At 71.4% G+C, this 43,969-nt stretch carries 37 protein-coding genes and 1 pseudogene; 21 read left to right on the top strand and 17 right to left on the bottom strand.

The features are described from left to right. Positions 1-234: 234 nt before the first annotated feature. Both JAO81_RS27765 and JAO81_RS27760 read right to left on the bottom strand, forming a co-directional pair. Positions 235-1,200, bottom strand: a complete 966-nt coding sequence (locus JAO81_RS27765) for an LLM class F420-dependent oxidoreductase (protein ID WP_199550689.1) — start codon at positions 1,198-1,200, stop codon at positions 235-237. Positions 1,201-1,328: 128 nt separating this feature from the next. Further along, positions 1,329-2,339 (bottom strand): Ppx/GppA family phosphatase, encoded by a 1,011-nt coding sequence (locus JAO81_RS27760; RefSeq protein ID WP_199550688.1) that lies wholly within the window; start codon positions 2,337-2,339, stop codon positions 1,329-1,331. Positions 2,340-2,537: 198 nt separating this feature from the next. Here JAO81_RS27760 and JAO81_RS27755 point away from each other — a divergent pair, with 198 nt between their 5' ends. Beyond that, positions 2,538-4,346, top strand: coding sequence for a thiamine pyrophosphate-requiring protein (locus JAO81_RS27755; protein WP_199550687.1), 1,809 nt, complete (start codon positions 2,538-2,540; stop codon positions 4,344-4,346). An 86-nt stretch (positions 4,347-4,432) separates the two neighbouring features. Here JAO81_RS27755 and JAO81_RS27750 read toward each other — a convergent pair whose 3' ends face one another. Further along, positions 4,433-5,416: a helix-turn-helix domain-containing protein gene (locus JAO81_RS27750; RefSeq protein WP_199550686.1), complete on the bottom strand. Its 984-nt coding sequence runs from the start codon at positions 5,414-5,416 to the stop codon at positions 4,433-4,435. 159 nt (positions 5,417-5,575) lie between these two features. Here JAO81_RS27750 and JAO81_RS27745 point away from each other — a divergent pair, with 159 nt between their 5' ends. Beyond that, positions 5,576-6,988 carry an aminopeptidase P family protein gene (locus JAO81_RS27745; RefSeq protein ID WP_199550685.1) on the top strand — a complete coding sequence of 471 codons (1,413 nt, stop codon included), beginning with the start codon at positions 5,576-5,578 and terminating at the stop codon, positions 6,986-6,988. 105 nt (positions 6,989-7,093) lie between these two features. On the opposite strand, the gene JAO81_RS27740 is transcribed toward JAO81_RS27745, so the two are convergent. From JAO81_RS27740 to JAO81_RS27720, 5 genes are all read right to left on the bottom strand, one after another. Then, positions 7,094-8,509 carry an FAD-binding oxidoreductase gene (locus JAO81_RS27740; protein ID WP_199550684.1) on the bottom strand — a complete coding sequence of 472 codons (1,416 nt, stop codon included), beginning with the start codon at positions 8,507-8,509 and terminating at the stop codon, positions 7,094-7,096. A gap of 110 nt (positions 8,510-8,619) precedes the next feature. Next, positions 8,620-11,214, bottom strand: coding sequence for an AAA family ATPase (locus tag JAO81_RS27735; protein WP_199550683.1), 2,595 nt, complete (start codon positions 11,212-11,214; stop codon positions 8,620-8,622). Between the two features lie 59 nt (positions 11,215-11,273). After that, the gene (locus tag JAO81_RS27730) at positions 11,274-12,221 is read right to left on the bottom strand and encodes an AAA family ATPase (protein ID WP_307813769.1); all 948 of its coding nucleotides are present in this window, start codon (positions 12,219-12,221) and stop codon (positions 11,274-11,276) included. Positions 12,222-12,224: 3 nt separating this feature from the next. Next, complete coding sequence (locus JAO81_RS27725; RefSeq protein WP_199550682.1) at positions 12,225-13,433, bottom strand: RNA ligase; 1,209 nt, start codon at positions 13,431-13,433, stop codon at positions 12,225-12,227. 107 nt (positions 13,434-13,540) lie between these two features. Then, positions 13,541-14,245: an NAD(P)-dependent oxidoreductase gene (locus JAO81_RS27720; RefSeq protein ID WP_199550681.1), complete on the bottom strand. Its 705-nt coding sequence runs from the start codon at positions 14,243-14,245 to the stop codon at positions 13,541-13,543. A 204-nt stretch (positions 14,246-14,449) separates the two neighbouring features. Here JAO81_RS27720 and JAO81_RS27715 point away from each other — a divergent pair, with 204 nt between their 5' ends. Continuing rightward, positions 14,450-15,451, top strand: coding sequence for a sigma-70 family RNA polymerase sigma factor (locus JAO81_RS27715; protein ID WP_199550680.1), 1,002 nt, complete (start codon positions 14,450-14,452; stop codon positions 15,449-15,451). A 16-nt stretch (positions 15,452-15,467) separates the two neighbouring features. On the opposite strand, the gene JAO81_RS27710 is transcribed toward JAO81_RS27715, so the two are convergent. Further along, the gene (locus tag JAO81_RS27710; protein ID WP_199550679.1) at positions 15,468-16,745 is read right to left on the bottom strand and encodes a cytochrome P450; all 1,278 of its coding nucleotides are present in this window, start codon (positions 16,743-16,745) and stop codon (positions 15,468-15,470) included. 159 nt (positions 16,746-16,904) lie between these two features. Here JAO81_RS27710 and JAO81_RS27705 point away from each other — a divergent pair, with 159 nt between their 5' ends. Continuing rightward, positions 16,905-18,359, top strand: coding sequence for a glyceraldehyde-3-phosphate dehydrogenase (locus JAO81_RS27705; protein WP_199550678.1), 1,455 nt, complete (start codon positions 16,905-16,907; stop codon positions 18,357-18,359). A 97-nt stretch (positions 18,360-18,456) separates the two neighbouring features. Here JAO81_RS27705 and JAO81_RS27700 read toward each other — a convergent pair whose 3' ends face one another. After that, the gene (locus JAO81_RS27700; RefSeq protein WP_199550677.1) at positions 18,457-19,986 is read right to left on the bottom strand and encodes a peptide MFS transporter; all 1,530 of its coding nucleotides are present in this window, start codon (positions 19,984-19,986) and stop codon (positions 18,457-18,459) included. Positions 19,987-20,296: 310 nt separating this feature from the next. Here JAO81_RS27700 and JAO81_RS27695 point away from each other — a divergent pair, with 310 nt between their 5' ends. Next, the gene (locus JAO81_RS27695; protein ID WP_307813767.1) at positions 20,297-21,064 is read left to right on the top strand and encodes a DUF2071 domain-containing protein; all 768 of its coding nucleotides are present in this window, start codon (positions 20,297-20,299) and stop codon (positions 21,062-21,064) included. 130 nt (positions 21,065-21,194) lie between these two features. Continuing rightward, positions 21,195-22,514: pseudogene (locus JAO81_RS27690) on the top strand (glycoside hydrolase family 18 protein); the annotation flags it as partial. 35 nt (positions 22,515-22,549) lie between these two features. On the opposite strand, the gene JAO81_RS27685 reads toward JAO81_RS27690, so the two are convergent. After that, positions 22,550-23,116, bottom strand: coding sequence for a DUF421 domain-containing protein (locus JAO81_RS27685; protein WP_199550676.1), 567 nt, complete (start codon positions 23,114-23,116; stop codon positions 22,550-22,552). 91 nt (positions 23,117-23,207) lie between these two features. On the opposite strand from JAO81_RS27685, the gene JAO81_RS27680 reads away from it, so the two are divergent. From JAO81_RS27680 to JAO81_RS27665, 4 genes are read left to right on the top strand one after another with little or no spacing between them, the layout of a single operon-like run. After that, the gene (locus JAO81_RS27680) at positions 23,208-24,182 is read left to right on the top strand and encodes a tellurite resistance/C4-dicarboxylate transporter family protein (protein ID WP_199550675.1); all 975 of its coding nucleotides are present in this window, start codon (positions 23,208-23,210) and stop codon (positions 24,180-24,182) included. Beyond that, positions 24,179-24,868, top strand: a complete 690-nt coding sequence (locus JAO81_RS27675) for an ABC transporter permease (protein WP_199550674.1) — start codon at positions 24,179-24,181, stop codon at positions 24,866-24,868. Before JAO81_RS27680 ends, JAO81_RS27675 begins: the two co-directional genes overlap by 4 nt. Continuing rightward, complete coding sequence (locus tag JAO81_RS27670; RefSeq protein ID WP_199550673.1) at positions 24,865-25,539, top strand: ABC transporter permease; 675 nt, start codon at positions 24,865-24,867, stop codon at positions 25,537-25,539. Before JAO81_RS27675 ends, JAO81_RS27670 begins: the two co-directional genes overlap by 4 nt. Next, a complete protein-coding gene (locus JAO81_RS27665; RefSeq protein WP_199550672.1) occupies positions 25,536-26,474 on the top strand; it encodes an ABC transporter substrate-binding protein in 939 nt (312 codons plus the stop codon). Before JAO81_RS27670 ends, JAO81_RS27665 begins: the two co-directional genes overlap by 4 nt. 74 nt (positions 26,475-26,548) lie before the next feature. Here JAO81_RS27665 and JAO81_RS27660 read toward each other — a convergent pair whose 3' ends face one another. From JAO81_RS27660 to JAO81_RS27645, 4 genes are all read right to left on the bottom strand, one after another. Then, a complete protein-coding gene (locus JAO81_RS27660) occupies positions 26,549-27,709 on the bottom strand; it encodes an ABC transporter ATP-binding protein (protein ID WP_199550671.1) in 1,161 nt (386 codons plus the stop codon). Positions 27,710-27,820: 111 nt separating this feature from the next. After that, the gene (locus JAO81_RS27655; protein ID WP_199550670.1) at positions 27,821-28,465 is read right to left on the bottom strand and encodes an LUD domain-containing protein; all 645 of its coding nucleotides are present in this window, start codon (positions 28,463-28,465) and stop codon (positions 27,821-27,823) included. After that, positions 28,462-29,985 (bottom strand): LutB/LldF family L-lactate oxidation iron-sulfur protein, encoded by a 1,524-nt coding sequence (locus JAO81_RS27650; protein ID WP_199550669.1) that lies wholly within the window; start codon positions 29,983-29,985, stop codon positions 28,462-28,464. Before JAO81_RS27650 ends, JAO81_RS27655 begins: the two co-directional genes overlap by 4 nt. Continuing rightward, positions 29,982-30,746, bottom strand: a complete 765-nt coding sequence (locus JAO81_RS27645) for a (Fe-S)-binding protein (RefSeq protein WP_199550668.1) — start codon at positions 30,744-30,746, stop codon at positions 29,982-29,984. Before JAO81_RS27645 ends, JAO81_RS27650 begins: the two co-directional genes overlap by 4 nt. A 121-nt stretch (positions 30,747-30,867) precedes the next feature. Between JAO81_RS27645 and JAO81_RS27640 the strand changes: the two genes are divergently transcribed. The 5 genes from JAO81_RS27640 (at position 30,868) to JAO81_RS27620 (ending at position 35,178) form a co-directional block, all read left to right on the top strand. Further along, entirely contained in the window at positions 30,868-31,248 is a 381-nt protein-coding gene (locus JAO81_RS27640) for a helix-turn-helix transcriptional regulator (RefSeq protein WP_199550667.1), read from the top strand. Beyond that, the gene (locus tag JAO81_RS27635) at positions 31,241-31,885 is read left to right on the top strand and encodes an SRPBCC family protein (RefSeq protein WP_199550666.1); all 645 of its coding nucleotides are present in this window, start codon (positions 31,241-31,243) and stop codon (positions 31,883-31,885) included. The genes JAO81_RS27640 and JAO81_RS27635 overlap by 8 nt, the downstream gene beginning before the upstream one ends. Positions 31,886-31,964: 79 nt before the next feature. Then, entirely contained in the window at positions 31,965-32,696 is a 732-nt protein-coding gene (locus JAO81_RS27630; protein ID WP_199550665.1) for a PIG-L deacetylase family protein, read from the top strand. Between the two features lie 101 nt (positions 32,697-32,797). Continuing rightward, positions 32,798-33,631: an enoyl-CoA hydratase/isomerase family protein gene (locus JAO81_RS27625; protein ID WP_199550664.1), complete on the top strand. Its 834-nt coding sequence runs from the start codon at positions 32,798-32,800 to the stop codon at positions 33,629-33,631. A gap of 65 nt (positions 33,632-33,696) precedes the next feature. Beyond that, entirely contained in the window at positions 33,697-35,178 is a 1,482-nt protein-coding gene (locus JAO81_RS27620) for a GMC oxidoreductase (protein ID WP_199550663.1), read from the top strand. Between the two features lie 167 nt (positions 35,179-35,345). Here JAO81_RS27620 and JAO81_RS27615 read toward each other — a convergent pair whose 3' ends face one another. Beyond that, positions 35,346-36,260 carry an SDR family oxidoreductase gene (locus JAO81_RS27615; protein WP_199550662.1) on the bottom strand — a complete coding sequence of 305 codons (915 nt, stop codon included), beginning with the start codon at positions 36,258-36,260 and terminating at the stop codon, positions 35,346-35,348. A 122-nt stretch (positions 36,261-36,382) separates the two neighbouring features. Then, a complete protein-coding gene (locus JAO81_RS27610; RefSeq protein ID WP_199550661.1) occupies positions 36,383-37,441 on the bottom strand; it encodes an NAD(P)/FAD-dependent oxidoreductase in 1,059 nt (352 codons plus the stop codon). Positions 37,442-37,506: 65 nt separating this feature from the next. Here JAO81_RS27610 and JAO81_RS27605 point away from each other — a divergent pair, with 65 nt between their 5' ends. The 6 genes from JAO81_RS27605 to JAO81_RS27580 form a co-directional block, all read left to right on the top strand. Next, the gene (locus tag JAO81_RS27605; RefSeq protein WP_199550660.1) at positions 37,507-38,115 is read left to right on the top strand and encodes a helix-turn-helix domain-containing protein; all 609 of its coding nucleotides are present in this window, start codon (positions 37,507-37,509) and stop codon (positions 38,113-38,115) included. 162 nt (positions 38,116-38,277) lie between these two features. Next, entirely contained in the window at positions 38,278-39,246 is a 969-nt protein-coding gene (locus JAO81_RS27600) for an NADPH:quinone oxidoreductase family protein (RefSeq protein ID WP_199550659.1), read from the top strand. Next, positions 39,243-40,424, top strand: a complete 1,182-nt coding sequence (locus tag JAO81_RS27595; protein ID WP_199550658.1) for an acyl-CoA dehydrogenase family protein — start codon at positions 39,243-39,245, stop codon at positions 40,422-40,424. The genes JAO81_RS27600 and JAO81_RS27595 overlap by 4 nt, the downstream gene beginning before the upstream one ends. Further along, a complete protein-coding gene (locus JAO81_RS27590) occupies positions 40,421-41,521 on the top strand; it encodes an acyl-CoA dehydrogenase family protein (RefSeq protein WP_199550657.1) in 1,101 nt (366 codons plus the stop codon). The genes JAO81_RS27595 and JAO81_RS27590 overlap by 4 nt, the downstream gene beginning before the upstream one ends. A gap of 185 nt (positions 41,522-41,706) precedes the next feature. Next, the gene (locus tag JAO81_RS27585; protein ID WP_199550656.1) at positions 41,707-42,510 is read left to right on the top strand and encodes a hypothetical protein; all 804 of its coding nucleotides are present in this window, start codon (positions 41,707-41,709) and stop codon (positions 42,508-42,510) included. Positions 42,511-42,832: 322 nt separating this feature from the next. Continuing rightward, positions 42,833-43,969, top strand: a 1,137-nt coding sequence (locus JAO81_RS27580) for an AAA family ATPase (RefSeq protein ID WP_199550655.1), incomplete at its 3' end; no start/stop codon positions are given.

Here is a 43,969-nt window from a genome sequence, read left to right as displayed (position 1 = left end):
GGGGGGGGTGGGGGCGGCGCCGGGGGTGCCCGGGGGGCGGGGGCCTCTCGGCGCCGCGGACCCGGTCCCTTCAGCACGTGGCGGCCGCTCTGAGCGATCGCGAGCCCGCGGCGCCCGGGTCGCGCTGATCGCACGCGGACGCGCGGGGCTCGCGGCGGTGGCGGAGGAGATACGCGAGGCCGGCGGGATGGCGCTGCCCGTACCCGTGGACGTCTCCGACGCCAAAGCGCTTGCTCAGCGCGCCCCCTGCTGCAGCTGCGGCAGCACCTTCGTCCGGTAGAAGTCGAAGAACCCCCGCTGATCCGGCCCGATCTGGTTCACGTACACCCGGTCGAAGCCCGCCTCCGCGAAGGCCGACAAGGCGGCGACATGCGCGTCCACGTCGTCGCCGCAGACCATCGCGTCCGCCACCTGCTCCTCGGTGATCAGCGGTTCGAGCTGCTCGAAGTGGCGTGGTGAGGGCAGGATCTGGCCCATCTCGCCGGGCAGCAGCTGGCTCGCCCACAGGCGGCGCACGGTGCGTACGGCCTCGTCGCGGTCCGGTCCGTAACAGACCTTCAGGCCTCCGCTGACGGGCTTCGAGCCGCCTCCGCCCTTGCGGAACCGGGTCACGAGCGCCGCGTCGGGTGTCATCGTGATGTAGCCGTCGCCCACGCGTGAGGCCAGCGACGTGGCCTTGGAGCCGAAGCCCGAGATATCGATCGGCACGGGTGCGTCGGGCACGGTGTACAGGCGGGCGTTCTCCACGGTGTAGTGCTTGCCGTAGTGGTTGATCTCCTCGCCGGTGAACAGCTGCCGCATCACCTGGACCGCCTCTTCCAGCATGTCGAGACGGACATGTGCGGGCGGCCAACGGGTGCCGAGGATGTGCTCGTTGAGTGCCTCGCCGGAGCCGACACCGAGGCGGAACCGGCCGCCCGTCATCACCGCGCTCGTCGCCGCGGCCTGCGCGACCACCGCCGGATGCATCCGCAGCGTCGGACAGGTCACCGCGGTGCCCATCGGCAGCGAGACGGCCTCCGCGAGCGCACCGATCACCGACCAGACGAACGGGCTCTGGCCCTGCGCCGCGTTCCACGGATGGAAGTGGTCGGAGATCCACAGGGACTCGAACCCCGCCTGCTCGGCCATCCGCGCCTGCTCGACGAGCTCCGCGGGTCCGAACTCCTCGGTCGCCAGGAAGTAGCCGTACTCGGCCATGTCACACCTCCGGGTGGATGACAGCCGGGTACCTTCCCGCCGGTCCGGGAAACCTGCGCCCGGGCCCACCGCAGCAACGCGCCGAACCCGCCCGGCGGACGCGACCCTCAACTCGGCTGGCGCGACCCTCAACTCGTCAGCGCGACCCTCAGCTCGGCCGGCCGCGGCACGGTCCCCGCGAGCGCCAGGTCCGACGTACCGGCCGGCCACCACCCGGCCCCGTCCTCCATCTGCCGCAGCAGAATGCCTTCCCGTACGGTCCAGGGGGAGATCGTCACCGTCGAGATCCCGGTCAGTTCCATCACCGTGTGGGCGACCACCGCACCCGCGAGCGACTGTCTGGCGCGCGCGGCCGAGATGCCGCGCAGCTTCGCGCGGCCCGAGGCCGGCAGGGACGCCAGCCGCTTGACCGCGAAGGCCAGATCGTCCCGGCTCAACTCCCGTGGTGTGAACGGGCCATGACGTCCGGCCGGCGCCCCGCACAGCCGGGCCAGCTGCTGGAACGTGCGGGAGGCGGCCACGCTCGTGCGCGGCGACTCCCAGCGCACCCGGGCCGCCACATCACGCAGCTGATGGCGCACCGCCCGGCGCATCGCCCGCAGCGCCTTGTTCGGGGGCGGATCGTCCGAGTTGTTGCAGTACTCGCGCGTCAGCCGTCCCGCGCCCAGCGGCAGCGACACCGCGAACTCGGGCAACCGGCCGCGCCCCACGGCCACTTCGAGGGAGCCGCCCCCGATGTCGAGCATCGCGAGCGGTCCGGCCCGCCAGCCCATCCACCGGCGCGCGCCCAGGAAGGTCAGCTCGGCCTCGACCTCGCCCGGCAGCACGTGCAGTCGTACTCCGGTGTCCTTCCGTACGGCGTCCAGCACCTCGTCCCGGTTGGGCGCATCGCGCACCACCGCCGTCGCGAAGGCGAACGGCTCGGGCGCGCCCCAGCGCTCGCTCTGCGCGCGCACCGATGCCACGGCCTCGGTCAGTGCCGCCAGCGCGCTGGGCGGCAACACCCTGCTCCGCTCCAGCTGTTCGGCCAGGCGCAGCCGCACCTTGGCCGTGTGCACCGGCAGCGGTGCACCGCCCTCCACGTCCGCGACCATCAGCCGCACCGTGTTGGACCCCACGTCGATCACCCCGGTTCGCATGCGGGGTGAGTACCCCGAAACGCGGTGAACAGGCCGGTGTGTGAGGTGCGCGCCGCAGGGTAACCGGCGACGACGTCCCCCGCGGAAGGCAGTGGAGGCCGCCGCCTCAGCCCCTCGCCGGACACTGCCTCGCTCGCGGGCGCACCCCGGGCCGTCACCGACCTCGCACCCCGCCCTCTGCTCACGAAAGGTTCCGCCGTGTCCACCAAGGTCTCCGACCACATCCTCCAGCGACTGCGCGCCTGGGACGTCGAGCATGTCTTCGCCTACCCGGGAGACGGCATCAACGGACTGCTCGCCGCCTGGGGACGTGCCGACAACCAGCCCGTGTTCATCCAGTCCCGGCACGAGGAGATGTCCGCGCTCGAAGCGGTCGGATACGCCAAGTTCACCGGCCGGGTCGGGGTGTGCGTGGCGACCTCGGGGCCCGGGGCCATCCATCTGCTCAACGGCCTCTACGACGCGAAGCTCGACCATGTGCCGGTCGTCGCGATCGTGGGGCAGACCAACCGGAGCGCGATGGGCGGCTCGTACCAGCAGGAAGTCGATCTCCTGAGCCTCTTCAAGGACGTCGCCGGCGACTACTGCGAGATGATCACTGTCCCGCAGCAGCTGCCCAACGCCCTCGACCGCGCGATCCGCACCGCTCAGGCCAAACGCACCGTGACCGCGCTGATCGTCCCGGCCGATGTGCAGGAACTGGAATACGAGGCGCCCGGGCACGCCTTCAAGATGGTTCCGTCCAGCCTGGGGATGCCCCGGTACGCGCCCGTACCCGCCGACAGCCAACTGGCCGAGGCGGCCGGGATCCTCAACGCGGGCGAGAAGGTCGCCGTGCTCATCGGGCAGGGCGCGCGCGGCGCGCAGGACCAGGTGAAGGAACTGGCGGACGTCCTTCAGGCGGGCGTGGCCAAGGCGCTGCTCGGCAAGGACGCGCTGCCCGACGATCTGCCGTACGTCACCGGCGCCATCGGACTGCTCGGCACCCGGCCCAGCTATGAGCTGATGCAGGACTGCGACACCCTGCTCGTGATCGGATCGAGCTTCCCGTACAGCCAGTTCCTGCCGGAGTTCGGGCAGGCGCGGGCCGTCCAGATCGACATCGACCCGTTCATGGTGGGACTGCGGTATCCGTTCGAGCTCAACCTGGTCGGGGACGCCCGCGCGACCCTCGACCGGCTGCTGCCGCTGCTCGAGCGCAAGAAGCCGGGGAAGTGGCGCAGGAAGATCGAGAAGGACACGGACCGCTGGTGGCAGGTGATGGAGCGGCGCGCCGCCGTGGAGGCCGACCCGGTCAACCCCGAGTACGTCGTGCACGCCCTCGACCGACTGCTGCCCGACGACGTGATCCTCGCCGCGGACTCGGGTTCGGCCGCGAACTGGTACGCCCGCCATCTTCGGCTGCGCGGCACCATGCGCGGCTCGCTCTCCGGCACCCTCGCGACCATGGGCTGCGGCGTCCCGTACGTGATCGGCGCCAAGTTCGCGCACCCGGACCGCCCGGCCATCGCTTTGGTCGGCGACGGTGCGATGCAGATGAACGGGCTCGCCGAACTCATCACCGTCGCCAAGTACTGGGAGCAGTGGAGCGACCCCCGGCTGATCGTCGCGATCCTCAACAACCAGGATCTGAACCAGGTCACTTGGGAGATGCGCGCCATGACCGGCGCCCCGCAGTTCCTGCCCTCGCAGTCGCTCCCGGACGTCGCCTACGCGGACTTCGCGCGCTCGCTCGGCCTGTCCGGCGCCCGGATCGAGAAGGCCGCCGACGTGGAGGGCGCCTGGCAGCACGCGCTGGCCGCCGACCGCCCGTACGTCCTCGACTTCCGCACCGATCCGGCCGTCCCGCCGATCCCGCCGCACGCGACGCTCGACCAGATCGAGGCGGCCGCCGTCTCCATCCTCAAGGGCGACAGCGACCGCACCGGGATGATCCGGCAGGGCTTCAAGGCCAAGGTCCAGGAGATGCTGCCGGGGACGCGGCACCGCGACGGCGGGGAGAAGTAGCGCGCCGCCGTGACAGCAGGGAGAAGTAGCGCCGCCGTGACGGCGGGGAGAAGCAGCCGCACCGTGACGGCGGGGAGAAGCAGCGGTCACAGCCACCCGTGGCGCTGCGCCTGCAACGCCATCTGGAAGCGGTTCGCCGCGCCCAGCTGCGCCATCAGGACCTGCAGGCGGCGGAAGAGGGTGCGGCGGCTGATGCCGAGTTCGCGCGCGATGACCTCGTCGGTCGCGCCGCTCGCGAGAAGCCAGAGCAGCCGGCGGTCGGCGGGCGGCAGACCGCCGGGGCGGGTGGTGCGGCCGTGGAACGGCAGGGCGTTGTGCCAGGACTGCTCGAACAGCGCCATCAGCGCCGAGAGCAGTCCGCACGGCTGCACCACCAGCATCGTGTTGTGCACATCGGCCTCTTTGATGGACAGCGAGACCAGCGCGTACGCCTCGTCGATGATCACGAGCTTGACCGGCACCGAGGGCAGTACCCGGGCCTGTTCGCCGGCCTTGACGCACGGCTCGATGACGTCGGTGAGATGACCCGGGTGCTCGAGCGACGCCCGCGAGTAGACGACCCGCTGGGTCACTCCGCGCGCGAGCGTGGCCAGCGCGTCGTCGGTGGCGCCCTGCAGAGGGAAGTACGGCGGTGACTCGAACTGCCGGATCTGCGTCCGGGCGCTCGCCCAGGCCTGCCGGATCCGGGGCCCGATCGCGTCGCCGGTGACGACCTCCACGAGATCGTCGTTGTACGCCGCGAGCCGCTGCCGCCGGAAGGACTCGAAGGCGCCGCCGACGGCGATCCGCGACTCCTCGACCTCGGCCGCCCGGTGCCGGGCGAGGATCTCCAGACCCGCGCCCGGCGGCACCGGCGCCACCACGTCCGCACCCTGCGCGGCCGCGCTCGCCAGACCCGCGTCGACCAGACCGTCGTACGCGCGGGTCAGCTCGCCGCCGTCCAGCTCCGCTGCCCGGCCCACCTCGCCCAGCGGGGCCGGGGCGACATCGAGCAGCGCCAGATAGAGCCGGGCCGCCGTGTCGTCGAGCCCCAGGGACCGCAGAGCCCGGCCGAGTTTCGCGGGCGTCATACGCGGCTCTCGTTCATCGTCATACCCGGCATTATCGGCGGTCCGGACACCGCCTTGGCCGATCCGTGCCACTGGCACCACCGGGCACCACGCCCCCGCGGCGCCGGTTACGTTCGCCGACGCAAGAGGATTGGTGCGGACGCAGAAAAGGTGGACGACGTGGCGAAGCGCCGGAAGAACGGTCTCTACACAGAAATCTCCGCGGAACTCTCCGCTCTGATGCGCACGGGGTGGGCGGACACCGAACGGCACGACCTGGAGCCCGACGCGCAGGCTCCGTACGCCGCCCGACGTCGCGCCGCGCTCTCCGCGCGCTTCCCCGGCGAGCGCCTGGTGATCCCGTCGGGGAACCTCAAGACCCGCTCGAACGACGACACTTACCCGTTCCGGCCCTACACGGGCTATGTGCACATGACCGGCGACCAGGCCCGCGACGGCGCCCTCGTCCTCGAACCCCGCGCGGACGGCGGCCACGACGCCTACTGCTACCAGCTGCCGCGCGACGCACGGGACAACGACGAGTTCTGGATCGGGTACACCGCCGAACTGTGGATGGGCCGCCGCCGTTCACTGGCCGAGTCCGAGCGCGTGCTCGGCCTCGCGTGCCGTGACGTCCGTACGGCGGCCGAGGACCTGGCCGCTTCCTCCGGCGTGCCGACCCGGATCGTCCGCGGCCTCGACCCGGCCCTGGAGGCCGCTGTCACCTCCGACGAGGAGCGCGACACGGATCTGGAGGAGGCGCTCAGCGAGCTCCGGCTCGTCAAGGACGCCTGGGAGATCGACGAGATGCGCGCCGCCGTGGACTCCACGGTCCGCGGCTTCACCGATGTGGTCGGCGAGCTGTCGACGGCGGTCGCCACCTCCGAGCGCTGGATCGAGGGCACTTTCTACCGCCGCGCCCGGCTCGAAGGCAACCACGTCGGGTACGGCTCGATCTGCGCCGCCGGCGAGCACGCCACGATCATGCACTGGACGGACAACGACGGCCCCGTGCGCCCGGGGGAGCTGCTCCTGCTCGACGCCGGTGTCGAGTCGCGCACCCTCTACACCGCCGACGTGACCCGCACCCTGCCGATCAGCGGTACGTTCACGCCGGTGCAGCGCAAGATCTACGACGCGGTGTACGAGGCGCAGCAGGCCGGCTTCGCGGCGGTCAAGCCGGGCGCCGCCTACCGCGACTTCCACGAGGCGGCGCAGCGCCATCTCGCGGCCCGGCTCGTCGAGTGGGGCTTCATCGAGGGCCCGGCGGAGCGCGCGTACGACCTCCATCTGCAGCGTCGCTTCACGATGGCCGGCACCGGCCACATGCTCGGCCTCGACGTGCACGACTGCGCGCACGCCCGCAGCGAGGAGTACGTCGACGGGGTCCTGGAGCCCGGCATGGTGCTCACGGTCGAGCCCGGCCTGTACTTCCAGCCGGACGACCTCACCGTCCCCGAGGAGTGGCGCGGTATCGGCGTACGGATCGAGGACGATCTTCTTGTCACCGCCGACGGGCACGAGAACCTGTCGGCCGGTCTGCCGCGTTCGGCGGACGAAGTCGAGGCGTGGAGGGCCGAGTTCGCGGGCTGAGCGGGACCGAGCGGGCCGAGCGGGACTGAGCAGGACGGGGCAGGACTGAGCGGGCCGAGCCGAGGGGCCCGGGGTGCGGAGCGCACCCCGGGCCCTTCCGCATGATCAGGGCCGCGCCTCGAACGGCGGCCGCGGCGCCGGCTGGATGTTCTGGTTGAGCCGGAACAGGTTCTCCGGGTCGTACGCGGCCTTGATCCGCGCGAGCCGCGCGTAGTTGTCGCGGTAGCTGGCCCGCACCCGCTCCTGGCCCTCGTCCATCATCATGTTCACGTACGCACCGCCGGCCGAGTACGGGTGCAGCGCCTCGAAGTAGTCGACGGTCCAGCGCTTGATGAGATCGGCGTTGGCGGGATCACGGTCGACGCCGGCGTACACCGAAGCCCAGGTCGACTCGCGATAGCTCCACGGAGTGTCCGCCGGAGCGTGGTCGTGGACGGCGCCGTCGATCGGGTACAGGTGCATCGTGGACTGCACGGTCGGCAGATCGGCGCCGAACTTGGCGTGCAGCGCGACCGCCTCGTCCGGGATCCGGTCGACGAAGTCCGCGCGCCAGTACCACTGGTCGCCGGGCGGGTACAGCCCGTCGAACGCCGACTGCAGCGCGGGGTGCGGCATCGGCGCGGGTCCGTGCAGCAGCGGCTCCGGCAGCACGTCAAGGAGCGGAGCCATCGCCCGGGCGGCCGCCTCGGCGTCGTCACCGGCCCAGCACCACACGACGGCGGCCGTCTTGCGGCCCTGGATCGCCTCCGGGAACGGCGGGGCCGGCGGCACGGACCCGTACATGAAGAAGCCGTTGAGTTCACGGGGCGCGGACGGCAGGAAGTCCCGGTAGGCGGCGAGGACTTCGGTGCCCAGCTCGACGGGCCAGAAGGTCGGGCCCGCGACGACGGTGCTCAGTTCGTGCAGCCGGAACAGGAACGACGTCACGACCCCGAAGTTGCCGCCACCGCCGCGGATCGCCCAGTACAGATCGCTGTTCTCGGCCGCGCTCGCCCGCACGGCCTCACCGCTCGCGAGCACCACATCCGCCTCGAGCAGATTGTCGATGGTCAGGCCGTACTTGCGGCTCAGGTGCCCGAGGCCGCCGCCGAGCGTGATGCCGCCGACGCCGGTCGTGGAGATGATGCCGCTCGGTGTGGCGAGGCCGTGCGCGTTGGTGGCGCGGTCCACCTCGCCCCATACGCAGCCGCCCCCGACGCGTACGGTGCGGGCCTCGGGGTCGACGCTGATGTCCTTGAGCGGGGAGAGGTCGAGGACCACTCCGCCGTCGCAGGTGCCGAGCCCGGCGCCGTGGTGTCCGCCGCCGCGCACGGCGAGCAGCAGCTGGTGGTCGCGGGCGAAGCCGATGACGCGGCGTACGTCGTCGGTGTCGGTGCAGCTCGCGATGAGGGCGGGACGCATGTCGATCATCGCGTTGTAGACGGCGCGCGCGTCCTCGTAGCCGGGGTCGTCAGGTCCGGTCAACGTCCCGTTCAGCGCGGCCAGTTCCTGTCGAGCGGCTTGTGCCGGTGTCTTCGGCATGTGATCCCCCGTGGTGCGGAACCCTGGCTGGGTCCGGTGCGCTCTTGTCTAGTACGGGGGTGGGGGCGCCGATATCCGTGAGGGTCACCCAGGTCGCGCCACCCGGATGCCTATGTCAGCCCCAACTCGCGTGCCCGCACGGTCGCTTCGCCCCGCGAAGAGGTGCCCAGCTTCTCCAGGACCGCCGAGACATGGTGGTCCACTGTCCGCACCGACACCACCAGACGTTCGGCGATCTGCGGGTTCGTGAGGCCCTCGACCATCAGCCGCAGCACCTGTAGCTGCCGCTCCGTGAGCCCCGCGGGATTGTCCCGGGTCGCCGCGAGCGGCCCGCGCGGGATGCGCCGCACACCGAGCGTCCGCAGCTCCGCCCTGACCTGGCGGGCCAGCGGCTCCGCGCCCAGCGCGTCCAGGCGCGCGAGCGCCCCCAGCTTGTCGTCGGCGCCGGGGCTCTGCGCGAGCGCCGCTGCCTCCTCGTACGGACAGCCGGCCCTGCGCCAGGCCTCCGCGGCCGCGCGCCAACGCCCCGCGCTCTGCAGCGCGTACGGATGCCCGGAGTCGTCCGGCGGGACCGGATGACCCGCACGGGTCAGCCAGTAGCCCAACTCGCCGCGATGGGAGGGGGAGCCGAGCACGCAGGCCTGCTCGTACACCTCGAGCGCGGCCTCGATCACGCCCTCGACGTCGCCACCCAGCCAGGCCGCCTCCGCCCGCGCCGCCGCCACTGCCCCCGTCCGTTGCAGCTCGCGGGTGCGGACCGCCATCTCCCAGGCCTGCGTGAGCAGTTCGGGGCCCCCTTGTGCGCCGCGCCGGATCCGCACCCGGCCGAGCACCGTCAGTGCGGGGCAGCGGCCCGGCACATGATCGTGCACGGCGAGTTCCGCGTACCGCTCCGCCTCCTCCCAGTCGGCGGCGGCGAACCGGCGCATGGCCAGCTCCACCTGCAGATAACTGAGAAAGCCCAAGTGCTCGGCCCGGTCCGCGAGTTCGAGCGCAGGGGCGAAGTACCGGTCGGCCTCCGCGTACTCCAGACGTTCGAGCAGATTCCAGATGAGATTCGCGTACGCCCGGCAGGCATGCTCGACCTCGCCGGCCGCGAGCGCCACCCGGAGCGCCTCCTCCAGCTGGGTGCGCCCCCGCGGGTCGTCGGTGCGCCAGCGCGCGCACCCGACGTTGTTCAGCGCGTGCGACAGGATCGCCGCGTCGTCCGTCGCCCGGGCCAGAGCGATGGCCCGCAGACCGAACTCGACGGCCTCGGCGTGCCGTTCGGAGAGCATGTGCAACTGTGCGGTGTTGCTCAGCGCCAGGGCGAGCAGCCGTTCGTCCTGCGCGCCTTCGAGTACGGCGATGGCTTCCTGGGCCGCCTGCTGCGCCTCGTCCGCGTCGCCGGCCCACCAGTGGATCCGGGAGAGCCAGCGCAGATCGGCGCCGAGCGCGCGGGTGTCCCCGAGGGACCTGCGCAGGGCGACGGCCTCGCGCTGGGCGGCGACGGCGGCCGCGGAGTCCGCGATCGTGTAGCTCTCGACGGCGAACTGCTCGAGCAGCGCGGCCAGTTCGGCCGGACCGTAACGCTGCCGGTCACGCAGTACGAGCCGCAGCTGGGCGGCCGCCTCACGGTGGGCGCCGGTGCGCGAGGCGTCGGCGGCCGCGACCGGCCCGAACCGTGCGATGGCCTCCTCGTCGCCCGCCTGCGCGGCATGGTGCACGATCCGGGACGGGTCGGCGCCGGGACTCTCGATCAGCGCGCGGAGCACCTCGCGGTTGAGGGTGATCCGGCGCGCGGCGGGGAGCGAGTCGGCGATCGCCCGGCGTATCAACTCATGCCGGAACACGACGCGTTCGGGTGTCACCGTCAGCAGTCCGTGCTGCTCGCCGGTGCCGAGCACGGTCAGCGCGTCCGGCAGCAGCGCGTCCGCGAGCCGGTGCTCCACCGCCGACGGGAGCACGGCCAGCTGCTCCAGGGCGTCCCGTGCCTCGGCGTCGAGCCCGCGGAGCCGGGCGAGCACGGCGTCCACCACGGTGGGCGGCACCCCGCCGGCGTTGCCGGCCGCGAGCACCTCGGCGACGAAGAACGGGTTGCCCGAGGTCACCGCGTACACCTGCGCCGGATCGAGCCCTTCGGCCCTGCTCATCCGGCCGACCGCGCCCCGGGAGAGCCGGGGCAGCGCGAGCCGGTGCACCCGGTCGGTGCGCGACACCTGCCCGAGCAGCTGGCGCAACGGGTGCTCACGGCCCAACTCGTCGTCCCGGTAGGTGAGTACGAGGAGCGCGGGCAGCCGCTCCATCCGCCGCACGAGGAACCGCAGGGCGTCGAGGGAGGCCTCATCGGCCCAGTGCACGTCCTCGACGACCAGTACCACCGGAAGCGGAGCCGTGGTCAGCTCCGAGCGCAGGGCGTCGTACACCCGATGGCGGTCTCCCGCTCCCCGCAGCGCCTTCGCCAGCTCCTCACCGACGCCGTCCGTCCCGCCGACCAGATCACGGAAGGGGCCGAGCGGCCGTCCCGTGGCCAGATCGTCGCAGGCGCCGACGAGGATGCGCGCGTGCCGGGGCAGCACCGCGGACATGGCCTTGACCAGGCTGGACTTGCCGATTCCCGCTTCACCGTGGACAAGCGCCACCGAACCGGCCCCGTCGGCCGCCTCCCGCGCGGCGGTGGCCAGCCGGCCCAGCTCGTGGTCGCGTTCGAGCATCCCCCGGTCCACCGCACAATTCTGGCACGCGGGGACGGGTCAGACAGGGCTTGCCCGACCCGTGAACCGCCCTAGAAATCGCCGTAGTTGACCTGCCAGGTAGGCAGCCCCATCCGGCGCCAAACTGCCACGACCCTGTCCCGGTCGTCGAGCGAGACGCGGACCGCGAACCGGTGCCGCACGTGCGCGTCGAACAGCTCCGCCTTCACGAGGTCGTCGCGGCGGTGGTCGCCGTGGGCGCGCATCCACAGTTCGTCGTACGGCACTTCGTGGTGGGCGAGCCAGGCCTCGGTGATGGCCCGGTGCTCCTCGCCGCGGCCGGACAGCAGCACGATGACGTCACCGTCACCGTCACCGTCGACCTCACCGGCTCGGAAGGCGCGCAGCGCGTGGCGCACCGACTCGTTGAGGGTGTCCTCGTCGCAGCGCGTGAAGTCGTACGGTCCGCGCTCGCCGCGCAGCGCGAGGGTGCCGTCGATGTCGCACATCACCGCGGCCGGCAGCGCCGGGTCGGGGACGTACGGCGTGACCTCGGGCTCGTCGTTCAGCCACTCGGCCGTGAGCCGCCAGCCGCCCTTGGTCGCCTTGAGGTGCTTGTCGGCGAGGATACGGATGATCTCCTCACCGACCTCGCGCGGGCGCCCCGCGTCCCGGCGAATGCACTCCTCGACGGGTACGTCCGTGAAGTCGTGCACGACGAAGGTGCCCTGACCCGCGACCGCCGCCTTGAGCCGCTTGGGGATGTGCGGCGTCAGATGCGTGTTGTCGACGACCACGTCGAACCCGCCCTCGACCGCCGCGCGCACGGCCGCGTCCTGGATCTCCAGGACGGTCTGCTCATGGGCGTACGAACGCCGCTGCTCGGGCGAAGGCACGTCCAGCATCACGCGCAGATCGTCCAGATTGACGCGGCGCATCCGGCCGCCCGCCTCTTCCTGGAGCTTGCGGGCGGCGGTGGTTTTGCCCGACGCGGGCAGCCCGGTCATCACGTGCACAACGGGCTTGGTTGCCTCGGACACGGGTCAGTTCTCCTCATCGGTCTTGAAAGGGTCGGCCGCCTCCGGCCGTACGGAACGGTAAGTGACGAGTTCGGTGGTGCGCCCGTCGAGGCGCAGGAACATCGCGGAGCGCAGGTTCACCTCCGGCAGTGCCTGCACGGCGCGCGCGAACGCGCCCCGGTCGGCGGCGAGGTGAGCGAGGCTCTCGTACGCCTCGCCGATCGCCCGCTCACGGTCGGCGACCTCCTGCTCGAACCCGGCGATCAACTCCCGTACCCAGGCGTCGAATTCATCCGGCACCTGCTCGAGGAGCGCGTCCAGCGGGCGGGGGTCCGCCTCGATGTCCGCGGCCGTGCAGCCGAGTGCCTGCGCCACCTGCTTGGCGGGCAGGTGGGCGAAGCGCTGGATGCCGTGGCCGCGCCAGATGTCGCGCTCGGTGACCCCGGTGATGACCTTGTGCAGGCGTACGTACTCGGCGAGCTTGGCCTTGGCCCGTACGCCGGACGCGAAGCGAAGCACGAAGCCCTCGGCGTCGGTGCCCGTCGCCGTCTTGCCGCCGGGCAGCGTGTTCGAGTCCGTCAGCGCGATCAGCTCGGCGAGCGGCATGGCGGGCCAGACGCGGACCACCGAACCGATGCCATTCCAGTGCGTCGCCGCCTCGGCGAGCGGGACCTCGGTGCCGTCGACTACGGCGACCGCCGCGAGCAGCACCAGGTCCCGGCGGGCGCCGTAGTCGACGACGATGCGGTTCTGCGGGTACAGGATCTCCGCCAGGTAAGTGACCCCGGGGACAAGGGCGTTGAGGTCCTTGCCGTCCAGGCGCCGCTGCGCCCAGGTCGCCTGGTCGCTGATGAACGAGCCCTTGGACGCCACGTGCCAGCGGTCCGCGTAGTGGAAGACCACCGCGAGGCTGCCGTCGACCTTGTCGTACACCTCGAACGGCTCGTCCGGCAGGGCGGGCGCGTAGGGCTGACCGGTCTCGTGCTCCCCGACATTGAAGAATTTGGCCAGCGGCAGAGCGACGATCTCGCCCGTGGCGTCGTCGGCGACGAGGCCGCGGCAGCGCGTCGTCACCCGGGTCCACGCCCGTTCGTACTGCGCCGTACGCGAGTACGTGTAGATGGAGAGCGGCAGCGAGGGGTGCGACTTGCGGGTGACGTGGCCGGCCTCGAGGGCAGCCGCGAGCTCGTCCTTCGGCAGCAGCTCGTTCAGGGTCAGGGGCGCCCCGCTCATCATGTTCCTCCTGGTTCGTGGAGTTCGATGCTCTCCTGGCACAGGCGCCCGGCGAAAGCGATTTAGCTGGTGGGGGCGGGCGCCGCTGACTCCGGCCCCCGACCCGGTCAGCCGGACTTCTTGCCGCCGAACGCCTCCTCGCGGACGAGGTCGAGGAAACTCGGGGCACCCTCCGTGGTGCGTACGTCGATGAACGCGTGCATGTCGAGGTCGTCGGCCGCCCTGCGTACCAGAGCGTGCGCGAGGTCGGAGCGGGAGGTGCACCGGCCGGGGAGACGGGTGGTGGCCACCTGGTAGTCGGTGACGGCGTCCGCGTCGAAGAGGCCGGCGGGGCGGACCACCGTCCAGTCGAGGTCGCTGTCGCTGACGATCGCCTCCATGCGCCGCATGTCCTCGTAGACGGTGCGTCCCATCGTCCGGGCGATGAGCGGCTCGACGACCTTGCGGAAGAGGAAGCCCTCGCCGGGTGCCTCCGTGTCGAACAGCACGGTGGACGTCACGCAGACAAGGCGGCGGACGCCGTGCTTGGTCATCGCCTGGGTGATGTGGGTGCCGCCTTCGGAGTAGAGGGAGACGGGGGTGCGCCCGTAGGGCACCCCGAGCGAGGAGATCACCGCGTGCTGTCCGGCCACGACGGCTTCGACCGCGACCGGGTCCCGCACGTCCGCGCCGACGATCCGCAGCCGGGGGTCGGCGAGCGGGAAGTCCTCGGGCCGGCGGGTGACGGCGGTGACCTCGTGGCCGTCGGCGAGGGCCTGGGCGGTGGTCCGGCGTCCGGTGGGGCCGTTGGCTCCGAACACGACGAGTTTCATGAGGAGTTCCCTTCGGTACGGGCGAACGGGGCGTGGGCCGGGGCGCCAACTCCTCGTCGTCCAGACGGTTTTGATACCTGAGAGGGGAGCGGAGGCGGCGAGTGTGACCTCTTGCGGGCCGCGTGAGAGGTGACCCACACTTCCGGAGTTCATGTCACGTTCCGGGGGCGCGGGGCCTCGTCGGGGGCATGAGGGAGGCGCGGCATGACCGACAGCTCGGGGAAGCAGAGGGAGGCGGCGGGGACCGACGCGGCGACGCAGGTCTTCGTCGACCACCGCGAGCTGCTGTTCTCCGTCGTCTACAACATCCTCGGCAGCGTCACCGACACCGAGGACGTACTCCAGGAGACCTGGCTCTCGTGGGCGGGCCGGGGCCGCGGCACGCCGCAGGCACCGGTGGAGAAGCCGCGTGCCTACCTGGTGCGGATCGCGGTCAACCACGCGCTCGCCCGGCGGGCCGTCGAGGACCGCCGCCGTGAGCGGTACGCCGGCCCCTGGCTGCCGGAACCTTTGGTCGGCACGGACTCCCCGGTGGAGAACGCCGATGCGGGGGAACAGGCGCTGCGCGGCGAGGCGGTGTCGATGGCGCTCCTCGTGGTGCTCGAGACGCTCAGCCCGCTGGAGCGCGCGGTGTTCGTCCTGAACGAGGTGTTCGGTTACGCGCACACGGAGATCGCGGAGATCCTCGACCGCAGCGCCTCGGCGGTACGCCAACTCGCCCACCGTGCCCGCTCCCACGTCCGCTCCCGGCGCCCCCGCTTCGAGGCCCACCCGCGCGTGCGCCGTCAGGTGACCGAGCGGTTCGTCGCCGCGGCGCTCGGCGGTGACCTCGCGACGCTGCTCGAGATCCTGGCGCCGGACGTGACGCTGTGGACCGACGGGGGCGGCGGCAAGGCCCGTTCGGTACCGCGTCCGGTCCGGGGCCGCGACAAGGTCGCCCGTACCCTGGCCGGCTTCGCCTCGCGCCCGCCGGCCGACCTCGACGTCCGCTACCTGAGCGTCAACGGTGAGTCGGCCGCGGTGGTGTACGCGGACGAGGCCCCCTACGCGGTGATGGTGATGGATCTGGCGGCCGAGGGCGACGGGGTGTCCGACGTGTACATCGTCACCGATCCCGAGAAGCTCGCCGGAGTGGGGCGAGGTGAGGACGCGGCCCGCACGGTCACGGAACAGGGCGCCACCGGCAAAGGCTCGGGACCTGCGTGAAGGGGCGCCCGCTCCCTCAACTCTCCTGGGAACGCGCCGCGGTCGGGGCGGGCGAGACCGCCGATGAGAGGGTGAGGACGAACCCGCTCCGGGGCCGGGTGGGCATGCGTCCCAGGTCGATCCGCAGATCCTGCGTGGGGACCGCGTACGCGAGCCGCGCCAGTCGCAGCGTCAGCACCTCGAGGAGCCGGACCGTGATGTCCTCGCCCGGACACCGATGGCCGCTCGCCGTCTCCCCGCCGCCCTGCGGCACCAGGACATCGCGCTGTGGGGGACGGTTGACGAAACGTCCGGGGTCGAAGTCGTACGGGAGCGGCCACAGCTCTTCGTCGTGGTTCTGGCCGTACAGGTCGAGCAGCACGAGCGAGCCCTCCTCGATCGGCTCGCCCTGATGGAACAGCTCCTCGGCGGCCACCCCGGCCACGAACGGAGCGAACGGGTAGAAGCGCCGTACCTCGTGCGTGAACGCCCGCGCGTAGCCGTCCTCGTCGAGCATGTTCCGCCGCTGCTCCGGGTCCTGGTGCAGCGCGTGCGCGGCGAAGACGACGAACCAGCACACCGCGACGGTCGGCCGGATCACGTTGAGCAGCTCCACCGCGGCGGTCTTCGCGTCGATCAGCCGGTCGTCGGCGTTCCGGTGGTGGACCACGAGATCGACCACCGAGCCGTCCGGCACCTTGCGCTCACCGGTGCGGATCTGCGCGATCAGCCGCATCAGTCCCTTCTCGGCGCGCCCGCGGCCCCGCCGTGCGCGCACGCGCCGCGCCCCCCCGCCCGCGAAGCCGTCGACCATGGCCACCAGACCACGCGCCACGGGCCCGACGCGGGCGGCGTCCAGCGGAAGTCCCGCCCATCCGCACACGGCGCGCGTCAGGATCCGGCTCACTTCGTCGAACAGCACCACCCGCCGGCCGTCCGCCCACCCGCCGGCCGTCTCGTCCCAGATCGCGCCCACCGCGTCCGCCAGGGCGTCGATGCGGCCCGGGTCCTCGAGCAGGTCCATGAACAGCGTCTTGCGCACTTGATGGGCGCGGCCGTCCAGTGTGTGCACGGCGCCGTGCCCGAACAGGGTGGACAGCACCGGCTCGGGCAGCGCGTCACCGCGGGCGATGCGCGGCTCCTCGTAGAAGAAGCGCACCGCGTCAGGGCCGCGCAGCGCGACGGCGGGACGGCCGAGCAGCCGGGTGCGCACCACCGGCCCTGTCGTGCTCTCCCACTGGGCGGGCAGCCAGCGGTAGCCGTCGGCGAGCAGAGGCAGGGTGGCGTCGGACTTCAGACGTCGTAGCGCGTTCATGCCTCTCGGAGTACCCCGGGCCGTGTGCCGAAACGTAACGGAAGCCGCAGATAGTGCCGCACCGGTGCTGTCCGAGGAGTGAGATGGCACACCCCCTCAAGCTCCTGAACAGCAGGGAGTTAGCATGTGAGCGCCGCCTAGCTCGAAAGATAAATTCCTGTGACTGTCAACGACGACTCGTTCACCAACTGGAAGCACCGCGAGGAGATCGCGGAGTCGATGATCCCGCTCATCGGGAAGCTGCACCGCGAGCGGGACGTGACCGTTCTGCTGCACAGCCGCTCCCTGGTGAACAAGTCGGTGGTCTCGCTCCTGAAGACCCACCGCTTCGTACGCCAGATAGCCGGCGAGGAGCTCTCGGTCACCGAGACGCTGCCGTTCCTGCAGGCCCTGACCACGCTGGACCTCGGCCCCTCGCAGATCGACATCGGCCGGCTCGCCGAGGAGCACCGGGCCGACGACCGGGGACTGAGCATCGAGCAGTTCACCGCTCAGGCGGTGGCCGGTGCGACCGGTGCCAACAAGATCGAGTGCCGGCAGGGCCGCGACGTCGTGCTCTACGGCTTCGGCCGCATCGGCCGCCTCGTCGCCCGCCTCCTGATCGAGAAGGCCGGCTCCGGCAACGGTCTGCGCCTGCGCGCGATCGTCGTACGCGGTGGGGGCGACCAGTCCGGCGGGGATCTCGTCAAGCGCGCCTCGCTCCTTCGCCGCGACTCGATCCACGGCCAGTTCCAGGGCACGATCACCGTCGACGAGGCGAACAGCACGATCGTCGCCAACGGCAACGAGTTCAAGGTGATCTACGCCAACGACCCCTCCGAGGTCGACTACACGGCGTACGGCATCAAGGACGCCATCCTCATCGACAACACCGGCAAGTGGCGCGACCGCGAGGGCCTCTCGCAGCACCTGCGCCCCGGCGTCGACAAGGTCGTCCTCACCGCCCCGGGCAAGGGCGACGTCCCGAACATCGTGCACGGCGTCAACCACGACAGCCTCAAGCCGGACGAGCAGATCATCTCCTGCGCGTCCTGCACCACGAACGCCATCGTCCCGCCGCTCAAGGCGATGGACGACGAGTACGGGGTCCTGCGCGGCCATGTCGAGACGGTGCACTCGTTCACGAACGACCAGAACCTCCTGGACAACTACCACAAGGCCGACCGCCGCGGCCGTTCCGCGCCGCTCAACATGGTGATCACCGAGACCGGTGCCGCCTCGGCCGTCTCCAAGGCGCTCCCGGACCTCAAGGCGCACATCACGGGCAGCTCGATCCGTGTGCCCGTGCCGGATGTGTCGATCGCGATCCTGAACCTGCAGCTGGCCCGTGAGACCACCCGCGAGGAGGTCCTCGACCACCTGCGCGAGGTCTCGCTGACCTCGCCGCTGCGCCGCCAGATCGACTTCATCTCCACGCCCGACGCGGTCTCCAGCGACTTCATCGGCTCGCGGCACGCGTCGATCGTGGACGCCGGCGCGACCAAGGTCGAGGGCGACAACGCGATCCTCTACCTCTGGTACGACAACGAGTTCGGCTACTCGTGCCAGGTGATCCGGGTCGTGCAGCACGTCTCGGGCGTCGAATACCCGACGTACCCGGCGCCGGCGGTCTGATCCGTCCGCACACCGCGCGAAAGGGGCACCGCCCCCCCCCGCGGGGGGGCGGGCCCCCCCCGCGGTGGGTTCGTCACCCCCTTTCCCCGTACGGCCGTCAGTTGATGCTGCCCATCAGACGCTGCACCCGCCCGCGGTAGACCCAGATCCCGATGCCGGCGATCACCGCGACGGCCGCCTCGATGCCGACGACGCCCCGGCTGTCCAGGTTCATGCCGCCCGTGCTGAGCAGGGACATCAGCGAGTCGCCCGCGGTCACCGCGAGGAAGAAGACACCCATCATCTGGGAGGCGTACTTCGCCGGCGACATCTTGGTGGTGAGCGAGAGGCCGACGGGGGACAGGCACAGCTCGCCGACCGTCTGCACGAAGTAGATCGCCACGAGCCACAGCGCCGCGGCCTTCGCGCCGTGCGCGGCGCTCGTCATCGGGATCAGGAACACGAAGAACGAGACACCCGCGAGCACCAGACCCGAGGAGAACTTCACGATGGTGCTCGGCTCCTTGCCGCGCCGGTTCAGCCACAGCCAGCCGCTCGCGATCACCGGTGCGAGCGCCATGATCAGGACCGGGTTCACCGACTGGTACCAGGAGACCGGGAAGTCCCAGCCGAAGAAGGAGTTCTGCGCGGACTCGCCGGCGAAGGTGGCCATCGTGTACGAGCCCTGGTCGTAGATCGCCCAGAAGATCGCCGCGGCCACGAAGAACCAGATGAAGCCGGACATCTTCGACTGCTCGAGCTGCGTCAGGCTCTTGTCGCGCTTGATGCGCACCAGGACCAGGACCGGGATCACGATGCCGAGGACGGACAGCGGGACCAGGATCCAGTTGTCGGTGATGGTCGTGAAGGAAGCCACGCAGATGTAGAAGACCACGGCCGCCGCGGCGGCGAGCAGCGACTTCACGATCACGCTCTTGCGCTCGGCCGCGGTCAGCGGCTTGGGCACCACGTTCGACACCTCGCTCAGGTGGCGGGTGCCGAGCAGGAACTGGACCAGGCCCAGACCCATGCCGACCGCGGCCAGGGCGAAGCCCAGGTGCCAGCTGACGGTCTCGCCGACGGTGCCGATGATCAGCGGCGAGAACATGCCGCCGAGGTTGATGCCCATGTAGAAGACGGTGAAGCCGCCGTCGCGGCGCGGGTCGTCCGGGCCGTCGTAGAGGTGGCCGACCATCGTGGAGATATTGGCCTTGAGCATGCCGGAGCCGAGCGCGACGAACGCGAGGCCGAGGAAGAAGGTGGGCGTGCCCGGCACGGCGAGCAGCAGATGTCCCGCCATGATCGCGAGCGCCGAGATGGTGACCGTCTTGCGCGGACCCCACACCCGGTCGCCGAACCAGCCGCCCGGCAGGGTCAGCAGGTAGACCATCGCCGAGTAGATCGCGAAGATCGAGGCCTCGGTCGCCACGGACATGCCCAGGCCGCCGCCCTGCATGCCCTTGGCCGCGTCGGCGCCGCCGGAGATCAGGTACAGCGGAAGCAGCGCCCGCATGCCGTAGAAGCTGAAGCGCTCCCACATCTCGGTCATGAAGAGCGTGGCGAGTCCGCGGGGGTGCCCGAAGAAGGTCTTCTCGGAGGGCTGCTGCCCGGGACGGGGGGCGGGGGCCATGGTCTGGCTGGTCGCCATGGGTCGTTCCTCGATCGCTCGGGACGCGCGGTGAGCGGGTTCGCGCCCGGGTGGGTGGCCGGCACCGCCGCACGGCCTCACCCTGCGCTCATGGGTGCGAGAGGCCGTGTCCGGCGGGATCCACGCCTCGTATGCGTCGTTGCACCGAAGGCCCGGCCCACAGGTCAGTCACTGATATCCACTGTGACGACCGCGTCGGGGCGACTTAAGTGCCTTTTGTCCGTACGCGGAACATAAACCCCTCGACCGAAAGGACGAGGAGCCCCGGGGTGCCCGGCCCGTCGGCGGGGCGGTCTGGGAAGCTGCCGGGGTGACGTTCACGCCGGTGCGCCCCGAGCCCATCACCGCGGACCCGCCGGGGTATCCGGCACGGGCGCTGCTCACGCAGTCCTGGCTCGACCTGGCGTTCGTGCACTGGGCCGTGGACCCCGCGGACGTGGCCCCGCTGCTGCCCGCGGGCACGGTGCCCGACACTCTCGACGGCGCCACGTACGTCGGTCTCGTCGCCTTCCGTATGCACCGCGTCGGCTGGTTCCGGCTGCCGGGCGTCCCGTATCTCGGGAGCTTCCCGGAGACCAATGTGCGCCTGTACTCGGTCGACGAGCAGGGCCGCAGGGGTGTCGTCTTCCGCAGCCTCGACGCCTCGCGGCTGATCCCGGTCACGGTCGGCCGCGCGGCCTTCGGGCTGCCGTACCTCTGGTCGAGGATGTCCGTACGCAGGGAAGGCGACGTCCTCGTCTACGACAGCCGCCGCCGGTGGCCGGGACCGCGTGGCGCGCGCAGCCGGATCGCGCTGCGTGTCGGCGAGCCGGTCGAGGAGCCGAGCGAACTCGAACACTTCCTCACCGCGCGCTGGGGCCTGCACAGTGCCTTCTTCGGCCGCTCCCTCTATCTGCCCAACAGTCACCCGCGCTGGCCGCTCCACCACGCCGAACTCCTCGACCACGAGGACGACTTGATCGAGGCCGCGGGTCTTCCGCGGCCCTGCGGCGCACCCGTCAGCGTCCTCTACTCGCCTGGCGTGCCGGTCGAGTTCGGGCGCCCGGGGCGAGGGCCCGCCGGCATCCCCACGCCGTAAGCGCTGTTCCGCGTGGTCGGGAATCCGTCCGCCCTCTTGACCCCATCTGGTCCAGACCAATAACTTACGCTGGCCGACTCCCTTCCGTACCAGGCCAGTTGGCCCTCTTCCGTCGACCAGGAATGAGCCCATGCGCCGAAGAATTCTGCCCCAGGCGGCCGCGGCCGTCTGCCTCGTCGCCCTGATCGCTCCGCTCGCGCAGGCCCAGGAGGGCGGTGACGAGCGCGGGGGCGACCGTGGCCGCTCCGCGCTCAAGCGCGTCGGCTACTTCACCCAGTGGGGTGTCTACGGCCGCGACTTCCAGGTCCAGGACCTGGACAAGAGCGGCGCCGCGGCCCGCCTCAGTCACATCAACTACGCCTTCGGCAACGTCAGTCCGCAAGGCAAGTGCTTCCTGAACCCCGTGCCGGGCGAGTCCGACCCGTGGGCCGACTATCAGCGCCCGCTCGACGCGGAGAACTCCGTCGACGGGGTGGCCGACACCGACACCCAGGCCCTCGCCGGCAACTTCAACCAGCTCAAGGAGCTGAAGGCCAAGCACCCCGGCCTGAAGGTGATGATCTCGCTCGGCGGCTGGTCCTGGTCCACGCACTTCTCCGACGCGGTGCGAACTCCCGAGTCCCGCAAGGCATTTGTACAGTCCTGCGTCGACCTCTACCTGAAGGGCAACCTGCCCCAGGACGGCGTACGCGGCGGAGACGGCGCGGCCGCCGGGGTGTTCGACGGCGTGGACCTCGACTGGGAGTGGCCGGGCTCGGAGGGCGACGCGGACACCGTGTTCCGGCCCGAGGACAAGAAGAACTTCACGGCGCTCGTCGCGGAGTTCCGCACCCAGCTCGACGCGCTCGGCCGCACCAACCGCAAGCACTACGAGCTGTCGGCGTTCGTGCCCACCGCCGAGAAGAAGATCGACGCGGGCTTCGAGGTCAAGAAGATCATGCGCGATCTGGACTTCGTGACCCTGCAGGGCTACGACTTCCACGTCAGCGGCGAGAAGACCACGGCCCAGCAGTCCGCGCTGTTCTCGCGGAACGACTTCAGTGTCAACGGCACGGTGAACGCCTGGCTGGAACGCGGCGCCCCGGCCCGCAAACTGGTCGTCGGCATGCCCTTCTACGGACAGGGCTGGACCGGTGTCAGCGGCGGCGGTGACGGCATGGGCCGGCCCGCCACCGGTCCCGCTCCGGCCAAGTGGGCCAACGGGTACGCCGATTACAAGGAGCTCAAGGCGCTCGCCGACTCGGGCACGTACAAGATCCACCGCAATGTGCGCGAGGGCCACACCTGGCTGTTCGACGGCACGACGCTGTGGACGTACGACGACCCCGCCACGCTCGCCGTGAAGTCGGGCTACGTGAAGGCCCGCGGCCTCGGCGGCGCGATGTTCTGGTCGCTCGGGGGGGCCAGGGAGGACGCTCAGCGGGCCGGGATCGTGGCCCCCGCCCTGGGGCGCTGCCCGCAGACATCGGGCGCCCCCGGAGACGCTCATACGTCCCGGGTGCGCCCGAGCTGTTCCCGCAGCTGCGCGATCTCCGCCCGCAGCGCCTCGATGTCGTTTTTGTCCGCCGCCTGGTCGCCGTCCTTCAGGGTCACCAGGAGCGTGCCGCCGGGCTCCAGGCTCACCGCGCGGGCCTCGGCCACGTCGTCGCCGCCCTGCCGGCGCACCGCGACATCAAGGTCGGCGATCCTGAGGCCATAGCGCCGCACAACCCGTGGCAGCCAGCGCCCGTCCCGTGCCAGGTCGACGGGAGATCCCTCGAGAATCTGCCCCAGCCGTCCCGAGGCCTGAGCAGCCCGTACGACCACGCCGTTCACCGTGAGCAGTACCGCGGCGCCCAGCGCGGCCCCGGTCACCGAGTTGTCCGGTCCGATCACGGCGTTCTGCACGACGTTCGACAGCAGCAGCATCACGACCAGGTCGAAGGTGTTCAGCTGGGCGAGGTCCCGTTTCCCGGCGAATCTGAGCAGCACGAGCACGATCAGATACACCGCGACCGTCCGTACCGCCTTCTCGCCGTACGGGATCCCCACATCCACCAGGTCGTGCCACACACTCGCTCCCGAAGTCGTCGGACACCGGCCGCGTCAGCCGATCGGTCCAGCATTCCCGGCGCGGGACCCCGCGGGTGGGGATGGTGGGGTCATGAGCACCGGTGTGTCGCCTCAGCATCGCCAGGGCTTCGTGCGCTGGTGGACCGGGCGCTCACCCGCCGCGGGTTCCGCCGTGATGGCCACCGGCATCCTGTCGGTGGGGCTGCACCTGATCGGCCGGGCGAACCTGTCCCTGGCCGCGCTCGCCCTCGCCGCCGTGATGTGGAGCGGCCTCGCGGCCGATTTCACGGGGCGGCTCCTGAACGACCGGGCCCGCTGGATCCACGAGGCGGACACCCCGCCCGCCCTCACCGGCGTGGCCGCGACCTGCGTCCTCGGCACCCGGCTCGCCCTGCTCGGCTGGACACCGCTCGCCACCGTCCTGCTGGCGCTCTCCGTGGTGGTCTGGCTGGTGCTGCTGCCCGCGGTCCTGCGCGGCTCCGTGCTGCGGGTGCGGCATCACGCGATGCCCGGCGCGGTGTTCCTGGTCTGCGTCGCCACGCAAGGGCTCGCCGTACTGGGCGCCACGCTCGCGCCACCGCTGCACCAGACCTGGCTCGCCCGCGCGGCCCTGGCCGCGTTCTGCCTGGGCCTGGTCCTGTACGGATTCGCGCTGGCCCGGTTCGACCTGCGCAACGTCCGCCGTGGCGCGGGCGACCAGTGGGTGGCGTGCGGCGCGCTCTCCATCTCGGCCCTGGCCAGCGCGAAACTGCTCGCTTCGGCCGCGTTCACCGGGACGTTCCACGACGTCCTGCGGATCGCGGCGCTGACCCTGCTCGGTCTCGCCTTCGCCTGGTACGCGGTGCTGGCCGTGGCGGAAGTCGCCTGGCCCCGGCTCCGTTTCGACGTACGCCGCTGGGCCACCGTCTTCCCCATGGGCATGACCGGCGTCGCGACGCTGTCCCTCGCGACCGCGGCCGGTGCCGCAGGGCTGCGGACGCCCGGCAGGGTACTCGTGTGGTGCGCCGTCACCGTCTGGTGCGCGGTCTTCGCGGGGGCGGTCCGCTCGGCGGTGAGGCCGGTATGAAGGCAGTTCCCGAGGCGCCCGACGACTGCCTCGCGCGCAACGAGTGGATCTGCGGCAAGTACCTGAGCACCCGCAGCGAGATCCTCATGGACGCGGTGATCGAGCACCTCGAACTCACCGTGATCTCGGTCCTGATCGGTCTGGTCCTCGCCGTCCCCCTAGCCGTTGCCGCACGCCGCTGGCACTGGGCCTCGGGCCCCGTGCTCGGCCTGACGACCGTGCTCTACACGATCCCCTCACTCGCGATGTTCTCGCTGCTGCTTCCGGTGTACGGGCTGTCGGCCGCCCTGGTCGTCGCGGGTCTGGTCCTGTACTCGCTCACGCTGCTCGTGCGCAACATCCTCGCGGGACTGCGCGCCGTGCCCGAGGAGACCCGGCAGGCCGCGCGCGGCATGGGCTACGGACCGATCCGGCTGCTGCTCACCGTCGAACTCCCGCTCGCCGTACCGGCCGCGATGGCGGGTCTGCGGATCGCCACGGTCTCGGCGGTCTCGCTGGTCACGGTGGGCGCGATCGTCGGCTACGGAGGGCTCGGCAATCTCATCTACGCCGGGATGAACACGTACTTCAAAGCGCAGGTCCTCACCGCGTCCGTGCTGTGCGTCGTCATCGCGATCGCCGCCGACCTGCTGCTCCTCGGGGTGCAACGGCTGCTCACACCCTGGCAGAAGGGGGCGCGCGGATGAACACGCTGAGCGACGCCTGGGACTGGCTCACCGACCCCGCCAACTGGTCCGGCGGCGACGGCGTCTGGCACCGGCTGACCGAACACCTGGTGCTCACCGTGGTCTGCCTGCTGATCAGCTGTCTGATCGCGCTGCCCATCGCCCTGGTGCTCGGCCACCTCGGCAAGGGCGGCGCGCTCGCCGTGAACATCTCCAACGTCGGCCGTGCCGTACCCACCTTCGCCGTCCTGGTCCTCCTGCTCCTCACCCCGATCGGCAAGTGGGGACAGGGCCCGACGGTCGTCGCCCTGGTGCTCTTCGCCGTACCGCCGCTCCTCACCAACGCCTACGTCGGGATGCGCGAGGTCGACCGCAGCATCGTCCAGGCAGCCCGCGGGATGGGCATGACGGGACGCCAGATGCTGTGGCGGGTCGAACTGCCGCTCGCACTGCCGATGATCCTCAACGGTGTACGGATCGCCGCCGTCCAGCTGGTCGCCACCGCCACCATCGCGGCGCTCGCGGGCGGCGGCGGACTCGGCCGGATCATCACCGCGGGGTTCAATCTGGCCTCCACCGCCCAAGTCGTCGCGGGCGCCGTCCTGGTGGCCGCGTTCGCCCTGATCGTCGAGGGGCTCTTCGAGCTCGCCGAACGCCTCGCCCCCGGCTGGGCACGGGGGAGGACCGCATGAGACGGCCGCTCGCCACGACCTGCCTGCTGACCGCGCTTCTCGCGGGCTGCGCCACGGGCCCGTCCCTGGAGAACCAGGGCGCGGTCACCGCACCGCCCGGCGACAGCAAGTCCCTGACCATCGGATCGGCCGGCTTCACGGAGAGCGATCTGCTCGCCCAGATGTACGCGAAACTGCTCTCGAACGCCGGATACCGCACCACGCTCCTCACGGTCGCCAACCGCGAACTGTACGAACCGGCCCTGGAATCCGGCCAGATCGACGTCGTCCCCGAGTACGCGGCGACCTTCGCGGACTGGCTCAACGCCAAAGCCAACGGAGCCGACGCACCGCCCGCGGGCTCACCCGACCTCGACACCACGATGACGGCCCTGCGCGAACTCGCCACGCCGCGCGGCCTCACCGTGCTCGATCCCGGCAAGGCCGTCGACCAGAACGCCTTCGCGGTCACGTCCGCGTACGCGAAGCAGCACCAGCTCAAGACGCTGTCCGACCTCGGCCGCTCCGGCCTCGAGGTGCGGCTCGCGGCGGGTGACGAGTGTGTGAAACGGCCTTACTGCCGGCCCGGGTTGGAGAAGACGTACGGGATCAACATCACGGCCGTCGACCCCAAGGGTGTCGGCACCACCCAGGCCAAGAAGGCCGTGGAGGCGGGACAGGACCAGATGGTGCTGACCACCAGCACCGACGCCACGCTCGGCGAGTTCGGTCTGGTGCTGCTCGCCGACGACAAGAAGCTGCAGAACGCCGACTACATCGTGCCCGTGGTGAACCGCTCCCGGGCCGGCAGCGAGAAGGTCGCGGCGGCGCTCGGCAAGCTCAACACCGTGCTCACCACGGCGGATCTGGCCTCGATGAACCAGCAGGTGGACAGCTGGCGGCGGCTTCCGGAGGACGTCGCGGAGGCGTATCTGAAGGAGAAGGGGCTGCTCTAGCGCGCGTCTTTCACCAGACGCCGCAGGCTGATCCGACCCGATCCGAAAGACACGCCTAGGCGGGCGTGGTCCGGTTACGCGTCCGCCACCGAGTCGAACTCCACCTCGTCGCGCCCGACGCCCAGCGCGTCCGCGTCCACCGACCGGCGCAGCGCCTCGTGCAGCTTCGCCGGGGTCAGGACGCCGAGGAAACGGGCGCCGTCCAGGACCGCGACCCAGCCCGCGTCGTGCTGGAGCATCACGCCGAAGGCGGTCTTGAGCGGGGCGCCCACGGGGACCCAGGAGTCCATCCGGTGCGCGAGGCCCCCGCCCTGCGCGCCGCCCGGGAGCGGGAGTCCGCCGCCGCCCGCCCAGCCGTGCAGTTCGCCCGCCTCGTCGAGGCAGACGGCCCAGCGGGCGCCCTCGGCGCGCAGCCTGGACGCGGCGGCCGAGGCCGATTCCTCAAGCCGGGCGAGCGGCGGTTCCTCCAGGTCGTCGGGCTCGATCTCGGTGACCGACAGGCGCTTGAGCCCCCGGTCGGCGCCCACGAACTCGGCCACATACGGCGTCGCGGGGTTGCCGAGCACGGCGCCGGGAGTGTCGAACTGCTCGATCCGGCCCTGTCCGTAGACCGCGATCCGGTCGCCGAGGCGCACGGCCTCCTCGATGTCATGCGTGACCATCACCACGGTCTTGCGCACATTGCGCTGCATCTGCAGGAACTGGTCCTGCAACTGCTCGCGCACCACCGGGTCCACCGCGCCGAACGGTTCGTCCATCAGAAGCACCGGCGGATCCGCTGCCAGGGCCCGGGCCACACCGACCCGCTGGCGCTGGCCGCCGGAGAGCTGATCGGGATACCGGGAGCCGTACTTCTTCGGGTCGAGGCCCACCATGTCGAGCAGTTCCGCCGCACGCGCCTTCGCCTTCGAGCGCTTCCAGCCGACCAGGGCCGGGACGGTCGCGGTGTTGTCGAGGATCGTGCGGTGCGGGAACAGGCCGACCTGCTGGATGACGTATCCGATCCGGCGCCGCAGCTTGACCGGGTCGACCGTGGAGATGTCCTCGCCGTCGACGAAGATCTTCCCCGCGGTGGGCTCGATCAGGCGGTTGACCATCATCATCGTGGTGGTCTTGCCGCAGCCGGAGGGGCCGACGAGCGTCACCAGTTCGCCCTCGGCCACCTCGAAGGAGAGATCGTCCACGGCCGTGGTGCCGTCGGCGTACCGCTTGGTCACCCGCTCGAACCGGATCATGCCCTCACGCTACGAGCGGGGGTCGCGGGCCGCACACCGGGACGGGCCGCACGGTGGGCTCATGCCACGAGGCCGCACGGTGGGCTCATGCCACGAGGCCGCACGGTGGGCTCACTCCACGAGGATCACTTGGAGCGTACGGGGACCGTGCACGCCCTCCACCCGGTCCAGCTCGATGTCGCTGGTCGCGGACGGACCGGAGATCCAGGTCAGCGGCCGGCCGGGGTCGAGCCGGGGCAGCGCCTGCGGTACGGAGGAGACGAGCTGCTCGGGGACCCGTACGACGCAGATGTGGTGGTCGGGGATCAGGGTGATGCGCCGGCGTCCCTGGTCCGGGGAGCCGTCGAGGACGAGCGTGCCGGTCTCGGCGATGGCGAGGGCGCAGCCGGTCACGACCGCCGACACCTGGTCCAGCTCGTGCGGGGTGCTGTCCTGGCTGTCCTCGACGAGGCGCGCGGCCACGGCGGACAGCCACTGGCGCGGGAGACCCGCCGGTGCCAGCACGGAGTCCGCCTCGCGTTCGGCGAGGAGCCGGGCGATCAGGGCGGGCAGCTCTGCCTCCTGCGCCCGGTGGACGAGCGCGCGGTACTCGGCGAGGTTCTCGGCGAGCAGGTCGGTGGTCTCGGCGGCGGTGCGCGCGCCGTGCTGCTCGTGGTAGTCGCGGGGTACGTCCTGCGCGTACGAGGAGGACGCGCTGTCGGACGCGTCGCCGATGGCCCGCCGTACCCGGGCCAACACCCGGTCCCTGCTGTTCACTTGACCTCTCCCTTGCCGGTCTCGCCGTCCTGACCGCTCAGACCGCCCTGGCCGCTCAAACCGCCCTGCGTGCGTTGCCACCAGTCACGGAACGACTCGGCCGGCACCTCGGGCAGATCCCGGCTCGCGCCCCAGGCCTTGCCAGGACCGGGGAGCCTGCGCGGATGCAGGCGGCGGGAGCGCGACGCCAGGCGCTGGCCCGTACGCAGGACACCCGGCCTGCCGAACGCCCAGGCCGCCGCCCGCATAGCCGCGCGTTCGGCGGCATGTCCCTTCGCGGGCCGCACGGTGATCCGCGCGCCGTTGCGCACCACCTCACCGCCTTCGGCGACCCGCTCCCGCAGATGGACGAGCACCTCGGGGATGTCGATCGCGACCGGACACACCTCGTAACAGGCCCCGCAGAGCGAGGAGGCGTACGGCAGCGACTGGTCGATCTCGCTTCCCATGCCGCGCAGTTGGGGGCTGAGGATCGCGCCGATCGGACCCGGATAGACGGACCCGTACGCATGGCCGCCGGCCCGTTCGTACACCGGGCAGACGTTGAGGCAGGCCGAGCAGCGGATGCAGCGCAGCGCCTGGCGGCCTACCTCGTCGGCGAGGGTGTCGGTGCGGCCGTTGTCGAGCAGGACGAGGTGGAAGGTCCGCGGTCCGTCGCTGTCCGAAGTGCCGGTCCACGTCGACGTGTACGGGTTCATCCGCTCGGCCGTGGAGGAGCGCGGCAGTGTCTGCAGGAAGACCTCCAGATCGCGCCACGTGGGCACGATCTTCTCGATGCCGACGACCGAGATCAGGGTCTCGGGCAGCGTCAGGCACATGCGTCCGTTGCCCTCGGACTCGAGGACCACGAGCGTGCCGGTCTCGGCGACCATGAAATTGGCGCCCGAGACGCCCACCTTGGCCCGCAGGAACTTCTCCCGCAGATGCAGCCGCGCCGCCTCGGCCAGCTCGGCGGGGGTGTCGGCGAGTCCCTCGGGTGCGGGACGGCCCCAGTCGGCCATCTCCTTCTCGAAGATGGCGCGGATCTCGCCACGGTTGCGGTGGATGGCCGGCACCAGGATGTGCGAAGGGCGGTCCTTGCCCAGCTGCACGATGAGTTCGGCCAAGTCCGTCTCGTACGCGCGGATCCCCGCCTCTTCGAGAGCCTCGTTGAGCCCGATCTCCTGCGTGGCCATCGACTTGACCTTGACCACCTCGCGCTCACCCGTCTCCTGGACGAGGCGGGTCACGATCCGGTTGGCCTCGTCCGCGTCCACCGCCCAGTGGACGGTGCCCCCGGCCCGTACGACGGCCTCCTCCAACCGCACCAGATACGTGTCGAGATGGCGCAGCGTATGGTCCTTGATCCGCTTGCCCGCCTCGCGCAGCTCGGCCCAGTCGTCCAGCTCCGTCACGGCCCGGGCCCGCTTGTCGCGGATGGTGTGCGTGGCATGGCGCAGATTCGCCCGCAGCGTCCGGTCGGCGACCGCTTCGTGCGCGGCCTCGGGGAAGGCCGGCATGCCGACGAAGGTCCCGCTCATGCCGCACCCCCCTCGGTGCCGTCCTCGGTGCTCGCCAGGATCTCCGCGATGTGCACCGGTTCGATCTCCGTACGCAACCGGCTCATCGTGCCGCCGAGATGCATCAGGCAGGAGTTGTCCGCAGCGCACAGCCGACCGGCCCCCGTGGACTCGGCGTTGCGCACCTTGTCCAAGCCCATGGCCGCCGACACATCGGGGTTCTTCACGGCGAACGTGCCGCCGAAGCCGCAGCACTCCTCGGCTCCCGGCAACTCCACCAACTCCAGGCCCTTGACCGCTTCGAGGAGCCGTCGCGGGCGGTCGCCCAGGCCGAGCGAGCGCAGGCCGTGACAGGTCGGGTGGTACGTGACCCGATGCGGGTAGTAGGCGCCGACGTCGACCACACCGAGCACATCGACCAGGAACTCGGTGAGCTCATAGGTCTTCGGGATCACCGGGGCCAGCACACGCGACAGTTCATCGCCGCGCCCCTCCGCGGCGGCCCGCTCGCCAAGGCGTGGATACAGCTCACGCACCATGGCCCCGCAGGAGCCGGACGGGGTGACAATCGCGTCGTACTCGCCGAAGACATCGGAGTAATGCCGGGCCAGCGGCTCGGTCTGATGGCGATAGCCGGTGTTGTAGTGGGCCTGCCCGCAACAGGTCTGCGCCATCGGGAAATCGACCTCGACGCCCAGCCTGTTCAGGAGTTTGAGCACGGCACGGCCGGTGTCGGGATAGAGCGTGTCGTTGATGCACGTCAGGAACAGAGCGACACGCATCGTGTCCCCTCCTCGGTCGGTCATCGGATGGGTGCAGGGTACGCGTCGGCCGACCGCTGGGGGAGGCCCCGACCTCGTATAAGAGTTGACTTATATAAGCCATGGGTGGCACGCTGAGGAGGTGCACGCATTCGATGTTCTGGGCGACCCGGTCCGGCGCCGCATCCTGGAGCTCCTCGCGGCAGGCGAGCAGTCCTCGGGTGAGGTGACCGCGATCATCCGTGCGGAGTTCGGGATCTCCCAGCCCGCCGTGTCGCAGCATCTGCGGGTGCTGCGCGAGAGCGGATTCACCACCGTGCGCGCCGAGGGCGCACGGCGCCTGTACGCGGTCGACGCCGCGCCGCTGAAGGAGGTCGACGCCTGGCTCGAGCGGTTCCGGGGCTTCTGGAACCAGCGGCTCGACGCCCTCGGCACCGAGCTCGCGCGAGGCAGACGGGCCAGGCGCACGCGTGACCAGAAGACCACAGCACCGCACCCCACCACGGAGAGCTCCGATGACTGACATCGCCGACAGCATCAACGCCATGCACCGCGCCGTTCGCGACGCCGACACCCCCAAGGGTCAGGGCCGTTCCCTCGTGCTGAGCCGCATCTACGACGCCGACGTCGAGGACGTGTGGGAGGCGTGCACCCATCCGGAGCGGCTCGGCCGCTGGTTCCTGCCGGTCACGGGGGAGTTCAAGCCCGGCGGCTCGTACCAGCTCGAGGGCAACGCGGGTGGCGAGATCCTGCGCTGCGAGCAGCCGCGCCTGCTGCGGGTCAGCTGGATCTACGGGCCGCCGCAGCAGGACGGCTTCAGCGAGGTCGAGGTGCGTCTCACGCCCGAGGGCGAGGATCGTACGCGGTTCGAACTCGAGCACATCGCGATCGTGCCGGCGGAGTTCTGGGACCAGTTCGGGCCCGGGGCCACCGGCGTCGGCTGGGATCTCGGCCTCGTGGGCCTGGAGCGGTACCTCGCGCAGGGCGACTCTTTCGACCGCGCCGAGGCGCAGGCGTGGAGCGAGTCGGCCGAGGCCGGCGAACTGATGACGGCCAGCAGCGAGGCCTGGCGCGCGGCCCATGTGGCGTACGGGGCACCGGAGGAGACCGCCGCGAAGATGGCGGACGCGACCACGAAGTTCTACGTGCCCGGAGCCTGACCGGGCTGGTCGGTCCCGCCGGTCCGCGTCGCGGCAGGCCCGGTGCCCCTTGTCGGTGGCGGCCGTTAGATTGGCGGACATGACCGAACAGCTGACTCCCATGCCCGAGGACTGGCACCGCGCACTCGCCGTGGTCGCCCACCCTGACGACCTGGAGTACGGGTGCGCGGGCGCGATCGCGCAGTGGACGGACGCCGGACGCGAGGTGGTCTACCTGCTCGCGACCCGCGGTGAAGCGGGGATCGACACCCTGGAGCCCGACAAGTGTGCCCCGCTGCGCGAGCAGGAGCAGCTGGCGAGCGCGGCCGTCGTCGGCGTCGAGACCGTGGAGTTCCTGGACCACAAGGACGGGGTGATCGAGTACGGCACGGCCCTGCGCCGTGACATCGCCGCGGCCATCCGCCGGCACAGGCCCGAACTCGTCATCACCCTCAACCACCATGAGTCCTTCGGCGGGCGCTTCCTCAACACGCCCGACCACCGGGCGGTCGGCCAGGCGGCGATCGACGCCGTCGGCGACGCGGGCAACCGCTGGATCTTCCCGGAGCTCGGTGAGCAGGGCCTCGCTCCCTGGGGCGGCGTGAAGTGGATCGCCATCGCGGGCTCCGACACCCCCACCCACGCCATCGCGGCGGAGCCCGGCTTCGAGCGCGCGGTCAGCTCCCTGCTCGAACACCGCGCGTACATCGAGGCGTTGACCGACGAGGACCCGGAGGCGTACGCGCGCGGCATCATCACAATGACCAGCGGCTTCGTCGGCGACCGGTTCGGCGGGAAGCCCGCGATCGGCTTCCACGTGTACGAGCGCTGAGAGGGTTCTCGCCAGAGCCGGGCCCTTTGCGGGCTCGGCTCTTCATAGTGCGGGTCCCGCCCCCTACCCTGACGCGACGTCAGAAACGGTAGGGGGCGCGGATGATCGACACCACCAGTACGGAGATCGCCGAGGGCGAGGAGCGGCTGCGCCTCGACATCGAGGACGGGCTCGGCATTCTCACGCTCTGCCGCCCCGACAAGCTCAATGCCTGGAGCTGGGAGTCCACCCGCCAACTCGGCCTGTTCGCCGACCGGATCCGCTTCGACGACTCCATCAGGGCCGTGCTGCTGCGCGCCGAGGGCCGTGCCTTCTGCGCGGGCATCGATGTCACGGCGCCCGGCGGAGCGATCACCGGACGCTCCGGCTCCGAACGCACCCGTAACTACTACGAGGGCATCCGCTGGGTGCATGAGCGGATGCGGGTGTTCGCCGGGCTTCCGCAGCCGGTCGTCGCCGCTGTCCAGGGCTACTGCCTGGGCTTCGGCTTCGAGCTCGCCCTCATGGCCGACATCCGCGTGGCCGCGCAGGACGCGGTGTTCGCACTGCCCGAGGCGCAGATCGGTGTTGCGGTCGACGCGGGCGGTGACCTGCGGATCGCGCGGGACGCGGGCGCGGGATGGGCCAAGTTCCTCGCGCTGACCGGCCGGCGGATCGACGCGGCGACGGCGGAGCGGCTGCGGCTGCTTCAAATGGTCACCCCGCTCGACGAGTTGGAGAAGACGGCACGGTCCCTCGCCGCGGAGATCGCGGCGAATGCGCCGCTCGCCGTCCAGGGCATCAAGCGCGATATCGACCTCTTCGCGGATGCGGGCCTGCCCGAGGCGCTGGAACGTACGGCGTTCGCGGCGGCGCTCACCCTCACCTCCGAGGACTCGCGGGAGGGGTATACGGCGAAGGCGGCACGGCGGGCCGCGGAGTTCGAAGGCAAGTAGGTTGTTACCTTTCGTCCGCATCCGCGGCCCGCTGCCGGCGGGTCCGCCCGACTCGGAGCGGACGTATGTCACCTGCCTCTCTTCGTCCGTACGGACGCCGCGACCTCTTCGGTCTGGCCGCCGGCGGCACGCTTGCCGCACTCGCCGCGGCCGTGCTCCCCGCCTCCGACCGCGCCGCCGCCGCGACCGCACGCCGTACGCACTTCCGTGCCGTGGTGATCGGCTCCGGGTTCGGCGGCGCCGTGGCGGCGCTGCGCCTTGGACGGGCCGGGGTGGACACGCTGGTCCTCGAGCGGGGCGGGGAGGTGCCGGTGGGCGAAGGGACCGAGCACCACTACGAGGCGGGCCTCGACATCGTCACCGGGGCCACGGTCGGCGGCGGGTCGATCTCCTACTTCGGCGCGAGCGTCGCTCCTGAGCAGCCGCACTTCGAGCGGCTGTACCCGCGGGGTCTGCGTTACGACGAACTCACCCGCATCTGGTTCCCGCGGGCTCGGCGCATGCTCAAGGTCTCCGACATGCCGGCGGATGTGATCGGCGCGGACCCGTACACCCATGCCCGTGCCTGGTCGGCGGGGGTGCGGCGGGCCGGTTTCACCGCCGGTCCGGTGGGCTCCGTCTTCGACTGGCGGGCCGTACGCGAGGAACTCGCGGGCCGTACCCGGGCCGTCGCCATCGCCGGTGACACCACGGGCGCGGCCGCGACGGGAGCCAAACGCACGTTGCGCCACACTTACCTGCCCGCCGCACTGGCCACCGGGAACGTCCAGTTGAGGGCCCGCCACGAGGTCGCCGCCATCGAACGGGCGCGCGGCGGCTACACGCTGCACGTGCGCCGGCTCGCACCGGACGGCGCGCTGCTCGCCTCCGAGGAAGTCACCTGTGAGCTGCTGTTTCTCGCGGCCGGCACGGTGGGCACCAACCGGCTCCTTGTCGCCGCCCGGGACACCGGAGCACTGGCGGATCTGCCCGCCGCGGTGGGCAGCGGCTTCGGGGACAACGGCGATCAGATCACCGCCTGCGCCCTGCCGAGCGAGGACGCCGGCACCCGGCAGGGGATGCCGATCGCCGCCATGGCCAGAGTGCGGGAGGCCTACGAGCTGCCCCTCACCCTCGAATGCGGGCATCTCCCGCCGACCATCGGGGCACCGTTGTGCCTGACCATCGCGATGACCGTCGACACCGACCACCGGGGCACCTTCCGCTACGACGCCGACGCGCGCGCCGTCCGGCTGACCGGCTGGTCGGCCCAGCAGTCGGCCGCCGCCCAGCGAGCCGCGCACGCCGCCACCGCCCGTATCGCCGCGGCATCCCCGGGCTGGATCCCGGTGCCCGCGCCCGGCCCCTCGCTGTTCACGGCACATCCGCTGGGCGGCTGTGCGATCGGCGAGGTGACGGATCTGGAGGGGCGGGTGCGCGGACTCGAGGGCCTGTACGTCGTGGACGGCGCGCTGCTCCCCGGCAACGCGGCCGGCGCCAACCCCTCCCTGACGATCGTGGCCCTCGCCGAGCGCGCCCTGGCGGGGATCGTACGAGCGGGCGGGTAGGGCCTGTCTTGTGGATCAGGCCCTGGGTGCGGGTGGCCGGCCGGCTCGTCCACCGCGGACCGCCCTTTTCCCGACGGATTGTTGGGCGCTCATCGACGGTGTGCGGCGGACGTGATCCGGCACCGCCCGGACGCGATCACCGGCAGACCCCCGGGCGTCGAAGTCGTTCAGGTGGTGAACGGGCCCCGCCCCAACTGGCTCCGTATCGGCACCACTTCGGGTGTCACCAGATCACGCCGCTGCCAGTTCGCGCCGTCCACCACCAGCGTGTGTCCGCTGATGAACCGGGCGTACGGGGAGGCCAGGAAGGTCGCCGCCCAGCCGAGCTCGCGCGGTGCGCCGACCCGAAGCGCGGGCTGGCGGAGGTCCGCCGCCCGTACGCGGTCGAGGTTCGCGCGGATGTCGGCGGTCATGTCCTCGTGCGGCATCAGCCCCGGTACGAGGCCGTTGACCTGGATTCCGTACGGCCCCCACTCGACGGCGAGGGTCTCGACCAGGTTCTTCACGCCGGCCTTGGCCGCGGCGCTGTGCGCGTAACCGGGGCCGCCGGTCCAGGCGTACGAGGCGCCGACGTTGACGATCGAGCCCGGCGTACCGGTGGCGAGGTGGCGGCGGCCGAACTCGCGGGCCATGAAGTACGTGCCGTTGAGCGTGATGTCGACGACCGTGCGCCAGGCGTTCGGTGACATGTCCTCGGCGGGGACGGGGAAGTTGGCCGCCGCGTTGTTGACGAGGACCTGGGGGAGTCCGCCGAACCCCTCGGCCTGATCGAAGACTTCGGCGATGCGATCGGGGTCGCGGATGTCGCACTCGGCGGTCAGGATCCGGCCGCCGACTCCCGCCAGCTCGTCCTCGGCTGCCTTGAGGTGTTCGGCCTTGCGGCTGGCGATCACCAAGTCGGCACCGAGCCGGGCGAATTCGGCGGCGATCGCCTTGCCGAGGCCCGTACCGCCGCCGGTGACCAGGACGGTCACACCGTCATACGTGCCAGGGGGCAGCGCACTCGCGCCGAGCGCGGGAGGCGCGGGCAGGCCGGGCAGGCCGGGCAGGCCGGGCAGTTCAGGGGATGCTGCGTCCGTCATGGCCGCATCGATACACGGGCGGGCCGCAAAGCTCCATAGCCGCGGCCCGCCCCTTGCATCCTGTACACCCTGTGACCGTCAGCCGAGCCGTACCGTCAACCGAGCCGAGCCGAGCCGTACCGTCAGCCGAGTCCGTGCCTGCGCCCGGCCGGCGTGAGCTCGGCGACCTCGCGCTCGGCCTCGGACGTGAACACGCCCGCCCGCCGTTCCTCGGCCGCGCGGGCCAGATCGGCGAAGACGAGCTCCGCGTTGATCAGGGTGCCGGCGCGGTAGCCGGCGCTCGCCGAGTTCACCACCATCTCGGCCGGACCCATCGCATTGCCCACGATCCAGATGCCCGGCAGCCCGCTGCGGCCCGCCTCGTCCACGGCGGGGAACGGTCCGAACGGGGTCTGCTTGACCGCGTCCCCCGTCAGCTCCGGCAGCATCTCGGTGCGTGCCACGGGCCGTGTCGCGGTGAACAGCACATCCCGGGCGAAGAACTCGCCGCTCGCCAGACGCACCCCCGTCAACCGGTCGTCCTCGACCACGACTTCGGCCACCTCGCCGGTCACCACCCGTACACCCGCCGCAGCCAGCTGCTGCCACTGCTCGTCGGGGAGCTCCTGGACCTGGTGCAGGAACAGCGTCACATCCTTCGACCACTGGGTGACGAGAAGCGCTTGGTGGGCCCCCATCTCGGGCCGGGCGATGACACCGAAGGCCTGGTCGCGCACCTCATAGCCGTGGCAGTACGGGCAGTGGAGCACATCGCGGCCCCAGCGGCCGGCGAGCCCGGGAATGTCCGGGAGTTCGTCGACCAGGCCGGTGGCGATCACCACGCGCCGCCCGTGCACCACCGAACCGTCGGTCAGTCTCACATCGGCCTCGCCGGCGGTGTCCGGCGCCACCTTCTCCACCCGTCCGGAGATGATCTCCCCGCCGTAGGACTCCACTTCGGCACGACCGACCGCCAGGAATTCGGCGGGCGGCATGCCGTCCCGGGACAGATAGCCGTGCATGTGGTCTGCGGGGGCGTTGCGCGGTTCGCCCGCATCGATCACCAAGACGCTGCGCCGGCTGCGTCCCAGGCCGAGCGCCGCGCTCAGGCCCGCCGTTCCGCCTCCGACGACCACCACGTCGTACGACTGCCGCTGTGCCTCGGTGCTTCGGGTCACGGTGACCACCTCCGCTGCAAGCATTGGGCGAGTACGGCAGAATGGGCAAGCGATGTTGCCGTAACCGCAAAAGCTGGAGGGAGGCGGCGATGGCCGAACACGAGGGTGCAGAGGAGATGGACGCGGTCCTGGCCGAGGTCGGGGCGCGGCTGCGCGGTATCCGCAAGGACCGGGGGTCCACGCTGGCCGGGCTCTCCGAGGCCACGGGCATCTCGGTGAGCACGTTGTCGCGGCTGGAGTCCGGCCATCGCAAGCCGAGCCTGGAGCTGCTGCTTCCGATCGCCCGTGCGCACCAGGTGCCGCTCGACGAACTCGTCGGAGCGCCGGAGGTGGGTGACCCGCGGGTGCGCTCGAAGCCGATCGTGCGCAACAACCGGACGCATCTGTCGCTCGGCGGCCAGCCCGGCGGGCTGCAGGCGTACAAGGTCATCATCGGGGCCCCGGACCCGAAGCACGAGCACGCCGAACAGCGCACCCATGAGGGGTACGAGTGGCTGTACATCATCTCCGGGAAGCTGCGCCTGAAGCTGGCCCACCACGATGTGGTGCTCGGGCCGGGGGAGGCGGCCGAGTTCGATACGAGGGTGCCGCACTGGTTCGACGCGGTGGACGGGCCCGTGGAGATGCTCAGTCTGTTCGGGCCGCAGGGGGAGCGGATGCATGTGCGGGCCAAGCCCAAGCGGGCCGCTGAGGGTTAGCTCCGCGGGTCACCGGGGGTTAGCCCGGCGGGCCGCCGAGGGTTGAGGAGTCCGGTTCAGGGCGGGGCGTGCGCGGAAAGTCTCGGCCGGGCCGTTCCCAGGAGGCAAGCGACCGCTTAGTATGCGCGGGAGACTTGTTCACCCCCTCTGTGGAGGCCCCGCATGCAGGCATGGCGAGTGCACGAGACCGGTGAGCCGGGCGAGGTGATGCGGCTCGACGAGGTGGCCACGCCCACCCCCGGCGAGGGGCAGCTGCTCGTCAAGGTGCGGGCCGCCAACATCAACTTCCCCGATGCCCTGCTGTGCCGCGGGCAGTACCAGATGCGGCCGCCGCTGCCGTTCACGCCCGGTGTGGAGATCTGCGGCGAGACCGAGGACGGCCGGCGCATCATCGCCAACCCCGCGCTGCCGTACGGCGGTTTCGCCGAGTACGCGTTGGTGGACAAGGCCGCCGTGCTGGCCGCGCCCGACGCGCTCGACGACGCCGAGGCGGCGGCGCTGCACATCGGTTATCAGACCGGATGGTTCGGCCTGCACCGCAGGGCCCGTCTCCAGGCGGGCGAGACGCTGCTCGTGCACGCGGCCGCCGGCGGTGTCGGCAGCGCGGCCGTGCAGCTCGGCAAGGCCGCCGGCGCGCGGGTGATCGGAGTCGTCGGCGGGCCCGACAAGGCGCGCGTCGCCGACGAGCTCGGCTGCGATGTGGTGATCGACCGTCGCGGCGAGGATGTGATCGCCGCTGTCAAGGAGGCCACGGGCGGCCGCGGTGCGGACGTGGTCTACGACCCGGTGGGCGGCGACGCGTACACGCAGTCCGCGAAGTGCGTGGCCTTCGAGGGGCGGATCGTCCTCATCGGCTTCGCGAGCGGTGTCGTACCGGCGCCGGGACTCAACCACGCGCTGATCAAGAACTACTCGATCATGGGCCTGCACTGGGGCCTGTACAACACCAAGGACCCGGCGGCGGTGCTCCGTTGCCACGAACAACTCACCGAACTGGCCGCCAAGGGCTCGATCAAGCCGCTGATCAGCGAGCGAGTGCCGCTCTCCGGGGCGGCCCAGGCCGTACAGCGGGTTGCCGACGGGGTCACCACCGGCCGCGTGGCCGTCGTACCGGAAGGGGCGCAGGCGTGACGGACGCTGTCGAACTCGCCACCAGGACACGCGAGTTGCTCGCGTCGTATCCGCCGGCCACCACCTCGCGGGAGGACTTCCTCAAGGCCCGCTTCGATGCCGGGCTCGCCTGGGTGCACTACCCCGAGGGCCTCGGCGGCCTCGGCGCGCCGCGCTCGCTGCAGGCCGTGGTCGACGCCGAGCTGGAGGCCGCGGGCGCGCCCGACAACGATCCGCGGCGGATCGGCATCGGGCTCGGGATGGCCGCGCCGACGGTCCTCGCGTTCGGCACCGACGAGCAGAAGCAGCGCTTCCTCGGGCCGCTGTGGCGCGGTGAGGAGGTCTGGTGCCAGCTGTTCAGCGAGCCGGGCGCCGGCTCCGACCTCGCGGCGCTCGGCACGCGCGCCGTGCGCGACGGTGATGCATGGATTGTGACCGGGCAGAAGGTGTGGACGTCGAACGCGCACAACGCGCGCTGGGCGATCCTGATCGCCCGCACCGACCCTGACCTGCCCAAGCACCGCGGCATCACATACTTCGTGTGCGATATGACCGACCCGGGGGTCGAGGTCCGGCCGCTGCGGCAGATCACCGGTGAGGCCGAGTTCAACGAGGTGTTCCTCACCGACGTGCGGATCCCCGACGCCCACCGGCTCGGCGAGGTCGGCGACGGCTGGAAGGTCGCCCAGACCACGCTGATGAACGAGCGCGTCGCCATCGGCGGCATGCGGCTGCCGCGCGAGGGCGGCATGATCGGCCCCGTCTCCGCCGCCTGGCGCGAGCGTCCCGAGCTGCGCACCCGCGATCTGCACCAGCGCCTGGTCCGGCTGTGGATCGAGGCCGAAATCGCCCGGCTCAGCGGTGAACGGCTGCGCCAGCAGCTCGTGGCCGGGCACCCCGGGCCCGAGGGCTCGGGCATGAAGCTCACCTTCGCCCGCCTCAACCAGGAGATCAGCGGCCTGGAGGTGGAACTGCTGGGCGACGTGGGCCTGTTGTACGACGACTGGACGATGCGCCGCCCGGACATCGTCGACTTCGTGGGCCGCGAGGCCGGCTACCGCTATCTGCGCTCCAAGGGCAACAGCATCGAAGGCGGCACCAGCGAGGTGCTGCTCAACATCGTCGCCGAGCGCGTGCTCGGGCTGCCCTCCGAACCGCGTACCGACAAGGACATCGCCTGGAAGGACCTCGCCCGATGACGACAACGCGCGATCTGCTGTACTCGGAGACCGAGGGCGAACTCCGTTCGGCGGTGCGCTCGTTGCTGACCGACCGCTGCGAGGCCGCGCAGGTCATCGCGCGCGCCGAGACCGACCAGCCGCACGATCACGATCTGTGGAAGACCCTCGCCGCGGACATGGGGCTGGCCGGACTGCTGATCCCCGAGTCCCTCGGCGGGCAGGGCGCCACGCATCGTGAAGCGGCCGTGGTTCTGGAGGAGTTGGGCCGCTTCGTCGCGCCGGTCCCGTATCTCACCAGCGCCGTGATCGCCACGGAGACCCTGCTCGGCTGCGGCCCGGGTGCCGCCGATGAGCTCCTGACGGCGCTCGCCTCGGGCCGTTCCATCGGCGTGCTCGCCCTGCCGCTCTCCACGGCGCCTTCCTCTTCGTACGCGCAGGTCGCGGAGGTGGACGGAAAGCTGACCGGACGCGTCGGCGCGGTGGCGGACGCGACCGCGGCCGATGTGCTCCTGGTGCCGACGGCGGGCGGTCTGTACGCCGTCGACACCACGGCGGACGGGGTACGCATCACCTCGCAGACCCCCCTCGACCTGACCCGCCCGCTCGCGACGGTCACCCTGGAATCCGCCCCAGGCCGGCTCGTCGGCGCGGACGCCTCGGCGGCCGTGCGCCGAGGTCTCACGGCGGGCGCGGCACTGCTCGCGTCCGAGCAACTCGGCCTCGCGGAATGGTGCTTGACGGAGACGGTCGCGTATCTGAAGACCCGCAAGCAGTTCAACCGCTCGGTCGGCTCCTTCCAGTCCCTCAAGCACCGCCTCGCGGAGCTGTGGCTGGAAACCGTCCACGCCCGTGCCGCGGCCCGCAACGCCGCCGACGCACTGGCGTCGGGCTCGGACGAGGCCCCGCTCGCGGCCGCGCTGGCCCAGGCGTACTGCGCGCCGGTCGCGGTGCACGCGGCCGAGGAGGCGCTGCAGCTGCACGGCGGCATCGGGATGACCTGGGAGCACCCGATCCACCTCTACCTGAAGCGCGCGAAGTCGGACTCGATCGCTCTGGGGGCGGCGGGGGCGCATCAGGAGACGGTGGCCGAGCTGGTGGATCTGCAGGCACCGTAAGGGAGTTCACGGCGCTCTTCCCCCTCGAAACGGCGGGGGAGGGGCGCCGCTTCCGGACGCGGTCGGGGCTCTCAGCCGCGCCCGGAAATTCAGCGGAGCCGGCAGCGGGCCTCGGCTAGGGTCTGGTGTCCCGCCCGGCCGGATTTCGGCCGGGCGTTCAGCCGACCGCTGCTCGTGGAGTCCCCATGCGTCGACAACTCGCCCTGGCCGCGGCCGCCCTCATACTGTGCGCAGGCTGCTCCGCAGGGGGACCGGCGGCCGGGACCGAGGGCGGCGGGACGGACAAGAGCGGCGGGCCGACAGCCACCGACCGGGTACGGAAGGCGATCGACCAACTGGGCCGGGGCGCAGCCGGTATCGACCAGGTCATGGAGCTCGGCGACGCCGAGCGCACCTACAAGCTCACCGTCCAGGGTGCCTTCGACTTCGGTGCCGACCGTGGGCGGCTCGCGGCCGACCTGTCCGGTGTCGATATCGCTCACGTGGACCAGATGTTCATCGGCGGGAAGGTCTACCTGAAGCCCGTCGACGGTCTGGAGCCCGACCGTTGGGGCGTCATCGGGCGCTCCGACGTCCACGCGAACCACGTGCTGCGCGCCCCGCTCAACGACCCCGAGCATGTCCTGGCCCAGCTGGACCGCATGAAGGAGGTCAGCGCGGAGGGCGAGGAGAAGATCCGCGGTGTCGAGGCCGTCCGCTACGCCGGTGTCCTGGACCACGAGACGGTGACTCTGCGGGGCAGCGAGCGGTTGCGTGGCCAGATGGGCAAGGCGCGGGAGCTGCTCGGGGACGACTTCCCGGTTTTCGCCGATGTGTGGATCGACGGCCGGGGCCGTGTGGTGCGCAGCGTGCTGAGGATGACCATGCAGGACATCACCTCCACGGTGACCACGGATTACGCCGCCCTGGCGAAGCCGGTCGCTGTCGAGGCTCCCGACGCGGGCCAGGTCACGCCGGTCGGCGAGGTGACCGGTCTGCTGCCCGGCTGACCGCCGCCTTCAGGGGGAACCCTGTCGGCCCGGGGTGGCTGCCTATCGGGCGGTCGGGGTGATGTTCGGGCGGCTTTGTCGAGTGTGGCTGGGCGGGTTGATGTTCGGGCGGCTTTGTCGAGTGTGGCTGGGCGGGTTGATGTTCGGGGGCTTCGCCGTTCGCGGCCGGTCGGGTTGATGTCCGGGGGCTTCTCCTTGCGCGGCTGGTCTGGTTGATGTCCGGGCGCCTTGCCGGGCGCGACCGTTCCGGTCGATGTCCGGGCGGCCTTGCCCAGCGCGGGCGTACGCTCCCCGTGCCGGTCGGCTGTGGGAGGGGCGCCGTATGGACAGAGCGGGAAGCCCGCGTATCGCCCGGGCCGAGGCCGAGCTGGGCCGCGAAGGGGCCCTCGTCGTCACCGGCCCACCGGGCATCGGCAAGAGCGCTCTCCTGGACGCGCTGGCCGAACGGGCCACCGCCCGGGGTGGCACGGTCCACCGGCTGCGTTCTCAACTCCCGGACCAAGGCGTCCCGTTCGCGCTCGTGGCCGATCTGCTTCTCAGCGTCGAGCGACGCCACCTCGAGCGCCTGCCCACTCCCCAGCGGGACGCAGTCCAGCAGGTCCTGCGCCATGAGGCGGCGTCCGACGGCGGGCCCGATCCGCTGGGGATCCGGCTCGCTCTCGGCGCCGTGCTGAAGGCGGCCGCTCCCGCGCTGATCGTCCTCGATGACGTCCACTGGGCGGATCCCGCCAGCGCCGCGGCCCTGGCGTGTGTCCAAGCTCTGCCGACGGCGGTGGTGGCGGCCTGCCCGGACATGGGCGGAGCACCCGAGTTCCTTTACGGGGCCCCGCAGTTCACTCCGTCCCCGCTCGCCGTGGACGAAGTGGCCGCGCTGCTCACCGGAGAGGGGCTCCCCGCGCGCCTCGCCGGGCGCGTGCACCGCTGCGGCGGCGGGAACCCGCGGATCACGATGGACATCGCCCGCGCCGTGGCCGCACTGCCCCGGCCGCCCCATCCCCTGGACGAACTCCCCGTACCCGAGCGGGTCCATGCCATGGCGCGCCGCCGCCTCGACGATGTGGGACCGCCCGTGCGGCGGGTGCTCCTGACCGCCGCGCTCGCCGACCGTCCCACGCACGCCCTGCTGCGGCGCAGTGCGGGACGGGACGTGGCGGAGGAGGTGCGCGCGGCGGCCCGCGCCGGACTGGTCACCGCCGAGGGGAACGAACTCCGTTTCACCGCGGAGGTGTTCGCGTCCCAGCTGACCGACGACAGCAGCTGGGCCGACCGTGCGGCGGCCCACCGGTCGCTGGCCGGCGCGGTCACCGACCCCGTCGCGGCGACCCGGCACCTGGCCCTCGCCACCGACGACATCGACGCCCGCCTCGCCGACGATCTGGGGGCCGCCGCGGCCACGGCCCGGACCCCGGGCGGCCGGGGGCGGGCGGCCGGACTGGCACTGCTCCCGGGCCGCCGCCCA

The organism is Streptomyces sp. N35 (assembly GCF_016464295.1).
GTDB lineage: Bacteria > Actinomycetota > Actinomycetes > Streptomycetales > Streptomycetaceae > Streptomyces.
This window is presented reverse-complemented; position numbering and strand designations above follow the sequence as displayed.

Bases quoted from the DNA above. Each gene is read 5' to 3' on its own strand.
- JAO81_RS27765 (WP_199550689.1), bottom strand. From the start codon at position 1,200: ATGGCCGAGTACGGCTACTTCCTGGCGACCGAGGAGTTCGGACCCGCG.
- JAO81_RS27760 (WP_199550688.1), bottom strand. From the start codon at position 2,339: ATGCGAACCGGGGTGATCGACGTGGGGTCCAACACGGTGCGGCTGATG.
- JAO81_RS27750 (WP_199550686.1), bottom strand. From the start codon at position 5,416: ATGACGCCCGCGAAACTCGGCCGGGCTCTGCGGTCCCTGGGGCTCGAC.
- JAO81_RS27740 (WP_199550684.1), bottom strand. From the start codon at position 8,509: ATGCCGAAGACACCGGCACAAGCCGCTCGACAGGAACTGGCCGCGCTG.
- JAO81_RS27725 (WP_199550682.1), bottom strand. From the start codon at position 13,433: ATGAGCGGGGCGCCCCTGACCCTGAACGAGCTGCTGCCGAAGGACGAG.
- JAO81_RS27720 (WP_199550681.1), bottom strand. From the start codon at position 14,245: ATGAAACTCGTCGTGTTCGGAGCCAACGGCCCCACCGGACGCCGGACC.
- JAO81_RS27715 (WP_199550680.1), top strand. From the start codon at position 14,450: ATGACCGACAGCTCGGGGAAGCAGAGGGAGGCGGCGGGGACCGACGCG.
- JAO81_RS27710 (WP_199550679.1), bottom strand. From the start codon at position 16,745: ATGAACGCGCTACGACGTCTGAAGTCCGACGCCACCCTGCCTCTGCTC.
- JAO81_RS27700 (WP_199550677.1), bottom strand. From the start codon at position 19,986: ATGGCGACCAGCCAGACCATGGCCCCCGCCCCCCGTCCCGGGCAGCAG.
- JAO81_RS27680 (WP_199550675.1), top strand. From the start codon at position 23,208: ATGAGCACCGGTGTGTCGCCTCAGCATCGCCAGGGCTTCGTGCGCTGG.
- JAO81_RS27675 (WP_199550674.1), top strand. From the start codon at position 24,179: ATGAAGGCAGTTCCCGAGGCGCCCGACGACTGCCTCGCGCGCAACGAG.
- JAO81_RS27670 (WP_199550673.1), top strand. From the start codon at position 24,865: ATGAACACGCTGAGCGACGCCTGGGACTGGCTCACCGACCCCGCCAAC.
- JAO81_RS27665 (WP_199550672.1), top strand. From the start codon at position 25,536: ATGAGACGGCCGCTCGCCACGACCTGCCTGCTGACCGCGCTTCTCGCG.
- JAO81_RS27660 (WP_199550671.1), bottom strand. From the start codon at position 27,709: ATGATCCGGTTCGAGCGGGTGACCAAGCGGTACGCCGACGGCACCACG.
- JAO81_RS27650 (WP_199550669.1), bottom strand. From the start codon at position 29,985: ATGAGCGGGACCTTCGTCGGCATGCCGGCCTTCCCCGAGGCCGCGCAC.
- JAO81_RS27645 (WP_199550668.1), bottom strand. From the start codon at position 30,746: ATGCGTGTCGCTCTGTTCCTGACGTGCATCAACGACACGCTCTATCCC.
- JAO81_RS27635 (WP_199550666.1), top strand. From the start codon at position 31,241: ATGACTGACATCGCCGACAGCATCAACGCCATGCACCGCGCCGTTCGC.
- JAO81_RS27630 (WP_199550665.1), top strand. From the start codon at position 31,965: ATGACCGAACAGCTGACTCCCATGCCCGAGGACTGGCACCGCGCACTC.
- JAO81_RS27625 (WP_199550664.1), top strand. From the start codon at position 32,798: ATGATCGACACCACCAGTACGGAGATCGCCGAGGGCGAGGAGCGGCTG.
- JAO81_RS27620 (WP_199550663.1), top strand. From the start codon at position 33,697: ATGTCACCTGCCTCTCTTCGTCCGTACGGACGCCGCGACCTCTTCGGT.
- JAO81_RS27615 (WP_199550662.1), bottom strand. From the start codon at position 36,260: ATGACGGACGCAGCATCCCCTGAACTGCCCGGCCTGCCCGGCCTGCCC.
- JAO81_RS27610 (WP_199550661.1), bottom strand. From the start codon at position 37,441: ATGCTTGCAGCGGAGGTGGTCACCGTGACCCGAAGCACCGAGGCACAG.
- JAO81_RS27605 (WP_199550660.1), top strand. From the start codon at position 37,507: ATGGCCGAACACGAGGGTGCAGAGGAGATGGACGCGGTCCTGGCCGAG.
- JAO81_RS27600 (WP_199550659.1), top strand. From the start codon at position 38,278: ATGCAGGCATGGCGAGTGCACGAGACCGGTGAGCCGGGCGAGGTGATG.
- JAO81_RS27590 (WP_199550657.1), top strand. From the start codon at position 40,421: ATGACGACAACGCGCGATCTGCTGTACTCGGAGACCGAGGGCGAACTC.
- JAO81_RS27585 (WP_199550656.1), top strand. From the start codon at position 41,707: ATGCGTCGACAACTCGCCCTGGCCGCGGCCGCCCTCATACTGTGCGCA.